At 62.9% G+C, this 55336-nt stretch carries 58 protein-coding genes and 1 tRNA gene (2 of these 59 running past the window's edge); 30 read left to right on the plus strand and 29 right to left on the minus strand.

Features of this window, described 5'->3' with window-relative positions:
* The 6 genes from DEM27_RS10900 to DEM27_RS10925 all read left to right on the plus strand — a co-directional run.
* Positions 1-211 carry the final stretch of an ATP-binding cassette domain-containing protein gene (locus DEM27_RS10900; protein WP_109458269.1) on the plus strand. 572 nt of this gene lie to the left of the window's left edge, so only the last 211 of its 783 coding nucleotides appear in the window; its start codon lies off the left edge, out of view; its stop codon occupies positions 209-211.
* 2 nt (positions 212-213) lie between these two features.
* The gene (locus tag DEM27_RS10905) at positions 214-837 is read left to right on the plus strand and encodes a nucleoside triphosphate hydrolase (RefSeq protein WP_109458270.1); all 624 of its coding nucleotides are present in this window, start codon (positions 214-216) and stop codon (positions 835-837) included.
* Positions 838-930: 93 nt separating this feature from the next.
* The gene (pyrC, locus tag DEM27_RS10910; RefSeq protein ID WP_109458650.1) at positions 931-1971 is read left to right on the plus strand and encodes a dihydroorotase; all 1041 of its coding nucleotides are present in this window, start codon (positions 931-933) and stop codon (positions 1969-1971) included.
* A 137-nt stretch (positions 1972-2108) separates the two neighbouring features.
* Positions 2109-2456, plus strand: coding sequence for a DUF805 domain-containing protein (locus DEM27_RS10915; protein WP_109458271.1), 348 nt, complete (start codon positions 2109-2111; stop codon positions 2454-2456).
* A gap of 175 nt (positions 2457-2631) precedes the next feature.
* On the plus strand, positions 2632-3321 hold the full coding sequence (locus tag DEM27_RS10920) for an orotate phosphoribosyltransferase (RefSeq protein WP_109458272.1): 690 nt from the start codon (positions 2632-2634) through the stop codon (positions 3319-3321).
* Positions 3322-3399: 78 nt separating this feature from the next.
* On the plus strand, positions 3400-4326 hold the full coding sequence (locus DEM27_RS10925; protein WP_109458273.1) for a carbohydrate kinase family protein: 927 nt from the start codon (positions 3400-3402) through the stop codon (positions 4324-4326).
* A gap of 71 nt (positions 4327-4397) precedes the next feature.
* On the opposite strand, the gene DEM27_RS10930 is transcribed toward DEM27_RS10925, so the two are convergent.
* The 3 genes from DEM27_RS10930 to DEM27_RS10940 are packed head-to-tail and all read right to left on the minus strand — an operon-like array spanning position 4398 to position 8074.
* Positions 4398-5450, minus strand: coding sequence for a substrate-binding domain-containing protein (locus DEM27_RS10930; RefSeq protein ID WP_109458274.1), 1053 nt, complete (start codon positions 5448-5450; stop codon positions 4398-4400).
* A gap of 59 nt (positions 5451-5509) precedes the next feature.
* Positions 5510-6565 (minus strand): ABC transporter permease, encoded by a 1056-nt coding sequence (locus DEM27_RS10935; protein ID WP_109458275.1) that lies wholly within the window; start codon positions 6563-6565, stop codon positions 5510-5512.
* Positions 6566-8074, minus strand: coding sequence for a sugar ABC transporter ATP-binding protein (locus DEM27_RS10940; RefSeq protein WP_109458276.1), 1509 nt, complete (start codon positions 8072-8074; stop codon positions 6566-6568).
* Positions 8075-8220: 146 nt separating this feature from the next.
* Here DEM27_RS10940 and mtnK point away from each other — a divergent pair, with 146 nt between their 5' ends.
* The 6 genes from mtnK to DEM27_RS10970 all read left to right on the plus strand — a co-directional run bounded on the left by mtnK (position 8221) and on the right by DEM27_RS10970 (position 14157).
* Complete coding sequence (gene mtnK / locus DEM27_RS10945; RefSeq protein ID WP_109458277.1) at positions 8221-9483, plus strand: S-methyl-5-thioribose kinase; 1263 nt, start codon at positions 8221-8223, stop codon at positions 9481-9483.
* Positions 9480-10574 carry an S-methyl-5-thioribose-1-phosphate isomerase gene (gene mtnA, locus DEM27_RS10950; RefSeq protein ID WP_109458278.1) on the plus strand — a complete coding sequence of 365 codons (1095 nt, stop codon included), beginning with the start codon at positions 9480-9482 and terminating at the stop codon, positions 10572-10574. The genes mtnK and mtnA overlap by 4 nt, the downstream gene beginning before the upstream one ends.
* Positions 10575-10578: 4 nt before the next feature.
* Entirely contained in the window at positions 10579-11514 is a 936-nt protein-coding gene (locus tag DEM27_RS10955; protein ID WP_109458279.1) for a transketolase, read from the plus strand.
* Between the two features lie 2 nt (positions 11515-11516).
* Complete coding sequence (locus DEM27_RS10960; protein WP_109458280.1) at positions 11517-12518, plus strand: transketolase family protein; 1002 nt, start codon at positions 11517-11519, stop codon at positions 12516-12518.
* Complete coding sequence (locus tag DEM27_RS10965) at positions 12518-13642, plus strand: RuBisCO large subunit C-terminal-like domain-containing protein (RefSeq protein ID WP_245445789.1); 1125 nt, start codon at positions 12518-12520, stop codon at positions 13640-13642. The genes DEM27_RS10960 and DEM27_RS10965 overlap by 1 nt, the downstream gene beginning before the upstream one ends.
* A gap of 116 nt (positions 13643-13758) precedes the next feature.
* Positions 13759-14157, plus strand: coding sequence for a (R)-mandelonitrile lyase (locus tag DEM27_RS10970; protein ID WP_109458651.1), 399 nt, complete (start codon positions 13759-13761; stop codon positions 14155-14157).
* 58 nt (positions 14158-14215) lie between these two features.
* Here the strand turns inward: DEM27_RS10970 and DEM27_RS10975 are convergent, their stop codons facing one another.
* Complete coding sequence (locus DEM27_RS10975) at positions 14216-14455, minus strand: DUF2188 domain-containing protein (protein ID WP_109458282.1); 240 nt, start codon at positions 14453-14455, stop codon at positions 14216-14218.
* Between the two features lie 61 nt (positions 14456-14516).
* Entirely contained in the window at positions 14517-14777 is a 261-nt protein-coding gene (locus DEM27_RS10980; protein ID WP_109458283.1) for a hypothetical protein, read from the minus strand.
* Positions 14778-14909: 132 nt separating this feature from the next.
* Between DEM27_RS10980 and DEM27_RS33970 the strand changes: the two genes are divergently transcribed.
* Both DEM27_RS33970 and DEM27_RS10990 read left to right on the plus strand, forming a co-directional pair.
* Positions 14910-15077 carry a hypothetical protein gene (locus DEM27_RS33970; protein WP_165823396.1) on the plus strand — a complete coding sequence of 56 codons (168 nt, stop codon included), beginning with the start codon at positions 14910-14912 and terminating at the stop codon, positions 15075-15077.
* Positions 15078-15136: 59 nt separating this feature from the next.
* Positions 15137-15631, plus strand: coding sequence for a pyridoxamine 5'-phosphate oxidase family protein (locus DEM27_RS10990; protein WP_109458285.1), 495 nt, complete (start codon positions 15137-15139; stop codon positions 15629-15631).
* 75 nt (positions 15632-15706) lie between these two features.
* Here DEM27_RS10990 and DEM27_RS10995 read toward each other — a convergent pair whose 3' ends face one another.
* The 4 genes from DEM27_RS10995 to DEM27_RS11010 form a co-directional block, all read right to left on the minus strand.
* Positions 15707-18847, minus strand: coding sequence for an efflux RND transporter permease subunit (locus DEM27_RS10995; protein WP_109458286.1), 3141 nt, complete (start codon positions 18845-18847; stop codon positions 15707-15709).
* 26 nt (positions 18848-18873) lie between these two features.
* Positions 18874-19998 (minus strand): efflux RND transporter periplasmic adaptor subunit, encoded by a 1125-nt coding sequence (locus DEM27_RS11000; RefSeq protein ID WP_109458287.1) that lies wholly within the window; start codon positions 19996-19998, stop codon positions 18874-18876.
* 70 nt (positions 19999-20068) lie between these two features.
* Positions 20069-20671, minus strand: a complete 603-nt coding sequence (locus DEM27_RS11005) for a TetR/AcrR family transcriptional regulator (RefSeq protein ID WP_109458288.1) — start codon at positions 20669-20671, stop codon at positions 20069-20071.
* A 162-nt stretch (positions 20672-20833) separates the two neighbouring features.
* Positions 20834-22039, minus strand: a complete 1206-nt coding sequence (locus tag DEM27_RS11010; protein ID WP_109458289.1) for a multidrug effflux MFS transporter — start codon at positions 22037-22039, stop codon at positions 20834-20836.
* 208 nt (positions 22040-22247) lie between these two features.
* Here DEM27_RS11010 and DEM27_RS11015 point away from each other — a divergent pair, with 208 nt between their 5' ends.
* Both DEM27_RS11015 and DEM27_RS11020 read left to right on the plus strand, forming a co-directional pair.
* The gene (locus DEM27_RS11015) at positions 22248-22925 is read left to right on the plus strand and encodes a TetR/AcrR family transcriptional regulator (RefSeq protein ID WP_109458290.1); all 678 of its coding nucleotides are present in this window, start codon (positions 22248-22250) and stop codon (positions 22923-22925) included.
* Between the two features lie 110 nt (positions 22926-23035).
* A complete protein-coding gene (locus DEM27_RS11020; RefSeq protein ID WP_109458652.1) occupies positions 23036-23389 on the plus strand; it encodes a DUF1428 domain-containing protein in 354 nt (117 codons plus the stop codon).
* Here DEM27_RS11020 and DEM27_RS11025 read toward each other — a convergent pair.
* Positions 23386-24627 (minus strand): SAM-dependent methyltransferase, encoded by a 1242-nt coding sequence (locus tag DEM27_RS11025; RefSeq protein WP_109458291.1) that lies wholly within the window; start codon positions 24625-24627, stop codon positions 23386-23388. The two genes, DEM27_RS11020 and DEM27_RS11025, sit on opposite strands and share 4 nt — an antisense overlap.
* A 360-nt stretch (positions 24628-24987) precedes the next feature.
* Here DEM27_RS11025 and DEM27_RS11030 point away from each other — a divergent pair, with 360 nt between their 5' ends.
* On the plus strand, positions 24988-25446 hold the full coding sequence (locus tag DEM27_RS11030) for a YbaK/EbsC family protein (RefSeq protein WP_109458292.1): 459 nt from the start codon (positions 24988-24990) through the stop codon (positions 25444-25446).
* Positions 25447-25463: 17 nt separating this feature from the next.
* On the opposite strand, the gene DEM27_RS11035 is transcribed toward DEM27_RS11030, so the two are convergent.
* Genes DEM27_RS11035 through DEM27_RS33580 form a run of 3 tightly spaced genes read right to left on the minus strand, consistent with a single transcriptional unit; the run spans position 25464 to position 27690 of the window.
* Positions 25464-25820, minus strand: coding sequence for a cupin domain-containing protein (locus tag DEM27_RS11035; RefSeq protein ID WP_109458293.1), 357 nt, complete (start codon positions 25818-25820; stop codon positions 25464-25466).
* A 22-nt stretch (positions 25821-25842) separates the two neighbouring features.
* On the minus strand, positions 25843-27225 hold the full coding sequence (locus DEM27_RS11040) for an NAD(P)/FAD-dependent oxidoreductase (RefSeq protein WP_109458294.1): 1383 nt from the start codon (positions 27223-27225) through the stop codon (positions 25843-25845).
* 45 nt (positions 27226-27270) lie between these two features.
* The gene (locus tag DEM27_RS33580) at positions 27271-27690 is read right to left on the minus strand and encodes a hypothetical protein (protein WP_128755492.1); all 420 of its coding nucleotides are present in this window, start codon (positions 27688-27690) and stop codon (positions 27271-27273) included.
* On the opposite strand from DEM27_RS33580, the gene DEM27_RS11045 reads away from it, so the two are divergent.
* Entirely contained in the window at positions 27677-27946 is a 270-nt protein-coding gene (locus DEM27_RS11045; protein WP_109458295.1) for a PepSY domain-containing protein, read from the plus strand. The genes DEM27_RS33580 and DEM27_RS11045 overlap by 14 nt on opposite strands.
* A gap of 40 nt (positions 27947-27986) precedes the next feature.
* On the opposite strand, the gene DEM27_RS11050 is transcribed toward DEM27_RS11045, so the two are convergent.
* Genes DEM27_RS11050 through DEM27_RS11060 form a run of 3 tightly spaced genes read right to left on the minus strand, consistent with a single transcriptional unit; the run spans position 27987 to position 30349 of the window.
* The gene (locus tag DEM27_RS11050) at positions 27987-29345 is read right to left on the minus strand and encodes a sensor histidine kinase (protein WP_109458296.1); all 1359 of its coding nucleotides are present in this window, start codon (positions 29343-29345) and stop codon (positions 27987-27989) included.
* The gene (locus DEM27_RS11055) at positions 29342-30007 is read right to left on the minus strand and encodes a response regulator transcription factor (RefSeq protein ID WP_109458297.1); all 666 of its coding nucleotides are present in this window, start codon (positions 30005-30007) and stop codon (positions 29342-29344) included. Before DEM27_RS11055 ends, DEM27_RS11050 begins: the two co-directional genes overlap by 4 nt.
* Positions 30008-30349 (minus strand): PepSY domain-containing protein, encoded by a 342-nt coding sequence (locus DEM27_RS11060; RefSeq protein ID WP_109458298.1) that lies wholly within the window; start codon positions 30347-30349, stop codon positions 30008-30010. It lies immediately after the preceding gene.
* A 139-nt stretch (positions 30350-30488) separates the two neighbouring features.
* Between DEM27_RS11060 and DEM27_RS34960 the strand changes: the two genes are divergently transcribed.
* A complete protein-coding gene (locus DEM27_RS34960) occupies positions 30489-31370 on the plus strand; it encodes a calcium-binding protein (RefSeq protein ID WP_280954512.1) in 882 nt (293 codons plus the stop codon).
* Positions 31371-31996: 626 nt separating this feature from the next.
* On the opposite strand, the gene DEM27_RS11070 is transcribed toward DEM27_RS34960, so the two are convergent.
* From DEM27_RS11070 to DEM27_RS11085, 4 genes are all read right to left on the minus strand, one after another.
* Positions 31997-32073 (minus strand) — tRNA-Arg (locus DEM27_RS11070).
* Between the two features lie 169 nt (positions 32074-32242).
* A complete protein-coding gene (locus DEM27_RS11075; protein WP_420028813.1) occupies positions 32243-33727 on the minus strand; it encodes an ATP-binding protein in 1485 nt (494 codons plus the stop codon).
* A 26-nt stretch (positions 33728-33753) separates the two neighbouring features.
* The gene (locus DEM27_RS11080) at positions 33754-35175 is read right to left on the minus strand and encodes a dihydrolipoyl dehydrogenase family protein (RefSeq protein WP_109458301.1); all 1422 of its coding nucleotides are present in this window, start codon (positions 35173-35175) and stop codon (positions 33754-33756) included.
* A 171-nt stretch (positions 35176-35346) separates the two neighbouring features.
* Positions 35347-37347: a methyl-accepting chemotaxis protein gene (locus tag DEM27_RS11085; protein ID WP_109458302.1), complete on the minus strand. Its 2001-nt coding sequence runs from the start codon at positions 37345-37347 to the stop codon at positions 35347-35349.
* 438 nt (positions 37348-37785) lie between these two features.
* Here DEM27_RS11085 and rpmH point away from each other — a divergent pair, with 438 nt between their 5' ends.
* The 5 genes from rpmH (at position 37786) to yihA (ending at position 41966) form a co-directional block, all read left to right on the plus strand.
* Positions 37786-37920 (plus strand): 50S ribosomal protein L34, encoded by a 135-nt coding sequence (gene rpmH, locus DEM27_RS11090; RefSeq protein WP_109458303.1) that lies wholly within the window; start codon positions 37786-37788, stop codon positions 37918-37920.
* Between the two features lie 33 nt (positions 37921-37953).
* Positions 37954-38343 (plus strand): ribonuclease P protein component, encoded by a 390-nt coding sequence (gene rnpA, locus DEM27_RS11095; protein WP_109458304.1) that lies wholly within the window; start codon positions 37954-37956, stop codon positions 38341-38343.
* Positions 38343-40151, plus strand: a complete 1809-nt coding sequence (gene yidC, locus DEM27_RS11100; protein WP_109458305.1) for a membrane protein insertase YidC — start codon at positions 38343-38345, stop codon at positions 40149-40151. Before rnpA ends, yidC begins: the two co-directional genes overlap by 1 nt.
* Before the next feature lie 162 nt (positions 40152-40313).
* A complete protein-coding gene (locus DEM27_RS11105) occupies positions 40314-41228 on the plus strand; it encodes a DMT family transporter (protein ID WP_109458306.1) in 915 nt (304 codons plus the stop codon).
* A 78-nt stretch (positions 41229-41306) separates the two neighbouring features.
* On the plus strand, positions 41307-41966 hold the full coding sequence (gene yihA / locus DEM27_RS11110) for a ribosome biogenesis GTP-binding protein YihA/YsxC (protein ID WP_109458307.1): 660 nt from the start codon (positions 41307-41309) through the stop codon (positions 41964-41966).
* 24 nt (positions 41967-41990) lie between these two features.
* On the opposite strand, the gene DEM27_RS11115 is transcribed toward yihA, so the two are convergent.
* The gene (locus DEM27_RS11115) at positions 41991-42710 is read right to left on the minus strand and encodes an anti-sigma factor (protein WP_109458308.1); all 720 of its coding nucleotides are present in this window, start codon (positions 42708-42710) and stop codon (positions 41991-41993) included.
* Positions 42711-43002: 292 nt separating this feature from the next.
* Between DEM27_RS11115 and argB the strand changes: the two genes are divergently transcribed.
* On the plus strand, positions 43003-43890 hold the full coding sequence (gene argB / locus DEM27_RS11120) for an acetylglutamate kinase (protein WP_109458309.1): 888 nt from the start codon (positions 43003-43005) through the stop codon (positions 43888-43890).
* A gap of 16 nt (positions 43891-43906) precedes the next feature.
* On the opposite strand, the gene DEM27_RS11125 is transcribed toward argB, so the two are convergent.
* The 3 genes from DEM27_RS11125 to DEM27_RS11135 all read right to left on the minus strand — a co-directional run bounded on the left by DEM27_RS11125 (position 43907) and on the right by DEM27_RS11135 (position 46197).
* Positions 43907-44677 (minus strand): isocitrate lyase/PEP mutase family protein, encoded by a 771-nt coding sequence (locus tag DEM27_RS11125; protein ID WP_109458310.1) that lies wholly within the window; start codon positions 44675-44677, stop codon positions 43907-43909.
* A complete protein-coding gene (locus DEM27_RS11130) occupies positions 44678-45223 on the minus strand; it encodes a methylated-DNA--[protein]-cysteine S-methyltransferase (RefSeq protein WP_109458311.1) in 546 nt (181 codons plus the stop codon). It lies immediately after the preceding gene.
* Positions 45224-45294: 71 nt separating this feature from the next.
* Positions 45295-46197: an EamA family transporter gene (locus DEM27_RS11135; protein WP_109458312.1), complete on the minus strand. Its 903-nt coding sequence runs from the start codon at positions 46195-46197 to the stop codon at positions 45295-45297.
* Between the two features lie 101 nt (positions 46198-46298).
* Between DEM27_RS11135 and DEM27_RS11140 the strand changes: the two genes are divergently transcribed.
* Together DEM27_RS11140 and DEM27_RS11145 are read left to right on the plus strand one after the other, a co-directional pair.
* Positions 46299-47000, plus strand: a complete 702-nt coding sequence (locus DEM27_RS11140) for a pyrimidine 5'-nucleotidase (RefSeq protein WP_109458313.1) — start codon at positions 46299-46301, stop codon at positions 46998-47000.
* 101 nt (positions 47001-47101) lie between these two features.
* Positions 47102-47674 (plus strand): EF-hand domain-containing protein, encoded by a 573-nt coding sequence (locus DEM27_RS11145; RefSeq protein ID WP_109458314.1) that lies wholly within the window; start codon positions 47102-47104, stop codon positions 47672-47674.
* 72 nt (positions 47675-47746) lie between these two features.
* On the opposite strand, the gene DEM27_RS11150 is transcribed toward DEM27_RS11145, so the two are convergent.
* Entirely contained in the window at positions 47747-48610 is an 864-nt protein-coding gene (locus DEM27_RS11150; RefSeq protein ID WP_109458315.1) for an LOG family protein, read from the minus strand.
* Between the two features lie 163 nt (positions 48611-48773).
* Here DEM27_RS11150 and dapD point away from each other — a divergent pair, with 163 nt between their 5' ends.
* Complete coding sequence (gene dapD, locus DEM27_RS11155) at positions 48774-49631, plus strand: 2,3,4,5-tetrahydropyridine-2,6-dicarboxylate N-succinyltransferase (protein ID WP_109458316.1); 858 nt, start codon at positions 48774-48776, stop codon at positions 49629-49631.
* Positions 49632-49742: 111 nt separating this feature from the next.
* Here dapD and DEM27_RS11160 read toward each other — a convergent pair whose 3' ends face one another.
* Complete coding sequence (locus tag DEM27_RS11160; RefSeq protein WP_165823397.1) at positions 49743-51068, minus strand: DUF4214 domain-containing protein; 1326 nt, start codon at positions 51066-51068, stop codon at positions 49743-49745.
* Positions 51069-51460: 392 nt separating this feature from the next.
* Between DEM27_RS11160 and dapE the strand changes: the two genes are divergently transcribed.
* Both dapE and DEM27_RS11170 read left to right on the plus strand, forming a co-directional pair.
* On the plus strand, positions 51461-52654 hold the full coding sequence (gene dapE, locus DEM27_RS11165) for a succinyl-diaminopimelate desuccinylase (protein WP_109458318.1): 1194 nt from the start codon (positions 51461-51463) through the stop codon (positions 52652-52654).
* Positions 52641-53237 (plus strand): hypothetical protein, encoded by a 597-nt coding sequence (locus DEM27_RS11170; protein ID WP_109458319.1) that lies wholly within the window; start codon positions 52641-52643, stop codon positions 53235-53237. Before dapE ends, DEM27_RS11170 begins: the two co-directional genes overlap by 14 nt.
* On the opposite strand, the gene arsC is transcribed toward DEM27_RS11170, so the two are convergent.
* The 3 genes in view from arsC to fmt are tightly spaced (each overlapping or abutting the next) and all read right to left on the minus strand, a layout consistent with a single transcriptional unit that may run on beyond the window.
* The gene (arsC, locus tag DEM27_RS11175) at positions 53225-53647 is read right to left on the minus strand and encodes an arsenate reductase (glutaredoxin) (protein WP_109458320.1); all 423 of its coding nucleotides are present in this window, start codon (positions 53645-53647) and stop codon (positions 53225-53227) included. The two genes, DEM27_RS11170 and arsC, sit on opposite strands and share 13 nt — an antisense overlap.
* Complete coding sequence (gene truA, locus DEM27_RS11180) at positions 53625-54431, minus strand: tRNA pseudouridine(38-40) synthase TruA (RefSeq protein WP_109458321.1); 807 nt, start codon at positions 54429-54431, stop codon at positions 53625-53627. Before truA ends, arsC begins: the two co-directional genes overlap by 23 nt.
* Positions 54431-55336, minus strand: the 3' portion of a protein-coding gene (gene fmt / locus DEM27_RS11185) for a methionyl-tRNA formyltransferase (RefSeq protein ID WP_109458322.1). Its footprint extends 30 nt past the window's final position; the window shows 906 of its 936 coding nt (coding positions 31-936); its start codon lies beyond the right edge, outside the window; the stop codon is at positions 54431-54433. The genes truA and fmt overlap by 1 nt, the downstream gene beginning before the upstream one ends.

The raw sequence follows: 55336 nt of genomic DNA on the forward strand, positions 1-55336 counted from the left end.
GGAGCTGATCCTCGACGTGCGTTCGCGCGGCCTGCCGATCGTGCTGATCTCGCACAACATGCCGCATGTCTTCGAAGTCGCCGACCGCATCCACATCCATCGTCTCGGCAAGCGGCTTTGCGTCATCAATCCGAAGGATTATACGATGTCGGACGCGGTCGCCTTCATGACCGGCGCAAAGACCCCGCCACCGGAAGCCATGGCAGCCTGAGAATGACATCCGTACCAGAGATCGCGGCGGAGATCCTCCGCCGCAGCGGCGATGCTCCGCGCTTCATCGTCGCCATCGCCGGCCCGCCCGGTGCCGGCAAGTCGACGCTTGCCGATGCCTTGCGCGAAGCGCTTGTCGCCGCCGGCGAAACCGCCGAAGTGCTGCCGATGGACGGCTTCCACATGGACAACGGCATCCTGGAAGCCCGCGGACTGCTACCGCGCAAGGGCGCCCCGGAAACTTTTGACGTCCGCGGCTTTCTCGATATCCTCGAAGCGGTGCGCCGCGCCGACGAGGAGGTGCTGGTGCCGGTGTTCGACCGCTCCCGCGAGATCGCCATCGCCTCGGCCCGCGCCGTGGCGCCGGAAACGCGTTTCGTGCTGGTCGAGGGCAACTACCTGCTGCTCGATGAAGCGCCCTGGTCGAAGCTCGACGGCCGTTTCGATTTTTCGATCTTCGTCGGTCCCGCCTATGACGTGCTGGAGAGCCGCCTGCGCGAACGCTGGGTCTTCTACGGGCTCGACGAACAGGCCATCCAGTGGAAGCTCTACGGCAACGACCTGCCGAACGGCAAACGCATCACCGAAAACTCCCGGGCCGCCGATATCCGCATCGAGATATTCTGACCGCTCGGGCGGCGATCCATTGTTGTGAAGCGGGCCGTCTTGATGGTATCGGAACCGGACGACAGAGCCGGAGCCGACATCATGACCACGCCGATCACCGAACTCACCATCCGCCGCCCCGACGACTGGCACCTGCATCTGCGCGACGGCGCCATGCTGGAAGGCGTGATCGGCGATACCAGCCGGCATTTCGCCCGTGCCATCATCATGCCGAACCTGGTGCCGCCGGTGGTGACGACGGCCGACGCCCGCGCCTATCGCGAGCGGATCATGGCCGCACTGCCGAAAGGCGACCGTTTCGAACCGCTGATGACGCTCTATCTCACCGAACACACCAGCCCCGACGACGTCGAAGACGGCAGGAAGAGCGGCCTGATCACCGCCGTGAAGCTGTATCCCGCCGGTGCCACGACCAACTCCCACGGCGGCGTACGCGATATCGAAAAGGCGATGCCGGTGCTGGAGCGCATGGCGAAGATCGGCCTGCCGCTCTGCGTCCATGGCGAGGTGACGACGCCTGAGGTGGATATCTTCGACCGCGAGGCCGTGTTCATCGACACCGTGCTCGATCCGCTGCGCAAGCGCCTTCCCGAACTCAAGGTCACCATGGAGCATGTGACGACGGCCGACGGCGTCGACTACATCAAATCGGCCGGAAGCAATCTCGCCGGTTCGATCACCACGCATCACCTGATCATCAACCGCAACGCCATCCTGGTCGGCGGCATCAAGCCGCATTATTATTGCCTGCCGGTCGCCAAACGCGAAAACCACCGCCTGGCATTGCGGGCCGCCGCCACCTCCGGCGACGCCCGTTTCTTCCTCGGCACCGATTCCGCCCCGCATGTCGATCCGCTGAAGGAATGCGCCTGCGGTTGCGCCGGCATCTACACCTCGATCAACACGATGAGTTGCCTGGCACACGTCTTCGAAGAGGATGGCGCGCTCGACCGGCTGGAGGCCTTCACCTCGCTGAACGGTCCGGCCTGGTACGGCTTGCCGGCCAACGAGGAAAAGATCACCTTGCGGCGGCACGCGGACGCCGTCTCGTTTCCGGCCAGGATAGAGACCGGTGCCGGTCCCGTCACGGTTTTCGATCCGATGTTTCCGCTGCACTGGTGTGTTGAAGGCTGAGGCCGGTCGAGCCGCAGATAATTTCACCGGCACGCAAGAATATTTTTGGACCCATACACGTTTCCCTCTGGCAATCCACGACGATGCGAATAGTATCGCCGTGGGGAAAATCGATTGTTTTCGCTTAGGGGGAAAATATGTCCTTTACTGAAGCCGTAAGCTCCGCTCTTTCAAAATATGTTGTTTTCTCGGGCCGCGCCAGCCGTTCCGAATATTGGTGGTTCGTCCTTTTCAACATCATCGTCAGCATCGTCGCAGCCGGTGTGGATGCCGCGCTCGGCATCCAGGCGGTCGGTGCACTCGTCTCGCTCGCGCTGTTGCTTCCCGGCATTGCCGTCGGCGTGCGTCGCCTTCACGATATCGACAAGAGCGGCTGGTGGCTGCTGATCGCTTTCGTTCCGCTGATCGGCTTCATCGTGCTGATCTATTTCTTCGTGCAGCCAAGCCAGCCCGGCGACAACCGTTTCGGCCCGCCGCCGGCCTGAAGCTGACGGCGTTCCATCCGAACCCGTTTTCAGCAGATGCGGTTCGCACCGCATCTGCCTGACGTTTGGGCGTCTGCTCCTGCGGGCCTGAGAGACGATAAATTCCCGCTCTTGCGGCTGGAAACCTCCTGCGTCACCTGCTATGCGCAACGGAACCAGACGAAGGAGAGCGCCGATGTTCCAGACGATTTTCCCCGAACGTGCCGTGATGGCCGAACTGATGGCGAAGATGCTCTGGGAGATCAAGGCGGTGCATTTTGCCGCCGACAAGCCTTACAAGCTGTCCTCCGGCATGATGAGCCCGGTTTATATCGACTGCCGCAAGCTGCTCTCCTATCCGCGCATCCGCTCGACGATCATGGACTTCGCCGCCAGCACGCTGCTGCGCGACGCCGGCTTCGAGCAGTTCGACGTCATCGCCGGCGGCGAAACAGCGGGCATTCCCTTTGCCGCCCTGCTGGCCGAACGGCTCGGCCTGCCGATGATCTACGTGCGCAAGCAGCCGAAAGGCCATGGCCGCAACGCCCAGATCGAAGGCCATATGCCTGAAGGCGCCCGCGTGCTGGTCATCGAGGACCTGACGACGGCGGGCGGCAGCATGTTCAACTTCATTGATGCCATTCGCGCTGCCGGCGGCGTTGTCGAGCACGGCATCGCGCTGTTCTATTACGGCATCTTCCCTGAAGCCGTCGCCCGCTTCGAGACCGGCGGCGTGGCCCTGCACCATATCGCCACCTGGCGCGACGTGCTCGCTGCCGCGCGCAGCAAGGCGTTGTTCGACGACAAGACGCTGAAGGAGGTCGAAGCCTTCCTCGATGCGCCGCTCGCCTGGTCGGGCCGCAACGGCGGCGTCAGCACACTGTAACGCCGGCCGAAATCCTGCTGGCTTTCGGCATGCAAATAAATTAAATCGATTGAATGACGGCATGAACGGGAGGCGGGAATGATCATCTGCTGTGGCGAGGCGCTGATAGACATGCTGCCGCGCGAAACGACGCTCAGTGAAAAGGGCTTTGCCCCCTATGCCGGCGGCGCCATCTTCAACACGGCGATCGCGCTCGGCCGCCTCGGCATCGAGACCGGCTTCTTCACCGGCCTTTCCGACGACATGATGGGCGACATCCTGCGCGAGACGCTGGCGGCCAGCAATGTCGATTCCAGCTTCTGCGCCATCTCCGGCCGTCCGACGACCATCGCCTTCGTCAAGCTGGTCAATGGCCAGGCGACCTATGCCTTCTACGACGAAGGCACCGCCGGCCGGTTGATCACCGAGGCCGACCTGCCTGCCCTCGGCGAGGATTGCGAGGCGATGCATTTCGGCGCCATCAGCCTGATCCCGGAACCGTGCGGCAGTACCTATGAAGCGCTGATGAGCCGCGAGCACCGGAAGCGCGTCATCTCCTTCGATCCCAATATCCGCCCGGGCTTCATCAAGGACAAGCCGAAACACCTCGAGCGCATGCGTCGCATGGCGGCGATGTCCGACATCATCAAGTTTTCCGACGAAGACCTCGACTGGTTCGGCCTCGAAGGCGATCATGATGCGCTGGCAACCCACTGGCTGAAGCAGGGCGCCAAACTCGTGGTGCTGACGCGCGGTGCCGAGGGGGCGACGGGCTATACGGCATCCTTCAAGGTGTCGGTGCCCAGCGAACGCGTCACCGTCGTCGATACGGTCGGGGCCGGCGATACCTTTGACGCCGGCATTCTCGCATCGCTGAAAATGCAGGATCTGCTGACCAAGGCCAAAGTGGCGGCACTTTCCGAAGACGCTGTCCGTCAGGCGCTTGCCCTCGGTGCCAAGGCCGCCGCCGTCACCGTTTCCCGCGCCGGCGCCAATCCGCCCTTCGCCCGCGAGATCGGGCTTTAAGCTTCCAACAAAAAAAGGCGGCCCGAAGGCCGCCCCAAGTCTCCTGGGAAAATTGTCTCCTGGGAAAAGTCTTACTTGGCGTTCGGGTTCGGCATCCAGGCCGGCATGGCGACGTCGGCGTGGGCGAATTGCGGCAGCTTGGCGCCGAGTTCTTCCATGCTCTTGATATCGTTGTCGATCAGGTCTTTCTGGGTGATCAGCGTCGGCGGAACGATGACGCTCTTGCCCGGATCTTCGCCGGCGAGCAGCATGGCGAGCGCACGGACGGAAACCTGGCCGACGACGGCCGGATTGGTTGCAGCCGTCGCAGCCCAAGCCGAACCCGGTTCGCGCATGGCGGCGATATCCGAGGTCGAGATGTCGGCCGAATAGATCTTGACGCTGGAAGACAGGCCGGCTTCGTCGACGGCGATCTTCACGCCCTTGGCGAATTCGTCATAAGGCGCGAACATCACGGTGATGTCGGGGTTGGCCGAAACCACCGAACGGGCCTGGTTGGCGACCGAGTTGGCGATCGGGTTGTCCATCGTGCCGAACATCGCGGCTTCGTTGATGCCCGGATACTTCTTCTTGAATTCCTTCCAGGTCTCGTCGCGGCGGTCGAGCGGCGCGATGCCGGCGACGTAGACGTAACCGGCCTTCCAGCTTTCGCCGTTGTCCTTGATCGCCTGCTCGAGAGCGAGGCGGGCGAGGTCACGGTCGGACTGCTCGATCTGCGGGATCTTGTCGTTCTCGACGTTGACGTCGAAGGCGACGACCTTGATGCCGGCGTCAACGGCGCGCTGTGCCGCTTCCTTCATCGATTCCGTCAGGCCATGCTGGATGATGATGCCCTGGACGCCGAGCGCGATCGCCTGGTCGACCATGTCGGCCTGCAGGGCGGCATCCTGGCGGCTGTCGAGCACGCGCAGGTCGACGCCGAGCGCCTTTGCCTGGGCTTCGACGCCGGCGAGGTAGGACTGGAAGAAGTCACCGGTCGACAGGTAACGCACCAGGGCGATCTTCACGTCGCCGGGCTTGTCGAAGGGAGCCGGCATGTCGGCGGCGAAAGCGACGCCGCCCAGCGCCGAAGCGCCGATGAGGCCGAGTGTCAGTTTTCCAAGCAGTCTGCGCGTAATCGTCATAGGGCTCCTCCACATTAGACGTTCTGTTTGTTGATAGTTCCTTGAGGCCTCTTCCCGCCTTAGCGTTTGCGCTGCGACAGCGCGAAGGTGAAGACGAGGGCAACCACCAGGACACCGCCCTTGACGAAGTCCTGGGTATAATAAGGCGCATTCATCATCGTCAGGCCCTGCAGCAGCACGCCGACGAAGAGGGCGCCGATGGCGGTGCCGAAGGCATTCGGCTTGGCGGCGCCGAGCACGGCAAAACCGATGAGCGCTGCGGCGACGGAATCGAGCAGCAGGTTGTTGCCCGAGGCGATGTCGCCGCGGCCAAGGCGGGCGGCGAGCAGGATGCCGCCGATCGAGGCGAAGACGCCCGAGATCACATAGGCGCTGATCTTGTAGGAATTGACCGGCGCACCGGCCAGCGCCGCCGCCCGCTCGTTCGAACCGACGGCATACATCATGCGGCCGAAGCGGGTATATTCGAGGAAGAACCAGATCAGGATGGCGAGCACGATCAGCACCACCACCGACACCGGCAGCAGGTTCGGCAGGATGAGATCGAAGCGATGGCGGCCGAGCGCCAGAAAGGCGGGCGAGAAGGTGCCGTTGGCGACCGTTCCGTCCGGCAGCGACATGCCGGTGGCGATCGAGCGACCTTCGGTCGGAATGCGCTGCAGGCCGACGAGCAGGAACATCATACCGAGCGTGGCAAGCAGGTCGGGCACACGCATGTAGACGATCAGGAAACCGTTGATCAGGCCGACGACGATGCCGATGAGGATGCAGACCAGCGTCGCCGTCAAGGCATCGCCGCCCATCACCACCATGACGTAGGACGAGGCCATCATCGCCGTCGTGGCGACGGAGCCGATCGACAGGTCGAAACCGCCGACGACCAGCGTCGCCGTGACGCCGAGCGCCAGGATGCCGGTGATCGACACCGACTGCAGGATGAAGACGGCGCTCTGCGGCGAAGCGAAGCCGTTCGTCGAGATGCAGAAGAACAGGATGAGGCCGAGCAGCAGGACGAGGAAGCCGTATTTGATGGCGATTTCGCGTGCCGACATGCCCGGCGCCGTCTGCGCCGTATTCGTCACGGTGACCGAAGTCTTCGACTGTTCCATACTCATTCAACCAACCATCTGATGCTGACCGGCAATTTCGGCCAGAAGCTTATCCACGTTGATGCCGGCATTGCGATGCTCGCCGACGATCGTTTGTTCCGACATCACCAGAATGCGATCGGCAATCTCGAAGGCCTCGTCGAGCTCGGTCAGGAAGACCAGCGTCGCGCGGCCGTTTGCCGATGCCCTGAGCTTGGCTGCGATGTCGCGCCGGGCGGCGATGTCGACGCCCTGGAAGGGTTCGTCGAGGATCAGCATCCGCGAGGCCTGCGTCAGCCAGCGGCCGACCATGACCTTCTGCTGGTTGCCGCCCGACAGCGTGTTCATCTCGTCGCGCTCGCTGCGGCAGACGACACCGAGCGAGGCAATCTGCGTGCGGGCGAGATTGCGTTCGCCACGGCGATTGGTGACGCCGAAATTCGAGATGCGTTTCAGGAAGGGCAGGCTGATGTTTTCATAAATATTAAAACCCGGCACGATGCCGTTTTCGCCGCGGTCCTTGGCGACCAGGAAAACGCCCTTTTCGATGGCCTGGCGGGTCGTCTTCGGCGCGTATGCCTTGCCATCCAGCGTCATGGCGCCGCCGGCGGGCTGGCGGGCGCCGAAGAGGGTTTCGGCCAGAGCGGTCTTGCCGACGCCGACGAGACCGGTGATGACCACCACCTCGCCATCGCCGAGCGTCAGGGAGAAGGGCCGGGAATTGGCCGCCAGCTGCAGGTTTTCCGCCTTGAGCACGGGCGCCGTGGCCGTCTGCACGACGATTTCGCCGGCGCTGACCTTCTTGCCGAGCATGGCGTTGACGGCACCTTCGTAATCCAGCTCCGGACCTTCGAAGACACCGGTGATGCGGCCGTCGCGCAGGCTGACGATGGTATCGGCCAGCCGGCGGATATCGGACATGCGATGCGATATATAAAGTATGGCGACGCCGCGGGCGCGCAGGCGCTCGACTACCTCGAACAACCGGTCGGCTTCGGCCGATGACAGCGAGGAGGTTGGCTCGTCGAGGATCAACACCTTCGGCTCATGCGCCATGGCGCGGGCAATCGCCACCATCTGCCGGTCGGCAAGCGAAAGATCGGTGATGCTGGCGGAAAGATCGATGCTCAGCCCCATGCGGTCGGCGACGGCCTTGGCCTCGCGACGGACGCGGCGGGGATTGAAGATCAAGGGGGCGCCCTTGCCGTTCAGGCGATCGAGCGTCAGGTTCGTCGCGACATCGAGATCGGCGACGACGCCGTCATTGATGTTCTGGTGCACGGTGACGACGCCGGCTCGAATGGCCTCGGCGGGGGTCGAGGGCGCAAAATCCTTGCCGGCCAGCGTGATACGGCCCGCATCCCGGTCATAGACGCCGCTGACGATACGGACGAGCGTGGATTTGCCGGCACCATTGGCACCCATGAGCACGGTGACCGCACCGGCACGCAACTCCAGATCGACGCCGCCCAACACCTGGACCGGCCCGAACGACTTGCGCAGATCGTCTACGCGGAAAACCGCCTCTTGCACCATATGCTCCTCCCGTATCGTCATCTAGGACGGCATCTAATCAAATGTCAAGCCCATTGACATTTGACAGAATGCTGTCCTACGAAAAGAAATATCAAGGCGTGCCGCGTCCCCGATTGCCGCATGCCACGACGGGAGGAATAAGACAAATGAGCGTATTCGAGGCATTGAATGCCGAGACGCTGCCGGTGCGCCTCGGCAGCAACCAGGCCCTCACGGATCGTATCGGCGAAGACACCGGCAGCTGGAAGGTACGCGAAGTCGGCGACGGCAATTTGAACCTCGTCTTCATTGTCGAGGGCTCCAGGGGCAGCGTCATCGTCAAGCAGGCGCTGCCTTATGTGCGTCTCGTCGGCGAGAGCTGGCCGCTGCCGCTGAAGCGGTCCTATTTCGAATATCATGCGCTGGTGCGCCAGGCGGAGCGCGATCCCGGCATGGTGCCGGACGTGCTGTTCTTCGATCGCGAACAGGCGATTATCGTCATGGAATTCCTGACGCCGCACATCATCCTGCGCCGCGCGCTGATCGAAGGCCAGCAGCTGCCGCGCATCGCCTCCGATCTCGGGCTGTTCCTGGCGCGCACGCTGTTTCGCGGTTCCGACCTTGCGATGGAGACGCGCAAGCGCAAGGAAGACGTGGCGCTGTTTGCAGACAATGTCGAACTCTGCGACATCACCGAAAACCTCGTCTTCTCCGATCCCTATTACGAAGCCAAGCTGAACCACCATACGACGCCGCAGCTCGACGGCATCGTCGCGGAGCTGCGCGCCGACCGCGACCTGAAGGTCGAGGCGCAGCGGCTGAAGCACCTGTTCGCCGCCAATGCCGAGACGCTGCTGCACGGCGACCTGCACACCGGTTCCGTCATGGTCACGCCGCAGGAAACCAAGGTCATCGATCCGGAATTCGCCTTCTACGGGCCAATGGCCTTCGATGTCGGCATGCTGCTGGCCAATTTCTGGATGGCCTATTTTTCGCAATCCGGCCATGAAAAGGACGGCGACCGCGAGAGCATGCGCGAATACCTGCTCGATGTCGTCATCGATATCTGGGATGTCTTCCGCGACGAATTCGCCCGCCTGTGGCGCAACGAGCGCAAGGGCATTCTCTACCAGGCCGCCCTCTTCGAAGACCGCGGCGACAGCCTGGGCGCTGAACAGGCCCTCGATGAAGTGCTGCAATCGATCTGGGTCGACATGCTCGGGTTTGCCGGTGTCGAGATGCACCGCCGCATCCTCGGCCTCGCCCACAATGCCGATTTTGAAACCATCGCGGACGCCGACCAACGCGCCCGTTGCGAAACCAAGGCGCTCAAGCTCGGGCGCCACCTCGCCGTCAACCGCCGCAAGATCCACAGCGTGGCTGAGATCAATGCGCTGGCCGAACGGCTCGAACAGGAGATAGTCGCTTGAAAGTCGGAGATCGCCACTACCGCACCATCTGGCTGAACGAAGACGGCCGTTCCGTCGACGTCATCGACCAGCGCTGGCTGCCCCACGAATTCCGCGTCGTGACGCTGAAAACCCTCGACGATGTCGCCGTCGCCATCCGCGACATGTGGATCCGCGGCGCGCCGCTGATCGGCGTCACCGCCGCCTACGGCGTCGCCATCGCCATGCTCTCGGATGCGAGCGACGAAGCGCTGGACGCCGTCTGGGAGGTTCTGCACGAAACCCGGCCGACCGCCATCAACCTGCGCTGGGCGCTGGACGAGATGCGCACGTTCCTGCGCAAGGTGCCGGTGTCCGACCGCGCCGCAGCCGCCTACAAAAAGGCCGGCGAAATCGCCGAGGAAGACATCCAGCTCAACCGCTCGATCGGCGCCAACGGCCTGAAGGTGATCCGCGAGATCGCCGCCCGCAAGAAGCCGGGCGAGCCGGTGAACATCCTCACCCATTGCAATGCCGGTTGGCTGGCGACCGTCGATTACGGCACCGCCACCGCGCCGATCTACATGGCGGTCGAGGACGGCATCAAGGTCCACGTCTATGTCGACGAGACCCGCCCGCGCAACCAGGGCGCCCAGCTGACCGCCTGGGAGATGAACGGCCACGGCGTGCCGCACACGCTGATCGTCGACAATGCCGGCGGCCACCTGATGCAGCATGGCGACGTCGACATGGTGATCGTCGGCACCGACCGCACCACGGCGAACGGCGACGTCTGCAACAAGATCGGCACCTACCTCAAGGCGCTCGCCGCCAAGGACAACAACGTGCCCTTCTACGTCGCCCTGCCCTCGCCGACCATCGACTGGACGGTGCATGACGGCGTCAGGGAAATCCCGATCGAGGAGCGCAACAGCGACGAGGTGACCTTCGTGCAGGGGCGCAACGGCGACGGCTCGATTTCGACGGTGCGCGTCTCGCCGGAGGGCAGCCCGGCCGCCAACCCGGCCTTCGACGTCACCCCGGCCCGCCTGATCACCGGCCTCATCACCGAGCGCGGCATTGCAAAAGCCTCGCCCGAAGGCCTGAAAGACATGTTCCCCGAACGGAGCTGAACCCATGACCCTCTCGAACCAGCAGAAGACGGAAGACGTCGCCGCCGGCATTCGCAAGCGCGTCTTCCTGCATACGATGCGCAACAATGGCGGCTATCTGAGCCAGGCCTGCTCGGCGGCGGAAAGCCTCGCCTTTCTCTACAACGAAGCGCTGAAACTCGGCGAACCGACGCTGCCCAAGGTGCCGCTGCCCTTTGCCGGCGCGCCCTCGGCGCACAATCCGGATGCCTTCACCGGCGCCGGCTACCACGGCCCCTTCGCGCCGGAATACGACCGCTTCATCATCTCGCCGGCGCACTACGCCCTCGTCATCTATTCCGCCCTCATCCAGATGGGCCGGATGGACGAGCATGCGCTCGACCATTTCAACCGTGACGGCGGCTCGGTCGAGATGATCGGCGCCGAGCACAGCCCCGGCATGGAAGTGACGACGGGTTCGCTGGCGCAGGGTCTCTCCATGGCCGCCGGCGTCGCCTGGGCGCGCAAGAAGAAGGGCGAACCCGGCAAGGTCTGGGTCTACATGTCGGACGGCGAATTCCAGGAAGGCCAGACGTGGGAATGCCTGGCGGCAATGAGCTACCACGGCATCGACAACATCCGCGTCGTCGTCGACGTCAACCGCCAGCAATGCGACGGAGCCATGTCCTCGGTGCTCGACCTCGGCGATCTTCCGGCCCGCGTCTCCTCCTTCGGCGTCACCTGCCGCTCCATCGACGGGCACGACCTCGACGCCTTCCGCACGGCGGCCGAAAGCGCCGAGCCTGGCAAGCCGCTGATCATCCTCGCCAACACCTCGCCCTTCCAGGGCATGGAATTCCTCAAGAAGCGGTTCCCGCGGCTGCACTACGTGCGCTTCAAATCCGCCGAGGAACGCCAGGAAATGCAGACCGCCATCGCCGCCGAACTGGGCGTCGACGAAGCCGAAATCGCGAGGGCCTGATCATGGTCGAAATCGTCAACCGTCCCTATGCCAAGGCGTTCGAAACATTCGCCACGGCCCGTCCCGAAGTGCTCTGCCTGTCCGCCGACCTGACCTCGTCCTGCGAGGTCGACGGCTTTCGCGACCGGCACCCGGAGCAGTTCCTGTCGCTCGGCATGGCCGAGCAGAACATGCTGTCCTTTGCCGGCGGCCTGGCGATGCAGGGCTATCGCCCCTTCATCCACACCTTCTCGGTGTTCCTCTATCGCCGGCCTTACGACCAGCTGATCAATTCCATCGCCTATTCCAACCGCAAGGTGCGGATGATGGGTTTCCTGCCGGGCATCGCCACGCCGGGCGGCATCACCCACCAGGCGATCGAGGACATCTCGGTGATGCGCGCCATCCCGAACATGACGATCCTCGAATGCGGCGACGCCACCGAAGTGGAAACCGTGCTCGACGTCGCTGACAGCGTCAACGGCCCGGTCTATGTCCGCGTGCTGCGCGGCGAGGTGCCGCGCCTGTTCTCGACGCCCTTCGAACTCAACAAGCTCAGGACGCTGAGCGAAGGCGACGACGTTTTGGTCGTCACCTCGGGCATCTGCACGGAAGAAGCGTTGCGCGCCGCCGAACCGTTGAAGAGCCGCGGCATCGGCATCCACCACCTGCACGTCTCGACCCTGAAACCCTTCGACCGTGACGGCCTGATCAAGGCCGCCAGGGGCAAGAAGGGTGTCGTGACGCTGGAGAACCACACGATCAACGGCGGCCTCGGTTCTCTGGTGGCGGAAATCCTCGCCGAAGAAGGGCTGGGCGTGAAACTGCGCCGCCTCGGCCTGCAGGACACTTTCGCGCACGGCGCCTCGAAACCCTACCTGATGAAGAAGTACAAGCTGGATGCCAGCGCCCTGGTGGCGGCCATCGGCGACGTGCTGGGCAAGGCGCTCGATATCGACGATGCCGAACTGGAGGCCGTGCGCCTCGACACCGTGCATTCGGCACAGAAGGCGGAGGCACTGTGATGACACGCTTTTCCGTTACCTACTGGGTCGGCGCCAACGACGAGGCGGAAGCCCGCCAGCGGGCGCTCGACATCGCGCTGGAACAGACCGTCGAGATCCCGCGCGATGCGGTTCCGGCCGGTTACGTCGAGGACGAAATCCTCGGCAAGCTGGAAAGACTGGAACCGGCGAGCGACGGCCGCGGCGGTTTCTTCGCTGACATCTCCTATAGCGAAGACGATGTCGGCGGCGATTTCCTGCAGCTGCTCAACATCATCTTCGGTAATTCCTCGATCAAGACCAACATCCGCGTCGAGGACATCACGCTGTCGCCCGGCATTCTTTCGCTCTGCGCCGGCCCACGCTTCGGCATGCCGGGCCTGCGCGAGCTCTGCGGCGTCGACAAGGGTCCGCTGCTGATGTCGGCGATCAAGCCGGTCGGCCTGTCCAGCAAGGAACTCGGCAAGCTGGCCCATGATTTCGCCCTCGGCGGCATGGACTTCGTCAAGGACGACCACGGGCTGGCCGACCAGCACACCTCGCCCTTCGCCGAGCGGCTGAAGGCCTGCGTCGACGGCGTCAACGAAGCGAACGCCAAGACCGGCGGCAAGGCCACCTATGTGCCGAACATCACCGCTCCGGCGATGAAGCTGTTCGAACGCGCCTGGATGGCCAAGGAACAGGGCGCCGGCGGCGTGATGATCGCACCGGCGCTGGCCGGCTACGACGTGATCCACAGCCTCGCCGCCGATCCCGATTTCGGCCTGCCGATCGTTTCGCACCCGACCTTTGCCGGGCCGAACATGATCACGCCGACGACCGGTTTCTCGCATCGGTTCTATTTCGGCCTCTTGCAGCGGCTGATGGGCGTCGATGCCGTGGTCTATCCGAATTTCGGCGGCCGCTTCGGCTTCACGCTGGCCGAATGCCAGTCGATCGTGCGCGGCTGCCAGGCGGAGTTCGGTGGCTACAAGCCGATCGTACCGGCGCCGGGCGGCGGCATGAGCCTTGCCCGCGTACCCGAAATGCGCGACGCCTATGGCGACCGGGTGATGTACCTCATCGGCGGTGCGCTGATCCGCGAACGGGACAATCTCGCCGACGCCAGCCGCCGGCTGGTCGATGCGGTGCGCGCCGAAGACTGATAGGGGTTCTGGCTCTTCTTGAGACCGGAGGATTGCCGTTTGCCACGGCCGTTCTCCGGTCTATGTATGTCGGTACGCCCCACCGCCTGCTGCGGCAAAACCCGAAGGAACAGAACATGGATATCAAGAGCGCCAAGGACCGCCCGGCACGTGCCGCCTCGAAGGATCATTTTACCGGCGCCGTACAGATCACACCGGTGATCGAAGCGGAAGCGCCGGCCCGGCTTCGCGCCGCCAGCGTGCATTTCCCGGCCGGCGCCCGCACGGCCTGGCATACCCATCCCCTGGGGCAGACCCTGCTGGTAACCGAAGGCCGCGGCCTGGCGCAACGCTGGGGCGGACCGGTGCGGTCGCTTGAGGCCGGAGACGTGGTCTGGTTTGCGCCGGGCGAAAAACACTGGCACGGGGCTGCGCCCGACAGTGACATGACACATGTCGCCATGCAGGAAGCGCTGGATGGCAAGGTGGCCGACTGGATGGAATTGGTCACGGATGCGGAGTATGGCGCCGGCTGATCGTCAGAACAATATCGGTTCGTGGTTATGCCGCCTGTAAGGCGGGCAAACACAAGCCCTATTTGTCTTCGACCTCGACCTCCGGGCGGTCGCCGCCCTCGACGCTCTCGCGGTGCCACCTGCCGTCGCTCGACTGATAATCGATTTCGGCATCCTGACCGCCGACCTGTTGTTTCGCCGCCGCCTGCTTGGCCGCCGCCAAGGCGGAATCATGTGTGGGGAAAGGTTCGGACCAGACGTCACCCAGCCTGTAGGCCCAGCCGCCATCGTGCTGGGCGATATGATATGTAATCTGCATGCTGTTCTCCCATTCGGCCGATAAACGGAAAACCAGACGGGAAAGTTCCGCTGGAGGACGGTTATCGCGGCCAATAGGCGTCGGAGCGGAAATCCGCCGGGATAGGTTTTAGGCCGGCCAGCGCTTCGGCAGCATAATTGATCTGCAGCACGAGATAACGCACCGCAGCCGGCACGGGAACGCCGGTCGCAAGATAGCGGGTGTGCAAGCTGTCGAAGCCGGCTACCTTGACGCGGCGCCTGGCTTCGATTGTCACGTCTTCGGGCCGCGGTTCGCGCGCTGCCGGGGTGTCCTGTTCGGCCAGGCCGCCCCTGATCACCATAAAATTCACCGCATCCGCCTCCGAACGTTGATGAGACGGATGATCGGAGCTTTTGCTTGTCCCGGCCTGATGCCGGAACAAAACCGGCCGTGCGACCGTTGGAAACCATCATCCAAGATGGAAGGTTGTATCATGTCCTACCCCGTGGAGCCGGTACCCGGCAATCCGATCCCACCCGTGCCGCCGCCGGCAGAACCGGTGCCGCCGATCGGCGAGCCGGAGCCTGAACGCTTGCCGGACGAGGTGCCCAATCCCAACCCGGATGAAAACGACAGGCCGGAAAAGCGCTTGATCGCCTGAGGAACATTGAGCGGCTTCAGCCGTTCGATGGTCTCCCCGCAAACAGAAAGGAAACACAGATGTCGACACCCAAGGAACTGGAAGCGAAATTCTGGAAGGCCCTGAAGTCCGATCGCACCGTGATGCTCGGCCTCGAAGGCCATGGCGACGAGCATCCACGGCCGATGACAGCGCAGATCGAGGGCGACAAGGGACCGATCTGGTTCTTCACGGCGAAGGATACCGAGCTGGCGGAAGAACTGAGCGGCGTCGAGCAGGCGCTGTTTACCTTCGCCTCCAAGGACCACGACGTCTTTGCCACCGTGCATGGCCGGCTTTCGCTCAGCAACGACCGCGACATGATCGAGCGGCTGTGGAACCGCTATGTCGCCGCCTGGTTCGAGGGCGGCAAGGACGATCCCAATCTCGCCTTGCTGCGGTTCGATGCCGAACATGCGGAGATCTGGCTGGATGAATCCAGTCTGTTTGCCGGCATCAAGATGTTGCTCGGCGCCGATCCGAAGAAAGAATATCAGGACAAGACTGCGGAAGTGACGCTCAAGGAAGCGCATTGACGCCTTGCCCGCCGGCAAAAAAAGAACGGCCTTCGGTTCATAGAACCGAAGGCCTAGGGCGTTTGACGACCCCGCCTACTCCGCGGCAACGGCCGGCGGGACGGGGGCGGCAGCCTTGTTCTCGTTGCCGGGAACGCCGGATTCCACCTTCTTCTTCGGCTCCTTGCCGAAGAACAGCGCGTAGGCCGCCGGCAGAACCAGAATGGTCAGCACGGTGGCGACGAGGATGCCGCCCATCATGGCATAGGCGAGCGGCCCCCAGAACACCCCGCGCGAGATCGGGATCAGCGCCAGCACGGCGGTCAGCGCCGTCAGCATGATCGGCCGGAAGCGGCGCACGGCGGCGCCGATGATCGCTTCCGATCGCTCCATGCCGGCGGCGATATCCTGGTCGATCTGGTCGACGAGGATGATCGAGTTGCGCATGATGATGCCGAGCAGCGCGATGACGCCGAGGATGGCGACGAAGCCGAAGGGCGCGCCGCTGATCAGAAGGGCCGCGGCCGCGCCGATGATCCCGAGCGGGCCGGTGGCCAGCACCAGCATGGCCTTGCCGAAATGCTGCAGCTGGATCATCAGGAGAACGATGATGACGGCAAGCATGATCGGCGCCTTGGCGGCGATCGACTGCTGGCTTTCGGCGGAATCTTCCGCGCCGCCCTGTATCTCCACCTTGTAGCCCGGAGCCAGGCCGTCACGGATGCCCTGGAGATCGCTGTAGAGCTTCATCGTCACGTCGTTGGGCTGGACGTCATCCGGCAATGTGCCGCGGACGGTGATGGTCGGCAGGCGGTCGCGGCGCCATTCGATACCCTGCTCCATGACCGGCACGACGCGGGCGACCTGCGAGAGGGGCACGAAGCCGCCGAAATCCGTCGGGATATAGAGCGAGTCCACCGACGACAGCAGGTGACGGCTCGCATCGGGCTCACGCGCGACGATGGAGACGGTTTCTTCGCCATCGCGGAAATCGTCGAGCGGGGCGCCGGACATGGACGCCTGCAGCATCTGGCGGATGCGCTGCGAGGTGACGCCGAGCGCCCGGGCGCGGTCCTGGTCGATCTCCAGGCGCATGCCCGGCACCGGTTCCAGCCAGTCGTCGTGGATCGCACCGATCTGCGGGGTCTCGTGGAACTTCGCCTTGACCTGGTCGGCGATGCGGCGCACCTCGTCGCGGTCCGGACCCATGATGCGCATCTGCACCGGCCAGCCGGTCGGCGGGCCGAGAAAGAGGCGGTCGACCTTGCCGCGGATCGACGGGAAGTCTTCGGCAAGAATGGTGCGCAGCTTGGCGATCAGCCGTTCGCGGGCCGGTTCGTCATTGGCCATGACGAGCAGCTGGGCGAAGTTCGGATTGCGCAATTGCTGGTCGAGCGGCAGGAAGAAGCGCGGCGCGCCCTCGCCGATATAGGTGGCGATGAACTTCTTGTCCGGATCGTCGATGATGCGGGTTTCCAGCGCCTTGGCCTGGTTTTCGACTTCCTTGATCGACGTGCCTTCCGGCAGCCACAGATCGACGAGAATTTCCGGCCGCGACGATTGCGGGAAGAAGTTCTGCGGAATGAACTGGAAGGCCCAGAGGCTGGTGACGAAGGTGACGATGGTCATCGCCAGCACGATGATGCGGTGGCGCACGGCCCAGGTGACGGTGGTCCGCAGGCGGCGATAGAAGCCGGTGTCGAAGACATCGTGATGATCGCCGGTGTGATGGCGCTGCTTGAGGATCATGTAGCCGAGCCAGGGGGTGAAATAGACCGCCACGAACCAGGAGACGACCAGGGCGATGCCGACGACGTAGAACAGCGTGCGGACATATTCGCCGGCGGTCGACTCGGCAAAGCCGACCGGGATGAAGCCGGCGGTGGTGATCAGCGTGCCCGTCAGCATCGGGAAGGCGGTGGAGGAATAGGCAAAGCTCGCCGCCTCCAGCTTGACCAGCCCCTCCTCCAGCTTGCGCTCCATCATCTCGACGACGATCATCGCATCGTCGACCAGGAGGCCGAGCGCGATGATCAGCGCGCCGAGCGAAATGCGCTGCAGGTCGATTCCGAGTTCGTACATGATGGCGAAGGTGGCGGCGAGCACCAGCGGGATGGTGATGGCGATCACCAGGCCGGAGCGCCAGCCGATGGAGAGCAGCGACACCACCAGCACGATGACCAGGGCCTCGCCGAGCGCCTTCATGAACTCGCCGACGGCCTCGCGCACCACGTCGGGCTGGTTGGAAACCTGGTCGACATGGACGCCGTAGGGGAGAGCCTGCTCGAAGCGGGCATAGGTTTCCTCCACCGCGGTGCCGACATCCGTCACCTTGAAGCCTTGGGCCATGACGACGCCGATCTGGACGCTGTCGGCACCGTTGAAGCGGAACTTGCGCTGGTAGGGATCTTCCAGCCCGGCCGAGACCGTGGCGATATCGCCGAGACGGGTCACCTGGCCGCCGGCGCGCAGGCGCAACTCGCGGATGTCCTCCGCCTTGGTCACGTCGCCCTCGACGGAAATGCGCACCGACCGCGTTCCGGTGTCGACCGAGCCGGCGGGATCGACGGCATTCTGGCCCTTGATGGCGTTCTGGATGTCGGGAAGCGTCAGGCCGCGCTCGGCCAGCGCCTTCGACGAGACGTCGATATAGATCTTCTCCGGCTGGTCGCCGATGATGACAGCCTTTTCGACGCCCGGCGTCGTCAGCAGCATGTCGCGCGCCTGGATCGCGAATTTTTTCAGCTCGGGATAGGAGAAGCCCTCGCCGCTGAGCGAATGCAGGGTGATGAAGGTATCGCCGAACTCGTCGTTGAAATAGGGGCCGAGCAGGCCTTGCGGCAGCTCGCTCTCGATGTCGCCGACCTTCTTGCGCACCTGGTAGAAGGCGTCCTTGACCTCCGCCGTGTTGGTGTCTCCCTTGACCTGCAGGGTGATGATGGCGCTGCCGGCACGGGTGTAGGAGCGGACCCAGTCGAGATGCGGGGTTTCCTGCAGCTTGCGCTCGATCTTGTTGACGACCTGGTCTTCCATCTCCTGGATCGAGGCACCGGGCCAGATGGCCTGGACGACCATGACGCGGAAGGTGAAGTCCGGGTCTTCCTTCTGGCCCATGCGCATCAGGCCCATCACGCCGGTGACGATGATCAGGCCGAACAGGAAGCGGGCAATGCTCGGATGCTGGATTGCCCACCGCGACAGGTTGAACGGGCGCTTTTCTTCAGTGGTCTTGGCCATCGGCGTGGTTCCGCGTAGGTGGTTGGTTAGCGCAACAGTTTGGTCGCACCGGTCTTGTCGGTCAGGGCGGCTTCGTCATGCGAGCCCGCCAGCTTGACCTTGAGGTTCTCGCTCATGAACTGCGTGCCGGCCGCCACGACGGCATCCCCGACCTGCAGGCCTTCGGCGATGCGCACGCCGTCGTCGGTAAAGCCGGCAACCTTGACCTCGCGGCTGCGCACCGTGCCGGTGCCGCGATCGACGATCCAGACCAGCGACTTCTCGCCATCCTTGGCAAGTGCACTCAGCGGAACCGTCATGACCGCCTCCGCCACCGGCGCCGATGCATTGACTGTCGCCGTCATGCCGAGCCGCACGCGCGGATCGTCCGAAAGGCTGACGCGGACGGCGAAGGTGCGCGATGCCTGGTCGGCGCTGCCGGCGACTTCCCGCACCTTGCCGTCGAGCACCAGGCCGGTATCCGACCAGAAGGTCGCCTTGACCGCCTTGCCCGGCTCGAAATGGGCGATCTCGGTTTCCGGCACGGCGATCTGCACTTCCTTTTCGCCATCGACGGCGACGGTTACGACAGGCGTTCCGGCGGAAACCACCTGGCCGCTGTCGGCACTGACGGCAACGACGATGCCGTCGCGGTCGGCAGACAGCGTAGTGTAGTCGATCTGGTTTTTCGCCTGCTCCAGAGCCGACCCGGCGGAATCGCGTGTTGCGACGGCCTGGTTGTAGGCCAGCTGCGCCTGTTCCAGTTGCGATTTCGGCGAAACGTTCTGGCGGAACAACTTTTCGGCGCGGTCGAGCGACAGTTTTGTCGTCTCCACCTGCCGCTCTGCCGCTTCGAGACTCGATTGCGCGCTCGATGCCAGCAGGCCGTAATCAACCGCATCTACACGCGCCAGCGGATCACCCGGCTTGACGCGGTCACCGACATCGACAAGCCGCTCGGTGATCTTGCCGGCGACGCGGAAGCCGAGGTTCATCTCGGTGCGCGCCTTGACGGAGCCGGAATAGTCGAGCGCACGCGTCGTCTCCTTCGTGGAGATCTCCACCACCTTGACCGGACGGATGACTTCTTTCGTCTCGACCTTCTCCTCGGAGCAGGCGGCCAGGGCAAGCATGGAAACGACGGCAAAAGCGGCAGCGGGTCTGATCGTCATGGGGCTTTCGGCGGCGCTCAGGCCACCCTCCTTATACGGAAAACAACGGACTTCGGCGCGGGACGCGCCCTTATTTCTTCAAGGCACGAATGGCGTATTCGACAAGTTCTTCGGGCGTGGCGCGATTTTCCTTGGCGAGACACTGGGCCACCATCTGCGGATGGCAGAGCGTCACCGTCGCCGCACCGAAACAGCGCGACGCCATGTCGGCATCCTGGTCGACGAACTCGCCGGCGGCGATGCCTTCGCGGATGACGTCGGCGATCAACCGGTGGATGCTGTCGACGTGTTTTTCGATGACATGCCAATCGCGCTCGATGGCGACGATGACCATTTCATGGACCTTCTCTTCGTCCATCATGGTTTCGAGCGTCATCTTGTGCTGGGCATGCACATAACGGCGCAGACGCTCGGTGGCGCTGACCGGCAGCTTCGAGATGTCGTCGGCCATCTGGTAGCTGGCAGCGAGCATGCGGCCGCAGATACCCTGGTGGATCTCCGTCTTCGAGGCGAAGAAGCGATAGATGTTGGCCGGGGACATGCCGAGATCCCGGGCAATGTCGGCGACATTGGTCTTGGCGTAGCCGTAATGGCGGAAAAGCCGCTCGGCAGCATCCAGAATGCGCGTGACGTTTTCCTGCCGCGAGATGTCTTGTTCGATGATTTCTGTCATGTTCGGCGTCTTTCGATTTACGACTGACGATTTTCAATTTTCGTCAGTCGTAAATCGAAAGCTGCGCATTGTCAAATGGACGAAGGTCGCAAGCAAATTCCGGACATAAAAACAGGCCCGGATGCGCGATCCGGGCCTGCGATCTGAAAACAGGGAAAAGTCTTATTCTGCAGCAGCTTCGACTGCCAGACGGCGCCGGCCCATCCTTGCCTGGGTGACGATAAAGGCTGCCGCAGCGCAGATGGCGATGCCGGCAACCATCGGCAGGGCCGTGCCGTCGAAGAACAGGCTGGCGATCACCATGGCAACGGCTGCCGTGACGAAATGCAGCGTACCCATCAGCGCCGAGGCGGTGCCGGCAATGGCGCCGTGCTCCTCCAGCGCCAGCACCGAGGTCGTCGGGATGACAAGGCCGAGGAAACCGTAGCCGACGAACAGGAAGCTCGCCAGTACAGGCAACTGGTTCATGCCGAGCCCCATGACCACCAGCATGGCCAGCATCGTCAGCGCATATCCGCAGACGGCGATACGCATGACGCGGACGAGGCCGAAACGCTCGCCGAGATACCCGGTCATCTGCGACACGGTGAAGAAGGATACGGCATTCACCGAGAAGGCGATGCTGTATTGGGTCGGCGTCAACCCGTAGTGCTCGATGAGCACGAAGGGCGAGTTGGCGAGATAGACGAGGAAGCTCGAAATGCCGAGGCCGCCGATGAAGGTGAGCGTCAGGAAGTTGCGATCCTTCATCAGCAGCCGGTAGGCGGCAAGCGCCGTACCGAAGCCGCTTCCGGCCCGGTGTTCCTTCAGCCGCGTTTCTTCGAGCTGCGTGGAAAGCAGGATGAGGCCGATGAAGGCGGCAATCATCACGGCCCAGAACACGCCGCGCCAGCCATAGAACTCGATCACGGCGCTGCCGGTCAGCGGCGCCAGGATCGGCGAGACGCTGAAAACCAGCATCAGCAGCGACATCAGCCGGGCGGCCTTCACGCCGGTATGCATGTCCCGGACGATGGCGCGCGGAATGACCATGCCGGCCGCCCCGCCGATGCCCTGGAGGAAACGGAAGGCGATCAGCGTTTCGATATCGGTCGCGAGCGCGCAGCCGATGCTGGCCAGCGCAAACAGGCCGATGCCGAAATAGAGCGGCGGCTTGCGGCCCCACATGTCGGAGAGAGGGCCGTAAAGCAGCTGCGAGATGGCGAAAGGAATGAAGAAGAACAGCAGGCTGAGCTGCACGACGCCATGGTCGGCGTTCAGGTCCGCACCGATGGTCGGCAGGGCCGGCAGATACATGTCGATGGCAAAAGGCCCGATGGCCGACAACAGGCCGAGGATCAGCGCCACGCGAAAGAATGAAGTCGTCATGATGATGTCTTTCCGAAAAATGCGACCGGAAGCGAACGCTTCGGCGCGCAGACGTCTTCAGAGATGGAATGAATGTGCATCCAGGGTGACCACGCAGCCGGAGGAAAGCTGCGCCCAATCGCGCCGGAACAGAGCGTCCATAAACTTGGACACAGATGTCAAATTAGACAGTATTGTCTAAAACGTCAAGGCGCATTATCTTGGCGGAATGAAAAGACACGATGACAAGCCGATGAAGGCCGGTCGCCCGGCCCAGCGCGGCCAATGCGCCAAGCGCCTCTCCATTCTGGAGGCTGCGGCTGCTGTGTTTTGTCGGGAGGGATTTTCCGGCGCGAGCATAGACGAGATTGCCGCCGAAGCCTGCGTGTCACGGCAGACAATCTACAATCATTACCGCGAAAAGGAAACCCTTTTCACCGCCGTCGTCGAAGACGTCATGGATCGCAGCAATGCAGCGTTGTTTTCGGTGCTCGCCACTTTTCCCGACACCGCCGACAATCTGGAAAACGAGCTGACGGCTTTTGCCGTCCGGCTCAACCAGAGCTGCCTGTGCAATCACGACGGAAAGTTCCTGCGCAAGCTGGTCTATTCCGAGGGCGAGCGCTATCCGCATCTGTTCGAGACATGGCGGCAACATGGGCCGGGCAAGGTGGGCTCGGCGCTTGCGGCGCTGTTTTCAAGGCTGGCGCACAAGGGCGTGCTTGCCATCGACGACCTCGACCTTGCCGCCCGCCAGTTTCTGGCGCTCGTCAATGCCGACCTGCAGATGACCGTGCTTTTCGGCGAGACCCCCTCCGACGACCTTCTGGAACGCACCGCACGCAATGCCGTGCGGACGTTTTTGCGGGCCTACGGCGTGCAGCACCCCGCTCCCGCCGAGGCCTGAGCGCGCGGCCTTTACCGCAAAACGTTCCCCGAAAAAAAATCTAGCCCTTGATGTCGGCAGGAAGGCACCATCTCCGTCCTATGTTCACACACAAGGAAGAGGAGACGAACATGCCGTATGTCGATGGTTTCATTCTCGCGGTTCCCAAGGCGAACCTCGATCAATACAAGGAAATGGCTCGAGTGGCCGGGAATGTCTGGCGCGAATACGGCGCCCTGTCTTATGTCGAGTGCCTGGCCGACGACGTGCCCTACGGCGAGGTCACCTCGTTTCCGCGGGCGGTTCTCTGCAAGGAAGACGAGATCGTCGTCTTCTCCTGGATCACCTATCCCTCAAGAGAAACGCGCGACGAGATCAACAAGAAGGTCATGGCCGATCCGCGCCTGGGCAGCGACAAATGGGAAATGCCCTTCGACGGCAAACGCATGATCTATGGCGGCTTCCAGTCGTTCCTGGACCTTTAAACCGATAGATCGAGGCCCTTCTCCCGCTCGATGTAATCGCGCTGCCGATCTGTGATGTAATCACGCACGATCGGCGCCGCATCCCGCGAGCGGGAAAGCTGCATATGAAAGACGAGCTGGCTGCCGGTGCGGAACATCATTTCCGCGCTGATCAGGTAGAACTCCCACATGCGGGCAAACCGCTCGTCATACAGGGCGACGACCTTGTCGCGGTTGTTCTCGAAGCGCTCGCCCCAATGGGCAAGCGTCGTGGCGTAGTGTACCCGCAGGAATTCGAGGTCGGTAACCCAGAGACTGTTCTGCTCCACCACCGAAAACACCTCCGACAAGGCCGGGGAATAGGCGCCGGGGAATATGTATTTGCGCAGCCAGGCACTGGCCATGCCGGGCGGGCTCATATGGCCGATGGAATGCAGCACGGCAACGCCGTCGTCCGGCATCAAGGCGTTCAGCTTCTTGAAGAACTCGTTGTAGTGATGCACGCCGACATGCTCGAACATGCCGACGGACACGATACGGTCGAAGGGGCCGGTGACGTCGCGATAGTCCCGCAGTTCGAATGTCACCCGGTCGGACAGGCCGGCCGCCCGGGCCCGCTCGGTTGCCAGCGCCTGCTGCTCCTTAGAGAGCGTCACGCCCAGTACCTCGACATCTTCGAGTGCCGCCAAGTACATCGCCAGGTCACCCCAGCCGCAGCCGATATCCAGCACCTTCATGCCCGGCTTGAGGCCGAGCTTGGCCGCCAGGAGCCGCAGCTTGTTGCGCTGCGCCTGTTCCAGCGTCTCGCCCGGCTCGCGGAAATAGGCGCAGGAATAGAGCATGTTCTCGTCGAGGAACAGCTTGTAGAAATCATTGCCGAGATCGTAGTGATGAGCGACGTTCTGTTGTGCCTGGCCCTTCCGGTTCGACTGCTGGCGTTTGCGGAAACGCATCTTGATCGCCCGCAGCACCTTCTGGATCGGATAGGAGCCGAGCGACAGGCGGTTGATCGAGAAAAGCTGCAGGAAATCGCGGAGCGTCGAGCCTTCCTCGAAACGCAGCGTGCCGTTCATGTAGGCCTCGCCAGCGGCAAGCTCGGAATTGAAGACCAGGCTGCGATACAGTGTCCTGTCGGTCAGCCGCATGGTGACCTCCGGTCCGGGACCTCCCGAAAACACATGCCTCCTGCCATCGGCGTCGATAACATTGAGCCGGCCTTTACGAATGAATGACTTCATCATGTGGGAAAGCGGGAACATGCGACATCCTTCCGGAAACGAAACCCAGCGAAGGCCGGCATCGTAACACCGCGAAATCGAATCGCACGGCTTAAATTCGCATCTGCAAGAATGGGAAAACGGCGAAAAGCCAAAAAACGTAAAAGCCCGGCGCGGGAGGAGGATGCGCCGGGCTCTTAAACCTGGCTGACGACTGGGAGGAGGAGGTGTCATCAGCCCTATCGGGCGGCACTGGGAGGAGGAGTGCGCCGCTTCGATGATGTGACTATACACGACAATGGATTAAAAAATAGTCACTACATTGCAGTGCAGCATTGCAAATTATGCATGGCTTTTTCTTGGTGCTTGAAAGCGGAAATTTCCATCTTTATTGATTCGGCCATGAGCCTCGAATCCGTTCGCTCCTTTTTCCAGGAGCATGATCCCAGCATTTCCGTCATCGTCACCGAAGCCAGTTCGGCAACGGTTGCGCTCGCGGCGCAAGCCCATGGCGTCGAGCCGGCCCAGATCGCCAAGACCATCTGCCTGCGCATCGGCGAACGCACTGTTCTCGTCGTCCTCGGCGGCATGGCGCGGCTCGACAACAAGAAATCCCGTGACGTCCTGGGCGGCAAGCCGCGCATGCTCGACGCCGAAGACGTGGTGAAGGCCACCAGCCACCCGGTCGGCGGCGTCTGCCCCTTCGGCCTGCCGGAACCCCTGCCCGTCTATTGCGACGTCTCCCTGCAGGCCTACGACATCGTCGTGCCCGCAGCGGGCGCGACCAATGCCGCCGTGCGGATCACGCCCCAGCGCATGGCGGAACTGACCGGGGCCGAGTGGGTCGACGTCAGCCAGTAGCCGGCCTGCCTCCAAAACTATCCCTTGTGGTGAAGCACATACAGCTTGCGTGTGTGCTCGTGGATCGTCCATTCGCCCTTCCAGCCAAGCGGCAGGACAAGCAGTTCGCCCGGTCCGACTTCCTGGACACGCCCGTCCGCCCCGTGCAGGGAGACGCGGCCCGAAACGATGTGGCAGATTTCCGAATTGTTGTCGCGCGAGGCGGTGAAGCGGCCCGGCGTGCATTCCCACACGCCAATCTCGACGCGCCCATCCTCCGAAGCCCAGAGATCCCTGGCTGCCTCACGCTGGTCGCCCTCGAAGGAGGTCGGCTTGGGGCTGAGTTCGCCCAGGTCGATATCGGCGAGATGGGCAAAGGTCAGGAAATCGATCATCGTGCATATCCTTGGAAAGAGATCAGTGGCCGGTCAGCCGGTCGGCAAAGGCGGCGAGCCGTGAGCTGTGCGGCAGGCCCGCATCCTCGCGTCGGTCGGCGATACGATAGAGCTGGTACATGGAGTGGACGCCGAGCCAGCGCAGCGGCTCCGGCTCCCATTTGCGCACCGAGCGGTTGACCCAGGGCAGCGCGGTCAGTTCGGTATCGCGGCCGAGGACGAGGTCGCAGAGCGTGCGGCCGGAAAGATTGGACGATCCGACACCGAGCCCGACATAACCGCCGGCCCAGCCGATGCCGGTCTCGCGGTCCAGCCCCGCCGTCGTACACCAGTCGCGGGGCACGCCGAGGGTGCCGCACCAGGCATGGTCGATGCGCAGCCCCTGCGTCTGCGGAAACAGCTTGTGGAGAATGGCGCGAAGCTGCGCGATGGTCGCCGCCTGGGTCTGGCCACGCACGTCCGTGCGCGACCCGAAACGATAGGGAACGCCGCGCCCGCCCATGGCGATGCGGCCTTCGCGGGTGCGCTGCGCATAACAATAGGCATGCGCCATGTCGCCGAGCAGTTCGCGCCCTTGCCAGCCGATCTCCTGCCAGAGCGCCTCCGGCAACGGCTCGGTGACGATGAGCGCGCTGTTGAGCGGCAGCCAGAGCCGCCGGTGGCCGGCGATGCCGGCGGTAAAACCTTCCGTGGCGCGGATGACGATCGGCGCCCGCACGGTGCCCCGCGTCGTTTCCACCCGCCCCCGGGATATCGCCGTTACCGCCGTCTGCTCGTAGATCGGCACGCCCAGCCGCTCGACGGTTGCCGCCAGCCCGCGTACCAGCTTGGCCGGCTGCACCCGGGCGACGCCGTGTTTCATCACCCCGCCAAGGGCATTGTGAACATTGACGGTGCGCCGCGTTTCGGCCGCATCCAGCCAGTCGACGCTCTTGCCGTTCTCCCATGCGGCGAAATTCCGATAATAGGCCGCGAGGCGTTCGAGCTGCGCCCGGTTGGTCGCCACCTGCAGGTTGCCGGTGCGGACGATATCGGCGTCGATGCCCTCCGCCTCGGTGACGGCGATGACCTCGTTGACGGTGCCGGCCATCGCCTTTTCCATGGCGATGACACTGCCGCGCGACGAAGTCGCCATGTAGCGCTCGCGAGACCAGCCGAAATCGCCCGAAAGCCATCCGCCGTTGCGGCCGGAGGCGCCATAACCGGCAAACTCCTTCTCGACGACGACGATGCGAAGCGCCGGATCCGCCTTGCGGAGATAATAGGCGGTCCAAAGGCCGGTATATCCAGCCCCGACAATGCAGACATCCGCATCGCGATCCCCCGGCAAGGGGGCCCGATACCCCGGCACACCGCCGATATCGGCATACCAGAAGGACACCGCACCATTCACGCCTGCACTCATCGTCCCATCCATCATCCGCCATCCGGCCCGAAGCGCTGCATCGCCTCACATGCCCAGGGGCACGGCAAGCAGTGTCACCATCCTTGATAGGCTTGGTACGCCAGCCGCGGTATTTTTGAAAGGCGCCGCGATCGCTTTCGCATGGACGGTTGTCTGTCTCATGGCGTGGAACGATCCGTTCAGCCGCGTGTCGAGCGTGCGGTCACAGTAGCCGTTGCGCCATGTCTGGCGGCTGTCGCCACGGACATTATCAGCGACCGTCACGAAACTTCGCTGAATGCAGCATGCACGATCGACGAAGGTCCAAATCTGCGGTGCTTTATCGTGATCCAGAGCGGTCGCCCGCCGGACAGGCGCCGAGGTGCGCCTGACACTTTGCTGACATTGCCTGTCAGCGTCCGTCGGGCAACCTGTGCAACATTGGCGTTGTCTTAAAACATGGAGTGAAAAAATGATGTCATCCAAGCCGAAGTTTGCAATCCTGGTTGCCGTGCTCGTCACATTGCCCGTCGCCGCCCTTGCACAGGCGCGTGCACCGGAAGCCAGAAAAAGCCTGCCGGACGTCGTCTCGTCCCTCAGTGCCCAGGGGTATAGGATCCGCGAGATCGAGATGGACGACGGATATTACGAAGCCTCGGTGATCGATCCGAAAAACGTCCGGGGCGAAGTGAAGATAGACAGCGTGACGGGCGAGATCATTCGCTTCAGGCCGAAGGACTGAAGCATGCAGCCACCGGGCCTGAAGCGGCGTGCCGGCGGTATCATGACGATGAACGCACGGCGCTCGCCGCTGGAAGCGCCAGGCGCACGCGCAGACCCGGATGCATGTTTTCGAGAGCAATCGTTCCCCCGCTCGTCTGAATGATGCTCTCGCAGATCGCCAGCCCCAGTCCCGCACCGCCGCTCGTCGTGTCGAGACGGTTGCCGCGGCGCAGGACGTGCTGGAGCTGCTCTTCCGGGATGCCGGGGCCATCGTCGATGAATTCCGCAACGACGAACTCCGCGTCGCGCCCGGCATAAACGGTGACCTCGGACTTGCCGTATCGCATCGCGTTTTCCGCCAGGTTGCCCAGAACCTCCGCGAGGTCGTCCGCATCCATGCGCACGAGGAGCGGTCCCTGCAGCTTCATCTTCCAATCGATGCGCTGGCCGTCGGGCGTGCGGCGTGCAACTGCAATCACACCGGCGGCGACCTTTGCCAGATCCGAGCTGGCGCGGTGGCCGCTGACGGCAATCCGCGCACGGGTCATTTCATGATCGACCAGTCTGCGCATCGCCTTGATGACGGTGTCGAGGTCTTTCGCAATGGCAGCTTGTCCGGCCGCCTCCAGGCGCGAAACATCACCTGTCAGCACCTGAAGCGGTGTCTTGAAGCCGTGCGCAAGCGCGGAAGCGCGTTCTCTGGCGCGCTGCAGCTGATCGTCACGGACTTGCAGGAGAGCGTCCACTTCCACCGTCAGGGGAAGGACCTCGTCGGGAAAGGCCTCACCCAGGCGATCTACGCTTCCGTTGCGGATCAGGGTTATGCGCCTGCGCAGATCCGCGAGCGGTTGCAAGCCGATAAAAATTTGGATCATGCTCGCAATCAGCAGCACCGCCGCCAGCAGGGCGAGATAAGGGATCATATCGCGGCGATAGGCGGCGGTCGCCTGATCGATCACCGAGCGATCGATGGCGACGGCTGCCTGCACGGGAGTATGACCAAGTCTCGCTTCCGTCGTGATGTCCCTGACGACAGCGATCAGCGAGACACCTGCCGGTCCTGCTATGCTGGCCTGCTGCACTCCCGGCCTGTGGATGTCGGGAAGCGTCAACGCGGTATCCCAGAGTGACCGGGAAAATCGCTGCGTACCCTCGACGTCGATCTGCCAGTACAAGCCGGAAAGCGGCATCCGGAAGCGCGGATCGGCGGGCAGCCGGAGAACGTCGATATGGCCGTTCGCAGTTCGGTCGAGGCCGGCGATGACCTGGTCCAGATGGACCGTGAGTTCGTCCAGGATGCGGCGCTCCACATGGCGCTCAAACAAAAGCGAAAGCCCGAAAAAGGCGAAGATCAACGCCAGCCCGCATGAGACGACGCCCGCAAGCGCAAGCCGCAGCCGGAGGGAACGACGGCTCATTTCGCCTCGTCGGGCATGCTGTAGCCGAACCCGCGGCGGGTGGTGATGACGGAGGCTCCCAGTTTCTTCCGAAGCCGCGTGATCAGCGCCTCGAGCGCGTTCGCCTCCCTCGAGAAGTCGTCGCCGTAAACGTGGTCCAGCAGTTCGCTCGCCGACACGACGCGGTCGCGATGATGCGCGAGATACGAAACGAGGCGATACTCGAATGGTGTCAGGGATTGCGGCAGGCCGCCGAGACTGACGCGCATGCTGCGCGTATCGATCGTCAGGTCGCCGATTTCGATCGTCGCCGCGCCGTGGCCGACGGAGCGGCGAATGAGGGCCCTGACCCTGGCGAGAAGCTCTTCGAACTGAAAGGGCTTTGGAAGGTAGTCGTCCGCCCCGGCGTCGATGCCCTCGACGCGCTCCGCCCAACTGCCACGTGCGGTCAGGACAAGAACCGGCATATGCCGGCCGTTGGCGCGCCATCGCTTGAGGATGGATATGCCGTCCAGTTTGGGCAGGCCGAGGTCGAGCACGACGAGCGCATATTCTTCCGTGTCACCTTTGAACCACGCCGTTTCGCCATCGCGCACACCATCCACGGCATAGCCGGAGGAGGTCAGAACGGTGCTGATATCTTCGCTGATACGTTCGTCATCCTCAACGACCAGAACTCGCAATCAACTGTCCTCGCGCCCGAGAATGACCTTCGTCGTCGCATCGATCTCGATCTCGATGATCTGCCCCGACGGCTGGATGATTTCCATCTCGTAGATATACCGCCCGTCGTCGTTTTCAAATTCGATTTCGATGATGTCGCCGGGTATCTCCTTGCGCACCGTGGCGATGATTTCCTCCAGCGGCCTGATCTTTCCGCTCTTCAGCGCCTGCTGCGCCTCGTAGTGTTCGCGTGCATCGTCATCATCACGCGTGGTGTCGCTGAACGCAGTGATGGGAATCAGTGCGATGAGGATCGCCGTCAAACAGGCTGCGATGAGGTGAATGCCGCTTCGAATTGTCATGCGTGCGCTGTAACGGAGTGAGCCTGACGTTTCACTGACGCCGGCTGTCAGATTACGGGCAGGAAAAGGCTTTTAGAACATTTCCGAGTGGAGGGCGATGCTTTGCCTTCCATAAACCTCGGCAATGAAGGAGCAGATTATGGCACAACTGAGAGGAACCAGGGCAGCGGATCTCATGAAGGGAACGGCAGCCGCAGACGATATTTCAGGACTTGCCGGCAACGACAGCTTGCACGGCTATGGCGGCAATGACGACCTCGAAGGCGGCGACGGCAACGATTATCTCGATGGCGGCACGGGGCATGACGAACTGGAAGGCGGAGCGGGCGACGACACCCTGATCGGCGGCGCGGGTCATGACGACCTCGAAGGCGGCGCGGGGCGCGATCTTTTCATATATGGCAGCGGGCGCGATACGATCGACGATTTCAGCATCTGGGACGACGAGATCAAGCTCGATGCATCGCTGAGAATCGAGTCCTTCGCGGAATTGATGGGCAAGGCACGGATAGTCGATGATGGCGACGACGTTCTCTTCGATTTCGGCAACGGCAACACCCTTCTGCTCGAGGATACGAGCCTGAATGCGCTGAGAGCCGAACATTTCGGCTTCAAGGCAAGCGAGGGTCCCATCAACGGTCCGACGCAAGACAATGATCGATATGTAGGAACTGCAGGCAACGACACGCTTCTTGGCGGGGACGGCAACGACGACCTCGAAGGTGGTGCGGGTAACGATCGTCTCGATGGCGGCGGCGGCCGCAACGAACTCGAGGGGGGCGCCGGCGCCGACACATTCGTATTTTCGAAAGGTATAACGGAGATCGAGGATTTCAAACCAGGCACGGACCGGGTGGTGATTTCGAAATCTCTCGGAGCTTCGAATTTTTCCGAAATGATGGCCATGGCGCGCAGCATCGATGGCGGAGACGATGTCAGGATCGACTTCGGGGGCGCGGCTCTGACGTTCGACGATACGACGCTCAGCCAGTTGAAATCCTCGGATTTCTTCTTCATCTGATTGACGCCATACAGGTATCGGCTGGAATCATTTCAGCCGATACCGATGTTTTCCCGGCAACACGCCCGATCATGCCTCAGGCAGCATTGATCCGCTTGAAATACAGCTTGCCCTCGCCCTGGCGGCGCTTCACACGCGGGCAGCAGCAAGGCGATCTCCTCACGCTTCCCTGGAACGCCTAAAACGGCACTCACATCGTCCTTCGGCAGGGCAAGGCACGGCGCGGCAAGCTCGAAGGGCGGCTGGTCACGATCAAGTGCACGAAGGCCCTGAAGGAGACGCTGGACAGCCTTCCGAAGCGTTCGCCGCGATCGTGACCACCAAGACCGGCCGAGCCTTCAAGAAGCGCTATCTGGCCGATCTATGGGAGCGACCTGCAAAGAGCCCGGCATTGCCGATCCGCACTTCCACGACATTCACGGTGCAACCGTGACAATACTCTTTTAGGCGGGATGCAATCTTGGAGAGATCGTCTCTGTGACCAGGCACTCGCTCAAGCGGGCACAGGACATTTGGACAAGTACCTCGCCTACACCAGCACGATAGCGGACAACGTAATCGCCAAGTTTGAGAACATCTTGGAAACAGAGTTTGCAAAACAGGAGACGTCAAATGAAGGGAAAAAATGGCGCACCCGAAGAGATTCGAACTCCTGACCCCCAGATTCGTAGTCTGGTGCTCTATCCAGCTGAGCTACGGGTGCGCGGTGCAGATGGTCAATTCCGTCTGCGTGGCGATCCTCTAAAGGCTCCCGTTGGGGAATGCAAGAGCAATTTCGCAAAAAACGTCATTTTATCCCGAACTGTTCGACAAGCGTATGAAATCAAGCGTTTCCGGCTGACGCAAAGATCGGGGTGCGGAGAGGCCGATACTCATGCCCGGGCGCGATAGGCTTCCAGCGAGACGGGGCGGTCGGGGATCTCGATGCGGAACAGGGTGCCGGGGGACGGCTTTTCGGCAAGGGCGATGGTGCCGCCATGCGCCAGCACCAGCTCGCGGGCGATCGCCAGGCCGAGCCCGGTGCCGCCGGAACGGGCCGAGCCGCGGAAGGCGGCAAACAGGTTTTCGCGCGCCTTCGGCGGCATGCCGGGGCCGGTGTCGTCGATATCGATGCTGACGACGCTGCCCAGGCGCTGCGCCGAAACGGTGATGCGGCGAACGACGCCCGGCTCACCGGGGCGATGATTGACCAGGGCCTGGTGCGCATTGCGGCAGAGATTGTGGATGATGCGGAAAAGCTGCTCGTTGTCGGCATCGACCGTCAGGTCGGGCGCAATCGTCTCGGCGAACTCGATGCCCGTATCGGCATCGATCGCCAGGATGTCCTTCACCTCCTGCAGCAGAACCACGAAGGCGATCGGCCGGCGGCGGGGCGCCGCCTCCGACGCCTGCCCGTAGGCCAGAACCTCGCTGGTATATCCGACGGCGCGGTCGATGGTGCGCAGCAGTTTCGGTGCAAAACTTTTGACCAGCGGATCCTCGGCATGCACCAGCCGGTCGGACATCAGCTGCGCCGAAGCCAGGATGTTGCGCATGTCGTGGTTGATCTTCGAGACGGCGAGGCCGAGATCGGCAAGGTTCTTCTGCTGCTTCAGGGTTTTCTGCAGCTGGGTCTGCATGGTGGCGAGATGACGGCCGGCAATCGCCAGCTCGTCCCGCCCTTGCTCGGGCACCATCACCCGTTCGGGATCCTGGGGACTTTCGGAAAAGGCCTGCATGCTGTTGGTCAGGCGGCGGATGGGGCGGATCATGATCCGGTTGATAGTGAAGAAGATCAGCGTCGCGGTGATCAGCGAGATCAGGATCGACAGGACCAGCATGTTGCTGGAATAGTGCAGCATGGCCTTGCGCAGGCTGGCATCGGTCATGACGATCTCGATCATCATGTCGCTTTCGCCGACCGGGCCGAAGATGCGGATGGTGCGGTTGCCGCCGAACAGCAGCGTTTCCACCGCATCCTTCACCGCCGTCAGCTGGTCCACGTCGGCGATGTTGTACTGGCCGTCCACCTCGGTGGGAATGTCCGATGCCGCCAGCAACTGCGACGTGCCGTCCTTGCGCAGCACGATCGCCTTGGTGCCGGTGGCCATCAGCGTGTCGTCCTGGACGCTGCGCGGCAATTCGGCCGGCTGCAGGCCGTCGATGACCACGGCGGCGGCAGCGGCGGTGTTGAGCCTGTCCTCCAGCCAGCGCAGGCGCATCGTGGCGACCGAGGGCGCAAAGATCAGCACTTCGGCCAGCATGACGAAAATGACGGTGAGCCAAAGGAGCTTGCCGGAAAGGCCGGCGAACATGCCGCGCAGCCCGCCCTTGACGCAGGCGCGGGGGACCGGGCTTTCCGGCATATGTTCAGACATCGGCATCTCCGCCATCCCCTGCCGCCTCAGCCCAGACGAGCGAGGAACCGGATCAAAAATCGGGTCCAGGGCTTTTGCATCAGGGGCCTATCATACGAAACCGCCGCGCTTTTTCCAATCTCGGAAAAAGTCGGGTAAGGCGGCACATGGGATCGGATGTCGTTCAAGGCAAGCCCCCTGGCCAGCACCAGCGACCAGAAATCGATCAGTTCCGCCGCATTTTCGCCAACGATCGTCACGCCGAGCACTTTTTCTTTCTGATCGACGAGGATGCGGACGAGGCCGGTGGTCCAGCGTTCGGCCCGCGCGCGGTCGTTTTCGGCATAGGGCCAGCGCAGCAGGCGGATATCGCCATGGCGTTTGCGTGCCTCCTCGATGCCGAGGCCGATTTCGGCGATCTCGGGATCGGTCCACACGATGCGGGGAACCAGATGCGGTTCGTCGCGGCGTGACAGGCGAAACAGAAGTTGCGGCAGGATCACGGCGATATGTTGTCGCGCGGCAGCCAGCGAAGATGCTCGCCCGGTCGCCTCGCCGATGGCATAGACGCGCCGGTTGCGACTGCGCAAGCCGGGGCCGACGACAATGCCGCGCTCATCTGTCCGGATGCCGGCGGCGGCAAGGTTAAGACCGGCCACCTCGGCGCGCCGGCCCGTCGCCACGAGAAGATGGCTGCAGTCGAAAACGACGGGACCGTCCGCGCTGTCGCAATGGACCCGGATCGCCGACGGCGCCCGCTCGACATGCGACAACGCCCTGTCCTCGGCCAGCAGGATGCCTTCGGAGCGCAGCCGGTGCAGCACGATGGCGGCGGGTTCTGGGTCGCAGTCCGGCAGCGCCCTTGCCGTATCGACGACCGTCACCTGCGCCCCCAGCCGCCGGAAGCCCTGGGCGATTTCCACCGCTTCCGCGCCGGCGCCGAGCACCAGCAGCCTCTCCGGCACCGCCTTCACATCCAGGGTCGTATCTGTCGTCAGGTACTCGACCGTGGAGAGACCGGGAATATCCGGAATGACGGGCGCCGATCCACCCGCAACCACGAAACGGCGCGGCCGGACGATATAATTGCCAGCCTCGATGGTACGGCGGTCGGTAAAGCGCGCCGGGGAGCGGAGAACCCAGATGCCCCGCGCCGCCAGCCGCTCGGCGGAGGCATCGGGCGCAGCAGCTGCAACGGCAGCGGCGATGTGCGCCCGCAATGCGGTAAAATCCACGGAGACGGGACCAGTGGCGATGCCGAAAGCGTTGGCGCGTTCGATGGTGCCGACATGGCGCGCAGCAGCGGAAAAGGCCCGTAGCGCGATATCCCGTCCCACGCCCTTTTCGCCCCAGCGATCGGGTTCGACGAGGACGACGGAGACGCCAAAGGCCACCAGCGACAGCGCCAGTTCAATTCCGACGGGGCCGCCACCGATGATGCAGATGTCGGGCGAGAGGAGGTCCGCCATGGTCGCTGAAAATCCAACAGGGAGGGGAAGGACAGAGACCGATCTTAGCCGCCGGAGGAACGGCTTCGCAAGCCTTTGCGCCGCCGTAAAATGAAGCCGCCGGAACCGGTGACAAGGACCGGTTCCGGCGGCGATGGTTTCTGGCTGCCGAAACGGCCGCTGCGACGTGGCTCAGAATTCTTCCCAGCTCTGGGCAGCTGCGGCAGACTGGCCGCCGCCGAAAGCGCGGGCAACGGTGCCGGCCATGCGCCGGGCCGGGGAAGCGACAGCGCGATGCTGTTCCCGGTTCGCCAACGCCGGCTGGCGCGCAGATCCGCCGTCGACCCTGAAGCGCACGACCAGGCCGACCAGGCTTTCGGCTTCCGCCGAGAGCTTGTGCGTCGAAGCCGACGTCTCCTCCACCATGGCGGCATTCTGCTGGGTAACCTGGTCCATCTGGTTGATGGCAGTGTTGACTTCCTGCAGACCGGTCGACTGTTCGCGCGCCGAGACGGCAATGGCATGGATGCGATCGTTGATGCCGTTGACCTGGGCTTCGATCTGCGACAGCGCCTGTCCCGTCGCCTGCACCAGCTTGACGCCGGACTGGACTTCATCGCCGGATTTGGTGATCAGCGTCTTGATGTCCTTTGCGGCGGTGGCGGAGCGTTGCGCCAGTTCGCGGACTTCCTGGGCAACGACGGCAAATCCCTTGCCCGCTTCGCCGGCACGCGCGGCCTCGACGCCGGCATTCAGGGCCAGCAGGTTGGTCTGGAAGGCGATCTCGTCGATGACGTTGATAATCTGGCTGATTTCTTGCGAGGCCTGCTCGATCTTGCCCATCGCGTCGATGGCGTTGCGTACGACGGAGGCGGACTGCGCCGCACTCTGCTTCGCCTCGCCGACCAGGGAGGTGGCTTCCTGGGCCCGTTCCGTGGAGTTCTTGACCACGGCGGTGATCTGGTCGAGCGCGGCAGAGGTTTCCTCCAGCGCCGCCGCCTGCTGTTCGGTCCGCTTGGAAAGATCGTCGCTGGCGTGGCGCAGTTCGTTGGTGTTGTCGTTGATCGTCGCCGACGTCTCGCGCACGGACCGCATGGTCTGGCACAACGAGGCGAAGGTCGAGTTGACGTTTGCTTGCAGTTCGGCAAAAGCGCCCTGGAAGTCGCCGCGCATGCTCTGCGTCAGGTCGCCTTCGGCAAGGCTGGCGATCACCCGGCGCGTCTCGCTGATGCCGGTATCTACCGAGGCCAGCAGCGTGTTGATGTTGCGGGCGAAACGATTGAGGTTTTCGTCGCCGTAATCCTTGTCGATGCGCGGGCTGAAGTCGCCGGCTGCGGCGGCCGAAACCACCTGCGACATGCTGGCCTGCAGATCGTCGCTGCGGGCGCGCAGGGCCGCTTCCTGGGCATTCATGCGCTGCACGGCGAGGCCGTTTTCCTTGAACACCTGCAATGCCTTCATGATGTCGGCGATTTCGTCCTTGCGGCCGGTCGCGGGGATATCGACGGCAAAATTGCCATTGGCGACCTGGTCGATCGCATCGGTGGCGTGGCGTAACGGAACGCTCAGGTGATACGTGCCGATGTAGAAACCCATGCCGATGCCGATGCCGATGCCGACGACGGTGATGCCGAGGACGACCATGAAGACGAAATGGCGGAATGCCATGATCGCCTGTTCCTGTGCCCTCAGGGCGGCGATGTCTGCCTCGACAACCTTGTCGATCTCCGCCTGGTAGGCTTTGCGATTGGCGCGATTGGCGTCGTTATTGCCTTGCTCGTTGGCCGCCGCCGGCCCGACCTCGACGCCGAGGCGGGCCGTTTCCATCCGGAAGACCCGGAATTGCTGGGCGCCGGCGACCAGGCTGTCGAACGAAGCTCTCTGCTCGGCGCCGACAATTGGCCGCCAATCGGCAATGACCTTGTCCATCTTGTCGAGGCTGGAAAGAACGCCATCGGCAAACTTCTTGGCGTCTTCCGGCGACTTGGCACCGTAAATGCCACGGGAATCCATGACGACGGCGGTCACCAGCCTGTTGAGCTGCTCGCCGCGGAAGGCGCGCTCGGAGGCCAGGCTGTATTCCTGCACACGATTGCCGTATTCATTCATCGCAACGAAGGCGGTCGCGCCAATGATCAGCGCCGCCAACCCCATGACGAAAACAAGAAGATTAATTTTGCCGCGGATAGACAAGGAGAAACTCCCAAGGACAGATGCAAGCCAGCGACATGCTGGTTGTCCTCATCATGCAGGAAATCTGTTAATCTTAAGTTTCTTCTAAAAATGCACGTTTTACGGTAATCTTAGGCAAACAAATCCGCAGTTTCCGCCTGAAGTGGTCTTTTCTGCGTCGGTTCGGAGCAGGTTCCTGGAATCGATTCCTAAAATTGACATTTCGCAAATACAGGCAACACAGCGGGATGGTTAACGAGATCTGCGAAATCTCGCATTGCCTCCGCCTGCCCATACATCGCCACGACAGTTTATTGACTCCCACGCCCTTCGTGCCTATAAGGCGCGCACGTTCGGCCATGCTATCCATGCCTCGGGCATGGTAAGGTCGTGCGTTTTCCAGAACGCTCTTGCACACTGCAACATCAAGAAGGGCCGCACTCCGCGGTAGTCAAATAAATGAAGCGTACTTATCAGCCGTCCAAGCTTGTTCGCAAGCGCCGCCACGGTTTCCGTGCCCGCATGGCCACCAATGGCGGTCAGAAGGTTCTCGCAGCTCGTCGCGCTCGCGGCCGCAAGCGTCTTTCGGCTTAATCGCCGGGCTTGCCCGAAAAGAGACGCGGGCGAATGACGCATGATGCACCGAAATCAACTGCCGGGCGGCTGAAAAGCCGGCCGCAGTTTCTTGCTGTCCGGGAAGGGGAAAAGCTTCGGGGGAAATATGTCCTCATCGAAGTTCTCGACCACAAAGCTCCCGAACAGGCGCCGCGTGTCGGTTTTACCGTTACGAAGAAGCAAGGCAATGCGGTGGAACGCAACCGCATGCGACGACGCCTCCGGGAAGCCGTGCGGCTTTCCGCCCAGTTTGCAATGAAGCCCGGACATGACTATGTGATCGTCGCCCGGCGGGATGTGCTCGAAACACCGTTCGAGAAACTTGCCGGCGAGCTGACCGACCGCATCGCGAACGGGCCGAAACCGAGGCCGTCCGGAGCGGCACGCCCCAGGAAGGTATGATGGAAAAGAACCGCAATTACTTTATAGCGATTGCCCTGTCCGTGCTGATCGTGCTCGCCTGGCAGTTCCTCTACATGAACCCGCGAATCGAGGCGCAGCGCAAGGCCGAAGAGGCCATGCAGGCGCAACAGGCGGCCCAGCAGAGCCAGCAGACGCAGACGAGCGGCCAGACCGCCGACACGCCGGCCAGCACAGCTTCCGGCACGCTGCCGGGCTCGAGCCAGGCCACCGCGACGGCAAGCCGTGAGGAAGCGCTGGCAAAATCGACCCGCGTCTTGATCGACACCAAGTCGCTGTCCGGCTCTATCAACCTCACCGGCGCCCGCTTCGACGACCTGAAGCTCAAGGGTTACCGCGAGACGGTCGATCCGCAGAGCCCGATCATCACGCTGTTCAATCCGGCCGATACGCATGACGGCTATTTCGCCGAACTCGGCTACGTGCCGGATGCGACGTCCGGCACCCTGCCCGGCCCGACCACGACCTGGACGGTTGCCAGCGGCGACAAGCTGACCGAGACGACGCCGGTCACGCTGAGCTACACCAACGAAAAGGGTGTCGCCTTCACCCGCACGATCGCCATCGACGACCGCTACATGTTCACGGTCACCGACAAGATCACCAATGCCGGCAGCGATCCGGTAACGCTGGCCTCCTACGGCCGCGTCACCCGCTACAACAAGCCGACGACGCCCTCCATCTACGTGCTGCACGAAGGTTTCATCGGCGTGCTCGGCGAGCAGGGTCTCAACGAAACCAAATACAGCGCGGTCGAAGAAGCGCCGGTCACCCCGCCGAAGGCAACGGGCGGCTGGCTCGGCATCACCGATAAATATTGGGCGGCTGCGATCATTCCGCCGCAGACCACCGCCTACGAAACCCGCTTCTCGCACTTCACCGACGGCCAGCCGCGCTACCAGGCGGACTTCAAGGACGACGCGACGACGCTGTCGGCCGGCCAGTCCGCCGAGGTCAAGAACCTCGTCTTCGCCGGCGCCAAGGAAGTTCCGGTCATCGACCGCTACGAGGCCGAATATTCCATTCCCCGCTTCGACCGCATGATCGACTGGGGCTGGTTTTATTTCATCACCAAGCCGATGTTCAAGATGATGGATTTCTTCTATCGCTACTTCGGCAACTTCGGCATCGCCATCCTGATCACCACCATCGTCGTCAAGGGCCTGTTCTTCCCGCTCGCCAGCAAGCAATACGCTTCGATGGCCAACATGAAGAAGGTTCAGCCGAAGATGGAAGAGCTGAAGGCCAAGTTCGGCGACGACCGGATGGGCCTGCAGAAGGCGATGATGGAGCTTTACAAGCAAGAGAAGATCAACCCGGTGGCCGGCTGCTGGCCAATCCTGTTGCAGATCCCCGTCTTCTTCGCGCTCTACAAGGTCATCTACATCACCATCGAAATGCGTCATGCGCCGTTCTTCGGCTGGATCCAGGACCTTTCCGCGCCCGATCCGACGACCGTCTTCAACCTCTTCGGTCTCCTGCCCTACGACGTGCCGCATTTCCTGCATCTCGGCGTCTGGCCGCTGATCATGGGTGTCACCATGTGGCTGCAGATGCGCATGAATCCGACGCCGCCGGATCCGACCCAAGCGATGCTGTTCAACTGGATGCCGGTGATCTTCACCTTCATGCTCGGCAGCTTCCCGGCCGGTCTGGTGATTTACTGGGCCTGGAACAACACCCTGTCGATCCTGCAGCAGTCGCTGATTATGAAGCGCCACGGCGTCAAGATCGAGCTGATCGACAATATCCGCGGGCTGTTCCGACGAAAGCCGGCGACCACGAAATAGCGACCAAAGCCCCGGCATCGTCCGGGGCTTTTTCGTCTCTGCCTACCGTCGATCTGCATCAGCTGCGATGGAAAACGCGCGACACCGGCTTGTCGCGAAAGCGCCGTCCTTATAAGGCGTTGCCGCGTATCAATGGATGGGACTCACGGGGAGGGTGGCGCAATGAGCGAGCAGACGGTTTCTGCCGGACTGCAGACGTCGGTCTACAGCGAGCGCCTCGGCGTTGCCCTGGTGTTCGGCTCCGCCTTCTTCTGGAGCTTTGGCGGCGCCATAGCCCGCTTCCTGCATATCGAAGACAACTGGACGATCGTCTTCTGGCGTTGCCTGTTCGCCGGGCTTTTCCTCATCGCCTTCATGCTAGTTCGCGACGGGCCGGCCGGCACGGTCAGGCTGTTTCGCAACATGGGGTGGCCGGGGATCACCGTCGGGCTCTGCTTCATGATCGCCGCCACCTGCTTCATCATCGCCATCTCGCACACGACCATCGCCAATGTGCTGCTGCTTGGCGCCGGCGTGCCGCTGTTTGCCGCGCTGATCACCTGGATCTGCTTTCGCCAGCGGGTATCGCTGTTTACCTGGTGCGCCATAGCCCTCGTCATCGTCGGCGTTTCGGTGATGGTCTCCGGTTCGTTTACCGGCGCCGTCTCGCCGATCGGCGACGCGCTGGCATTACTCATCGCCGTCGTCTTTGCGCTGGCCACCGTCATCACCCGCCGATATCCGCATGTGCGCATGACGCCGGCGACCTGTTTCGGCTGCCTTGCCGCCAGCGCCTTTGCCGCCACCCAGGCGTCGAGCCTTGCCGTGACCACCGGCGAACTGGGATTGCTGTTCGTTTTCGGCGCCTTCAACCTCGGGCTCGGCATGATGCTGTTCGCCATGGGCGCGCGTCTCATTCCTTCGGCGCTGGCTGCCTTGCTCGGCACCGCTGAAACCATGCTCGGCCCGGTCTGGGTGGCGATCATCCACGGCGAGATCCCGGCCCTGCGCACGGTGATCGGTGGACTGCTGATCCTTGTCGCCCTGCTCGGTTATCTCACCGCCGAATTCCATCGCCAATCGAAGCTGAGAGGCTGAAACGGCCGATATGGGTTGACTTTGCCGGCCAAAACGGTGAAGCCGAAGCTAATTTTATAAATTAGACAAGATGGACGCATGGCCGGACAGACCCCAGCAGCAGACAAGCCGATTTTCGGTCGCCCCTGGATTTTCATCCGCGGCGTGCCGTCGATGAAATTCCTGCCGCCGGAAGGGCCGCTGGAAGTGGCTTTTGCCGGCCGCTCGAATGTCGGCAAATCGTCGCTGATCAATGCGCTGGTCGGCCACAAGGGGCTGGCGCGCACGTCGAACACGCCCGGCCGCACCCAGGAGCTCAACTATTTCGTGCCCGACGGTTATTCCGGCGAAGGCGACGACCTGCCGCCGATGGCGCTCGTCGACATGCCGGGTTACGGTTATGCCCAGGCGCCGAAGGCCCAGGTCGACGCCTGGACCAAACTGGTCTTCGACTATCTGCGCGGTCGTGCCACGCTGAAGCGTGTCTATGTGCTGATCGACTCGCGGCACGGCATCAAGAAAAACGACGAGGACGTGCTGACGCTGCTCGACAAGGCGGCCGTTTCCTACCAGATCGTGCTGACCAAGACCGACAAGATCAAGGAAGCCGGCGTGCCGCGGCTGCTCGCCGAAACGCTTGAGAAGATCAAGAAGCGCCCGGCCGCCTATCCCGCCGTCATCGCCACCTCGTCGGAAAAGGCCAAGGGTCTCGACGAATTGCGCCAGGCGATCGCCGACACCGTCGGCCTGCCCTTCTGAGCCCGCAGACCGAAAGGGCTCCGATCATTCCACCTGCGCCGGACCTTTGGCGATCACCGGCCCCGTCACCTTGCCCGTTGTCGAGCCGCCGAAGGGTTCAACGCTGACTGCCAAAACCACGCCGGCGCCAAGACGCTGGCGCATGTTTTCCGGCACGACGATCTCGCCTTCGCCCGTCTGAGGCAGGATGCCCAGCGACTGCGCCGGCTCCTCTCCCTTGATCAGCCAAAGCTCGAGCGATTTCTCCTCGGGCTTGCCCGCGGCAACCGGCGTGACCTGCAACCGACCGCCCGCCGCATCGTAACGGGCGACCAGGCTGACGGCATTGCCCTCGCCGCTCATCGCCGCCACCAGCTGCCGCCCGCGCGAGGGGGCAAACAGGTCGGCGTCCACCAGGGCGAACCCGGCGGCGGCAGCGACCGCCACCAATGTCAGGCCACGCCAGAACACAAGTGAGTTCCATAGGCCGCCCCGCCGGGCGGCCACGAGGTTGCCTGTGACGCGGCTGCGCCTCTCGATACGTGGACGAAGCCGTGCCGGCGGCTGTCTGCTGGCGTCATCATCGTCGCTGAACGTCGAAAGGTTTTCCTGCCAGCGATAGACGATCGCCGCAAAATTGCGGTCCCGCAGCATGCGCGCCTCGACCTTGCGGCGATCGTCGCTCGACAGCACGCCGAGCACATATTCGCCGGCAAGCACCTCGTCGCGGGAGCGGTCCCCCATGCTGCGGTCGGACGATGTCATCTGTCCAGGCACTCTCTCGATGTCGACAGGCTGCGCCGCCCTGTTCGTATCCTATACCGGGGAACGACCACCTGCACTGCCGGTTCCTGTTCACTCAGCCCGCGGGCTTTTCGATTCCGCTGATATCATAAGCCTCTTCGGTTGCCTCCGCCACCGGCCACGGCACTCGAATCACAGCGATCGCCCGATTTCGGACTGGCCGCTCTTTTCCGGCGCCTCAAAGTTTTGCCGCCATTATTCCCTCTGTCACAAAGTTGAGATAAAAGGCCGCGATCAATCGACGAGGATCTCCATGACCGCTTCCGACAGCGAAAAGCAGGCGCAACTTCTGGCCCAGGCGCTGCCCTTCATGCAGCGCTACGAAAACAAGACCATCGTGGTGAAGTATGGCGGCCACGCCATGGGCGATTCCGAACTCGGCAAGGCGTTTGCCGCCGATATCGCCCTGCTCAAGCAATCCGGCGTCAACCCGATCGTCGTGCATGGCGGCGGCCCGCAGATCGGTGCGATGCTGTCCAAGATGGGCATCGAATCGAAGTTCGAGGGCGGATTGCGCGTCACCGACCGGAAGACGGTCGAGATCGTCGAGATGGTGCTGGCCGGTTCGATCAACAAGGAAATCGTTGCGCTGATCAACCAGACCGGCGAGTGGGCGATCGGCCTGTGCGGCAAGGACGGCAACATGGTGTTTGCCGAAAAGGCCAAGAAGACCATTGTCGATCCCGATTCCAACATCGAACGGGTGCTCGATCTCGGTTTCGTCGGCGAAGTGGTCGAGGTCGACCGGACACTGCTCGACCTGCTGGCCAAGTCGGAGATGATCCCGGTCATCGCCCCGGTCGCCCCCGGTCGTGACGGCGCCACCTACAACATCAACGCCGACACGTTTGCCGGTGCCATCGCCGGTGCGCTGAATGCCACGCGCCTGCTGTTCCTCACCGATGTTCCCGGCGTTCTCGACAAGAACAAGGAACTGATCAAGGAACTCACGGTTTCGCAGGCCCGGGCGCTGATCAAGGACGGCACGATCTCCGGCGGCATGATCCCGAAGGTCGAGACCTGCATCGACGCGATCAAGGCCGGTGTGCAGGGCGTCGTCATCCTCAACGGCAAGACCGCCCACTCCGTGCTCCTGGAAATCTTCACCGAGCACGGCGCGGGCACGCTGATCGTTCCCTGATCGGCCTTTCTCTTCGTCAGGCCGGGGTGTAGACGCCGGCGGCCTGACCCTTCAGCCATTCGATCATCGCCCGGTAGGGGAACGGACCGTAGCTGATGCGGCCGACGCCCGCCTTCGACAGCGTGGCGATGTCGGGCGCACCGGGCTTCATCATGACGTTCACCGGCAGGCTCGACGCGGCGCAGATCTTTTCGATCAGGTGCACATCCGCCAGCCACGGAACGAAGAAGCCGCTGGCTCCCGCCTCTGCATAGGCCTTGCCGCGGGCGATAGCCTCATCGACAAGCCCGGCATGCTTGGCGTCATCGCTTTCCTTCAGGAAAAGATCGGTGCGGGCATTGATGAAGAACGGCAGGCCGCGGCTTTCTGCCAGTGCGCGGATCGCCCGGATACGCACCGACTGTGCCTCGACATCGTACAATCCCGCTCCACCGACGACCTGATCCTCGAAATTGATGCCGATGGCACCGACATCGATCAGCTTGCCGACATTTGCGGCAGCGCCTTCGGGGTCTTCCGAATAGGCGCCCTCGAAATCCACCGACAAAGGCAGGTCGCTTGCCGCAACGATCGACTTCGCCGTGGCGACCAGCGCCTCGAGCGGGATTTTCTGGCCGTCGCCGAACCCTTGCGCTGCGGCCACCGACCAGCTGCCGGTCGCCAGCGCCTGTGCTCCGGCGTCTGCCACCGCCTTGGCGCTGCCGGCATCCCAGATGTTGTAGAGCACCAGCGGGTTGCCCTTGCGGTGCAAGTCACCGAACCTTTTCGCCTTGTCTGCCCGTGTCATTCAAAAACCCTCCGCAAACAGCCCGACGGGCCGCATCTGTCCTTCATGGCGCAACAGCCATTTCTTTCGCCACAAGCCGCCGCCATATCCGGTCAGCGAACCGTCCGCGCCGATGCAACGATGGCATGGGATGATGATGGGAATACGGTTGACGTGGTTCGCCTCGCCGACGGCGCGTGCGGCACCCGGCTGGTCGAGCGCGCGGGCGATGTCGCCATAAGAGCAGGTCTCAGCCAGCGGCACGAGCAAAAGCTCCTCCCATACACGCCGCTCGAACTCCGATCCGTCGTAGAACAGCGGAACGTGAAACTGCGCCGACTTGCCGAGGAAATAATATCGCAACTCGTCCATGGCCTGCGCCAGGGCCGGGCTGTCGCCATCCATGCGGATGATCGCGCCAAGCTTGCGGCCGATGCGCAGGGCGGGTTCCGGCGGCGCCTCTTCGTCATGGAACTCGATGGCGTGCAGGTGGGTGTCGCTCGCCACCACCAACAGCGGGCCGATCGGCGTTTCCAGCCAATTGGCAGACAGGTCAGCCTTTGCCATGTTCCGCGCCTCCCTCGCCGACGATGCCGCCTTTCATACCCTGCCTTGTCTGGCGCTTCAATCGGATGAGATCAATGGAACAGCAGGCCGACGATGCCGCCGACGATCAGCAGGCAGCCGATGATTTCCATGCGGTTCACCCGCTCGTGGAACAGGAAGAAGGACGCCATGAAGGTGAAGACGAGTTCGATCTGGCCGAGGGCGCGCACATAGGCCACCTGCTGCAGCGTCATCGCCGTGAACCAGCAGACCGAGCCGAGCACCCCGGCAAGCCCGACCAGCGAGGAGGAACGCCAGGAGCGCGCCACCTGCACGATTTCGTTCCTATCCTTCAACAGCATCCAGACCAGCATGAAGACGGTCTGGAAGGTGGTGACGCAGGCAAGCGTGACCGCAGCCGCCATCACCGGGTTCGGCGCCTGCAGCGACAACGACGCCGAACGATAGGATACCGCCGAAATGCCGAAGACGGCGCCCGACGCGATGCCGATCAGCGCCGTTCGGCCGGTGAGCGCCGTCACCATGTTGCGGAGGGAGAGCGGCAAACGCGCCATGGAAATCAGCATGACACCGAACACGCCGACGATGATCGAGACGACGGCGCCAGTCGTCAGCCGCTCGCCGAGCAGCACGAAACCGAAAATCGCCGCCTGCACCGGCTCCGTCTTCGAATAGGCGGTGCCGACGGCGAAATTGCGCAGCGAAAACAGATGGACAAGCAGGATGGTAGCGAAGATCTGCGACAGGCCGCCGATGACCGACCAGATCGCAAAGGTCCAGTTCAAGGCCGGAAAAGCGAAGTTGCCGATCAGATGCAGGCCGAGCACATAGACAATGGCGACCGGAAAACCATAGCCGAAACGCACGAAGGAGGCGCCCCGCGTTCCGAGCGATCCCTGCAGGTGCTTCTGCAGGGCCGAGCGCAGATTTTGCAGGAAGGCAGCGGTAATGGTAATCGCGATCCAGGGTTCCATGCTCCGGCGGTACCATGCGTATCCGGACCCGCCAAGGTCGGTTCGGGCCAAAAGCGGAGTAAACGTTTTGTTTGTTTGCCGAGCCGTGGCATAAGGGCGCCATGAGCAAGATCACCACCGCCCCGACCGTTACCGATTTCGACCATGTCCGCGAATGGGTGTTCGATCTCGACAACACGCTGTATCCGCATCACATCAACCTGTTCTCGCAGATCGACCGCAACATGACGGCTTATGTCTCGGCGCTGCTGCAGATGGAACCGGAGGAAGCGCGGGTGCTGCAGAAGCAGTATTACCTCGAGCACGGAACGACGCTGCAGGGGCTGATGATCCACCACAAGGTCGACCCCAACGATTTCCTGGAAAAGGCGCATGCGATCGACTATTCGGCGCTGATGCCGCAGCCGGAGCTGGCAGCGGCGATCAAGGCGCTGCCCGGCCGGAAATTCATCTTCACCAACGGCAGCGTCAGACATGCGCAGGATACCGCCCGAGCGCTCGGCATTCTCGACAATTTCGACGATATCTTCGACATCGTCGCCGCCGACTTCGTGCCGAAGCCGGCCGGCAGCACCTATGACAAATTCATGGGCCTGCACCGTGTCGATACCGCCCATGCGGCGATGTTCGAGGACCTGCCCCGCAACCTGCAGGTTCCCAAGGCGCTCGGCATGCGCACCGTGCTGCTGGTGCCGCAAAACCTCGAACATGCCTTCGAACGCTGGGAAATCGCCGGTGAGGACGACGATCACATCGATTATGTGACCCAGGACCTGACGGCCTTCCTGACGAAGCTCATTTGAACAACATTACCGAAATTTCATATAGGTTACCAATGTTTAAGTGGGCAGCGCCGGCTGCCCGACCTATCTTTTCCTCATCGACGAACGAGGAAGGAAAAGAGATGAACGGTAAGAAACTGGTACTGACGGGCCTTTCAGCGGCACTCGTGCTCGGCGTTGCCGCCGAAGCTTTTGCCGCCCCCCGCCATGGCGGCCGCATGTCGCCCGAAGTGGCCTATGTCCGCATGCTGAAGCAGGACGACGCCAACAAGGACGGCCGCATCACGGCGGAAGAAGCCAAGGCCGGCGCCGAAAAGCTATTTGCCGCCATCGATGCCAACAACGACGGCTCGATCACCCCCGGTGAATTCCGCGCCTATCGCAAGGAGCAGCGCGAACTGCGCCGCGCCGAATGGAAGAAGATGAAGGCGGAACGCGAAACCGCTCAGAACGACGAAGCCAAGATGCCGGACGGCGACCGCGACGGCATGAAGCCGCGCCACCATGGCAACCGTCATGGCGATCGTCACGGCAACAAGTGGGGCAAGGGCGCCATGCTCTTCCGCATCGCCGATACCGACGAGAATGGCCAGTTGAGCAAGCAGGAGGCCGCCGACGCCGCCGCCAAGATGTTTGCACGCCTCGACCGCAACAAGGACGGCGTCATCTCGATCGACGATATGCCGAACCGGTAATCCTACCCCCGTTCCCGGTTCGACAAAGCCCGCTCCGACAGCCGTCGGGGCGGGTTTTTCCATGCGTGGAAATCAGGCAAGCTCGTAAAAGCTGCCGACGACCTGCCAGGCCTCGTCGGCCGTATCGACGAAATGCAGAAGCTTGACATCTTCGGGCGCGATCGTGCCGAAATCGGCGAGCGCCTCGAAATTGATCATCGTGTGCCAGAACGCCTTGCCGAACAGGATCAGAGGAATCGGCGCCATGCGGCCGGTCTGGATCAGCGTCAGCGCCTCGAACATCTCGTCCAGCGTGCCGAAGCCGCCGGGGAACACGGTGATCGCCTTGGCGCGCATCATGAAATGCATCTTGCGGATGGCGAAATAGTGGAAATTGAAGCTGAGCTCCGGCGTCACATAGGCGTTCGGCGCCTGCTCGTGCGGCAGCACGATGTTGAGGCCGATCGAGGGAGCGCCGGCGTCGGCCGCGCCGCGATTGCCCGCCTCCATCACCCCCGGCCCGCCGCCGGTGACCACGACATATTCCTGATAGGAGGATTTCGCCGCGTGTTCGGAGCACAGCCGGGCGAACTTGCGCGCCTCGTCGTAATAGACCGAGGCCGCTTCGAGATTGTGGCGCTGCGTCTCGTTTCGTGCTGCCCAGGCCTGCATACCGGGCGCGGGAATGCGGGCGCCGCCGAACATGACCACGGTCGATTTGATGCCACGCTCGGCGAGCGACATCTCCACCTTCAGCAGTTCCAGCTGCAGCCGCACCGGGCGCAGCTCCTCGCGGCAGAGGAAATCCTCGTCGGCATAGGCCAGGCGGTAGGCGGGCGATTCCGACTGCGGCGTCTTCGGCACGCCGGCGGCGCGCTGCTTGTCGGTGGAGCTGTCCTTGAGCGGATCCCAGACCCCGTCCTTGCGCCGCAACTTGCCGTTTTTCAACTTCGCCATGTCCAATGCCTTTCACGCGCTGCCGGTGTCTCGGACCAGGCAGTATCTGCCGGAAAAATGATTTCATTTTGCCGGATCATATTGTAGAGCAGGTGGCCAAAATTCGGATTTCGACCCGGCTTCCCCACCCTCCAAGATAGACCGCGAAGTTTAAGGAATTCTCATGACCAGCGCCGATCTCGCCTCGCTCGAAAAGACCGTCGAAACCGCTTTCGACAATCGCGACAGCGTCAACACCTCGACCCGCGGCGAAATCCGGGATGCCGTTGAAAGCGCGCTCAACCTGCTCGACAGCGGCAAGGCGCGTGTCGCCACCCGCGGCGATGACGGCGCATGGACGGTGCACCAGTGGCTGAAGAAGGCGGTGCTGCTGTCCTTCCGCCTCAATCCGATGGAAATCGTCAAGGGCGGCCCGGGTGAAAGCGTGTGGTGGGACAAGGTGCCGTCGAAATTCGACGGCTGGAGCGCCAACGAATTCGAGAAGGCCGGCTTCCGCGCCGTACCGAACTGCGTCGTGCGCCGTTCCGCCTACATCGCCCCCAACGCCATCCTGATGCCATCCTTCGTCAACCTCGGCGCCTATGTCGGCGAAGGCACGATGGTCGACACCTGGGCGACGGTCGGGTCCTGCGCCCAGATCGGCAAGCATGTGCACCTGTCCGGCGGCGTCGGCATCGGCGGCGTGCTGGAGCCGATGCAGGCCGGCCCGACGATCATCGAGGACAATTGCTTCATCGGCGCCCGCTCGGAAGTCGTCGAAGGCTGCATCGTCCGCGAAGGCTCGGTGCTCGGCATGGGCGTCTTCATCGGCAAGTCGACCAAGATCGTCGACCGCGCCACCGGCGAGATCAGCTACGGCGAAGTGCCGCCCTATTCCGTCGTCGTCGCCGGCTCGCTGCCATCAGACAAGACCATGGCCAACGGCCAGCCGGCGCCCAGCCTCTACTGCGCCGTTATCGTCAAGCGCGTCGATGCCCAGACCCGCTCGAAGACCGGCATCAACGAACTGCTGCGCGATTGATTTTTCCCGAGGGGTTTCTCAAAGCCCCTCACATTGCCGGCATTGGTCCGGGCCGCCCGCATGTATCCGGACGGCAGCGCCTTCAAGCGCTGCCGCATCACTTGCGGACGGTCAGGTGTACCAGATCCCGTCGCTGATCGAGGGTGCTACGCCGGCGACATTTTCGGGGCTTTCGGAAAAACCGGCAAGAACGTCGGCGCGGGTGAGATCGGCAGCCATGCGGCCGGTCCAGTAGTCGACGCCTGCCGCTTCTCCGGCGCGGTTGAGCACATTCATGTACAGCTGCTCGACAAATGCCTGGTTGGACATGCTGGCGCCGTAGGTGACCATGAATTCCGTCGACGAGATGAAGTCGTGGGCGACGTCCTTCAAGCTCATCCCGGTATCCATCATCTTGATCCAGTATGAAATGCCGCCAGCATCGGGAGTGCGGTCGAAGGCTGCCTGATAGATGCGATAGGCCTGACCGGCAGTGCCATCGATATCGAGCGCCAGATAGCCGTCGTTGAAATGGATACGCTCTATGCCGGTCAGTGTTTCCACGCTGCCATCCGGCTTGTAGACCGCGACGATGTCCGGCGCCAGGCGCTGGATGGTGTAAGCATCGCGCGTGACTTCATACCGGTGGAAATCGAGAGGCCCGCCACCCGTCGAACCGCCGGAACCGAAAACCGTATCGTCCGGCAGATCCACCAGGTTGAGCTTGTCTTCGTTGGCAACCGTGTAACCGAGGTCTTTCAAAATCGCCAGGTCGAGCTTGCCGATCTGCCAGCGGTTTCCCTCGTAATTTCCCCATTCGAACATCAGGCCCGATTGCGCATCGCCTGTTGCCGCATAGTGATCGCGGCTGCCCATAGTCGCGAGCGCAAGATCCTGCCCGAGAAGCGCCTTGGTATTTGCACCGGTGAAAAAATACTGACCGCCGCGTTCGACCGTCAGCTTGTCGAACGCCGATTTCGAGGCACCGTGCTGCGCCGTTGACCAGAACCCCAGCCCGTGAAAGACCTCGTGCACATAGATCGAGAAGAAGTCGTGCGTGCCCGTGGGCACATGCGGATGGACATTGGGATTGGGGTCGGGATCGAAATAGAGCGGATAGCCGTAATTGGTCAGGGCGCCCGAGGTGTTCGGCTCGATATGGGCGCCGACATCGGGCTCGTTGCTTGCCGGATCCCTGCCCGTCAAAGCCTCCTGCATCGCATGCGTCACGCCGTCACCGGTGAGGTTGCCGACCGCCGGCAGCAACCCGCTTCCTTTCGGAGCAGAAAATTCAACGACAAAATCCAGAGTACCTTTCCAGGCGACGTAATCCGATATGTAGTTGATCGCAGCAATTGCATTCTTGGTAATCAAGTCGAAATACGCACCATAATTTCCGGATTGCCCGGTAATCTTGAACGTATAGCTATTGGCAAAATGACCCGTTGTCGTTGCCATTGTCGGCTCCCCTCCGCATTCGACATTAAAACAAGCCCGCAAGAACATCGCGACGGCTGCATTAAAAGTATTTCATTACAACGTCTTTGTTTATATTACGTATTCTTGAAATTCGAAAGTCAATATGTATTTCGGAAATTATCCAATCGCCTCGGGAATTGGCACCGGGACCCCGGAGACACCAATGTAGCTTGCCATGCGTTTCCGGCTGTTCTTGAGAAAAGTGGGGTGGCAGGCAACTTGGCAGCTTCCTGGTCGCGCGACCGACTACCCGATGCGACGCTTTTGCGGCCGGATACGCGTGACAGTCCGGCGAGGATCGGGTACACCACCCCGCACTGATATAGGTATGACAAGGCGGCCTCAAAAGGCCCGGCAATGGCTTTAATCTCATGCTCCCGACCGACCCGATCGCCAATCTCCAGACCCTCATCCGCTGCCCCTCCGTGACTCCTGCCGAAGGCGGGGCGTTGAGCGCGCTCGAAACCATGCTGGCGCCGCTCGGCTTTGCCGTCGAGCGGGTGACGGCGAAGGACGAGGATACGCCCGACATCGAAAACCTCTACGCCCGGCTCGGCGGCGATGGCCCGCACCTGATGTTCGCCGGCCATACCGACGTCGTGCCGGTCGGCGATGCCGGCGCCTGGACGCACCCCCCCTTCGCTGCGGAGATTGCCGGCGGCGAGATGTTCGGCCGCGGCGCCGTCGACATGAAGGGTGGCATCGCCTGCTTCGTCGCCGCCATCGCCCGCCATATCGACAAAAAGGGGGCGCCAAAAGGCTCTGTCTCCTTCCTGATCACCGGCGACGAGGAAGGCCCGGCGATCAACGGCACGATCAAGCTGCTGCAATGGGCCGCCGCCAGGGGCGAACGCTGGGATGCCTGCGTCGTCGGCGAGCCGACCAATCCGGACCGGTTGGGCGACATGATCAAGATCGGTCGGCGCGGCTCGCTGTCCGGCAAGATCACCGTCAACGGCGTGCAGGGCCACGCCGCCTATCCGCATCTCGCCGACAACCCGGTGCGCGGCATCGTGCAACTGACGCAGGCGCTGCTCGATCCGCCCTTCGACCAGGGCACGACGGATTTCCAGCCGTCGAACCTCGAAGTGACGAGCATCGACGTCGGCAATCCCGCCACCAACGTCATTCCCGCCAAGGCGACGGCGAGCTTCAACATCCGCTTCAACGACAGCTGGACGGCAGAGACGCTGCAAGCCGAAATCGCCGGCCGCCTGGCGCGCGCTGCCGCCGACACAAGGCTGCGGCCCGGCCGCGAACCGGTGTCCTACCAGCTCGCCTGGGCCGAACGGCCGAGCCATGTCTTCCTCACCCGCAACAATGCCTTGATCGACTCGCTCTCCGGCGCCATCGAGAAGGTGACGGGCCAGACGCCGAAACTGTCGACGACCGGCGGTACCTCGGATGCGCGCTATATCAAGGATTATTGCCCGGTGGTGGAATTCGGGCTGGTGGGCCAGACCATGCACATGGTCGACGAGCGGGTGGCCGTCGCCGACCTCGAAACCCTGACCCGCATCTACGAGACCTTCATCGAGCGCTGGTTCGACAATGCCGTCGTTTAAGGAAATTCAGATCTACCTGAAGGGGCTGCTGCTGCTGATCCGGCTCGATCCGCGCGGCTTCGGCTATCTCGACCTGACCGATCGCGGCGCGATGCGTTCCTTCTGGGCCATCCTCTGGTGCCTGCCGGCAACGGCGATCAGCTGGCTCTGGTGGCACTCCGCTTTCCTGCGCGCCTATCCGCCGGGAACGCGCACCGGCCTACCCTTCTTCATGCGGCTAGCCATGGTCGAGGTCGCCAACTGGATCGTGCCGCTGGTGCTGGCCGGGTTCCTGTGCCTGCTCTTCGGCCTCGGCCGGCGTTTCCACGCCATCGTCGTGGTATCGAACTGGCTCGCCGTGCCGCTGGCCTATGTCTATGCGCTGATCATCCTGATGGTGCTGGTGCTACCGGGAACGGAAGGGCTTGCCTCGCTGCTGTGGCTTGGCCTGCTGGTGACGCTGGTCTTCGCGCTGGTGCGGCTGATGCGGATGATCTGCGGCCAGCAGCCGCTGATGATCACCACGCTCATTCTCGTGCTGCTGGTGCCGACCATGCTGCTCTCCGACCTCCTGCAGCAATATCTCGGCGTCTATCCCGCCTGATCCAGGCCGGCGGAGATCACCACCTCGCCGTCTTCCTTGGTGAACGGGCCGATATCGGGATTGGCGAGGATCTCCAGCACCCTCTCCGAGGGGCGACACAGGCGCACGCCTTTTTCCGTCACCACGATCGGCAGGTTGATGAGGATCGGATGCGCCATCATCGCATCCAGAAGCGCGCCGTCCGTCAGGCGCGGATCGCCGAGGCCGAGCTGCGCATAAGGCGTGCCCTTTTCCCGCAGCAGGTCGCGCGGCGACATGTCGAGCGCGATCAGCAGCGCCACCAGTTCCTCCCGCGACGGCGGGGTAACGAGATATTCGACGACCTCCGGCTCCTCGCCCGACTGGCGGATCATCGCCAGCGTGTTGCGCGAGGTTCCGCAAGCGGGGTTATGATAGATCCGCACCGTCATCGGTCTGTCCTTGGTTGCCGCGCCGTTCGGGAATGACGGCGGGATAATCGACCTGCAAAAAATACAGCCCTTCCGGCGGCGCAACCGGGCCGCAGGCCGTGCGGTCGCGCGCCTCCAGCGCCAGGCGCACATCCTGCGGCGTCATCTTGCCTTCGCCGGCAAGCTTGAGGGTGCCGGCAAAGGAGCGGATCTGGTTGTGCAGGAAACTCTGTGCCGAAGCGCGGATCTCGATGAGCTGGCCGTCACGCGTCACGTCCAGCCGGTCGAGGGTGCGCACCGGGCTCCTGGCCTGGCAATGTGCGGAGCGGAATGTGGTGAAATCATGATGGCCGACCAACATCTGTGCCGCCGCATGCATTGCCGCATGGTCGAGGGGTTTCGGCACCCACCAGGCGCGTCCGGCCTCCAGCGCCAGCGGCGCCGGCCGGGAGATGATGCGATACAGGTAATGCCGCTTCACCGCCGAAAAACGTGCGTCGAAATAATCCGGCACGGCGTCGGCATCGACGATCGAGACACGCTCGCCCGCCATGCCGAGATGGGCGTTCAGGGCATTGCGCAGCTTGTAGGGCAGCCAGCTGCGCGCCAGGTCGAGATGGATCGCCTGACCCAACGCATGCACGCCGGAATCGGTGCGGCCAGCGCCGCGGATCGATACCGTCTCGCCGGTCAGCGACAGCACGGCGGCCTCCAGCGCGCCTTGCACGGAGGGGCCGTTCTCCTGCCGCTGCCAGCCGACATAAGGCGTGCCGTCATATTCGACGATCAGGCGGAAGCGGGGCATCAGCCGAGCCTCGTGCCCACGGGCAAGGGCGTGCCGCGCAGGAAATCCGCTGCCGAAAGCGGCTTGCCGCCGGCTTTCTGCAACCTGGTCAGCTTCACCGCGCCTCCGCCGCAGGCGACCGTCAAGTCCTCGCCCATGACCGTGCCGGCCGCACCGGTGCCATCGCCCATTTCGCTCGCCAGAACCTTGATGCGTTCCGGCTTGCCGCCGATCTCGGCCTCGAACCAGGCGCCCGGGAAGGGTGCGAGCCCGCGAATATGGTTGTGCACGTCGCGGGCGGGCCGCGAAAAGTCGATGCGCGTTTCCGCCTTGTCGATCTTGGCGGCGTAGAGCACGCCGTCCGCCGGCTGCGGCGTCAGCGGCAGGTCGCCCATCTCCAGCTTGACCATGGCCTCGGCGATCGCCTTGGCGCCGACAAACATCAGCCGGTCGTGCAACTCGCCGGCCGTCATGTTTGCCTCGATCGCCACTTCGCGGGTCAGGGCAACGGGGCCGGTATCCAGCCCCTTGTCCATCTTCATCACCATCATGCCGGTCTTTTCGTCGCCGGCCATGATCGCCCGCTGGATGGGAGCGGCGCCGCGCCAGCGCGGCAGCAGCGAGGCATGGCCATTATAGCAGCCCTCGCGCGTACCGCTGAGGATCTCTTCCGGCAGCAAAAGGCCGTAAGCAACGACGACGGCGACATCCGCATCGAGATCGCGGAACTTGTTCCGCTCTTCCGGATCCTTGAAATTGACCGGCGTGAACACCGGTATGCCGAGCAATTCTGCCGCCTGGTGCACCGGCGACTTCTGCAGGTCCAGCCCGCGGCGCCCACCCGGCCGAGGCGGCTGGCTGTAGACGGCCACGACCCGATGGCCGGCATCGACCAGCAGGCGCAGAGTGGGAACGGAAAATTCCGG

Origin of the sequence: Rhizobium album, assembly GCF_003122325.1 — a bacterium.
In the GTDB taxonomy this organism is placed as follows: Bacteria; Pseudomonadota; Alphaproteobacteria; order Rhizobiales; family Rhizobiaceae; genus Metarhizobium; species Metarhizobium album.

Coding starts and splice junctions, on each gene's coding strand:
- DEM27_RS11025 (WP_109458291.1), bottom strand. CDS start 24,627: ATGTTCCCGCTTTCCCACATGATGAAGTCATTCATTCGTAAAGGCCGG.
- DEM27_RS11135 (WP_109458312.1), bottom strand. CDS start 46,197: ATGGAACCCTGGATCGCGATTACCATTACCGCTGCCTTCCTGCAAAAT.
- yihA (WP_109458307.1), top strand. CDS start 41,307: ATGGCCGGACAGACCCCAGCAGCAGACAAGCCGATTTTCGGTCGCCCC.
- DEM27_RS11020 (WP_109458652.1), top strand. CDS start 23,036: ATGCCGTATGTCGATGGTTTCATTCTCGCGGTTCCCAAGGCGAACCTC.
- DEM27_RS11030 (WP_109458292.1), top strand. CDS start 24,988: ATGAGCCTCGAATCCGTTCGCTCCTTTTTCCAGGAGCATGATCCCAGC.
- DEM27_RS10960 (WP_109458280.1), top strand. CDS start 11,517: ATGGTCGAAATCGTCAACCGTCCCTATGCCAAGGCGTTCGAAACATTC.
- rnpA (WP_109458304.1), top strand. CDS start 37,954: ATGACGCATGATGCACCGAAATCAACTGCCGGGCGGCTGAAAAGCCGG.
- yidC (WP_109458305.1), top strand. CDS start 38,343: ATGGAAAAGAACCGCAATTACTTTATAGCGATTGCCCTGTCCGTGCTG.
- DEM27_RS10930 (WP_109458274.1), bottom strand. CDS start 5,450: ATGACGATTACGCGCAGACTGCTTGGAAAACTGACACTCGGCCTCATC.
- dapE (WP_109458318.1), top strand. CDS start 51,461: ATGCTCCCGACCGACCCGATCGCCAATCTCCAGACCCTCATCCGCTGC.
- DEM27_RS10915 (WP_109458271.1), top strand. CDS start 2,109: ATGTCCTTTACTGAAGCCGTAAGCTCCGCTCTTTCAAAATATGTTGTT.
- DEM27_RS10980 (WP_109458283.1), bottom strand. CDS start 14,777: ATGGTGATCAGGGGCGGCCTGGCCGAACAGGACACCCCGGCAGCGCGC.
- DEM27_RS10995 (WP_109458286.1), bottom strand. CDS start 18,847: ATGGCCAAGACCACTGAAGAAAAGCGCCCGTTCAACCTGTCGCGGTGG.
- DEM27_RS11160 (WP_165823397.1), bottom strand. CDS start 51,068: ATGGCAACGACAACGGGTCATTTTGCCAATAGCTATACGTTCAAGATT.
- DEM27_RS34960 (WP_280954512.1), top strand. CDS start 30,489: ATGGCACAACTGAGAGGAACCAGGGCAGCGGATCTCATGAAGGGAACG.
- DEM27_RS10905 (WP_109458270.1), top strand. CDS start 214: ATGACATCCGTACCAGAGATCGCGGCGGAGATCCTCCGCCGCAGCGGC.
- DEM27_RS11145 (WP_109458314.1), top strand. CDS start 47,102: ATGAACGGTAAGAAACTGGTACTGACGGGCCTTTCAGCGGCACTCGTG.
- DEM27_RS11140 (WP_109458313.1), top strand. CDS start 46,299: ATGAGCAAGATCACCACCGCCCCGACCGTTACCGATTTCGACCATGTC.
- DEM27_RS10925 (WP_109458273.1), top strand. CDS start 3,400: ATGATCATCTGCTGTGGCGAGGCGCTGATAGACATGCTGCCGCGCGAA.
- arsC (WP_109458320.1), bottom strand. CDS start 53,647: ATGACGGTGCGGATCTATCATAACCCCGCTTGCGGAACCTCGCGCAAC.
- DEM27_RS10935 (WP_109458275.1), bottom strand. CDS start 6,565: ATGAGTATGGAACAGTCGAAGACTTCGGTCACCGTGACGAATACGGCG.
- DEM27_RS10990 (WP_109458285.1), top strand. CDS start 15,137: ATGTCGACACCCAAGGAACTGGAAGCGAAATTCTGGAAGGCCCTGAAG.
- mtnK (WP_109458277.1), top strand. CDS start 8,221: ATGAGCGTATTCGAGGCATTGAATGCCGAGACGCTGCCGGTGCGCCTC.
- DEM27_RS11080 (WP_109458301.1), bottom strand. CDS start 35,175: ATGGCGGACCTCCTCTCGCCCGACATCTGCATCATCGGTGGCGGCCCC.
- truA (WP_109458321.1), bottom strand. CDS start 54,431: ATGCCCCGCTTCCGCCTGATCGTCGAATATGACGGCACGCCTTATGTC.
- DEM27_RS10970 (WP_109458651.1), top strand. CDS start 13,759: ATGGATATCAAGAGCGCCAAGGACCGCCCGGCACGTGCCGCCTCGAAG.
- DEM27_RS11000 (WP_109458287.1), bottom strand. CDS start 19,998: ATGACGATCAGACCCGCTGCCGCTTTTGCCGTCGTTTCCATGCTTGCC.
- argB (WP_109458309.1), top strand. CDS start 43,003: ATGACCGCTTCCGACAGCGAAAAGCAGGCGCAACTTCTGGCCCAGGCG.
- DEM27_RS11035 (WP_109458293.1), bottom strand. CDS start 25,820: ATGATCGATTTCCTGACCTTTGCCCATCTCGCCGATATCGACCTGGGC.
- DEM27_RS10975 (WP_109458282.1), bottom strand. CDS start 14,455: ATGCAGATTACATATCATATCGCCCAGCACGATGGCGGCTGGGCCTAC.
- DEM27_RS11040 (WP_109458294.1), bottom strand. CDS start 27,225: ATGAGTGCAGGCGTGAATGGTGCGGTGTCCTTCTGGTATGCCGATATC.
- DEM27_RS11075 (WP_420028813.1), bottom strand. CDS start 33,727: ATGTCTGAACATATGCCGGAAAGCCCGGTCCCCCGCGCCTGCGTCAAG.
- DEM27_RS10940 (WP_109458276.1), bottom strand. CDS start 8,074: ATGGTGCAAGAGGCGGTTTTCCGCGTAGACGATCTGCGCAAGTCGTTC.
- DEM27_RS11105 (WP_109458306.1), top strand. CDS start 40,314: ATGAGCGAGCAGACGGTTTCTGCCGGACTGCAGACGTCGGTCTACAGC.
- DEM27_RS11170 (WP_109458319.1), top strand. CDS start 52,641: ATGCCGTCGTTTAAGGAAATTCAGATCTACCTGAAGGGGCTGCTGCTG.
- dapD (WP_109458316.1), top strand. CDS start 48,774: ATGACCAGCGCCGATCTCGCCTCGCTCGAAAAGACCGTCGAAACCGCT.
- DEM27_RS11130 (WP_109458311.1), bottom strand. CDS start 45,223: ATGGCAAAGGCTGACCTGTCTGCCAATTGGCTGGAAACGCCGATCGGC.
- DEM27_RS11150 (WP_109458315.1), bottom strand. CDS start 48,610: ATGGCGAAGTTGAAAAACGGCAAGTTGCGGCGCAAGGACGGGGTCTGG.
- DEM27_RS10965 (WP_245445789.1), top strand. CDS start 12,518: ATGACACGCTTTTCCGTTACCTACTGGGTCGGCGCCAACGACGAGGCG.
- DEM27_RS11015 (WP_109458290.1), top strand. CDS start 22,248: ATGAAAAGACACGATGACAAGCCGATGAAGGCCGGTCGCCCGGCCCAG.
- DEM27_RS11060 (WP_109458298.1), bottom strand. CDS start 30,349: ATGACAATTCGAAGCGGCATTCACCTCATCGCAGCCTGTTTGACGGCG.
- DEM27_RS10920 (WP_109458272.1), top strand. CDS start 2,632: ATGTTCCAGACGATTTTCCCCGAACGTGCCGTGATGGCCGAACTGATG.
- DEM27_RS11050 (WP_109458296.1), bottom strand. CDS start 29,345: ATGAGCCGTCGTTCCCTCCGGCTGCGGCTTGCGCTTGCGGGCGTCGTC.
- DEM27_RS10955 (WP_109458279.1), top strand. CDS start 10,579: ATGACCCTCTCGAACCAGCAGAAGACGGAAGACGTCGCCGCCGGCATT.
- DEM27_RS11005 (WP_109458288.1), bottom strand. CDS start 20,671: ATGACAGAAATCATCGAACAAGACATCTCGCGGCAGGAAAACGTCACG.
- DEM27_RS11045 (WP_109458295.1), top strand. CDS start 27,677: ATGATGTCATCCAAGCCGAAGTTTGCAATCCTGGTTGCCGTGCTCGTC.
- DEM27_RS33970 (WP_165823396.1), top strand. CDS start 14,910: ATGTCCTACCCCGTGGAGCCGGTACCCGGCAATCCGATCCCACCCGTG.
- DEM27_RS11010 (WP_109458289.1), bottom strand. CDS start 22,039: ATGACGACTTCATTCTTTCGCGTGGCGCTGATCCTCGGCCTGTTGTCG.
- rpmH (WP_109458303.1), top strand. CDS start 37,786: ATGAAGCGTACTTATCAGCCGTCCAAGCTTGTTCGCAAGCGCCGCCAC.
- DEM27_RS11115 (WP_109458308.1), bottom strand. CDS start 42,710: ATGACATCGTCCGACCGCAGCATGGGGGACCGCTCCCGCGACGAGGTG.
- DEM27_RS11125 (WP_109458310.1), bottom strand. CDS start 44,677: ATGACACGGGCAGACAAGGCGAAAAGGTTCGGTGACTTGCACCGCAAG.